This window comes from Rathayibacter sp. VKM Ac-2929 (assembly GCF_022815495.1).
GTDB classification, from domain to species: Bacteria; Actinomycetota; Actinomycetes; order Actinomycetales; family Microbacteriaceae; genus Rathayibacter; species Rathayibacter festucae.
In genome coordinates, this window is sequence record NZ_JALGRV010000005.1 from 277571 (window position 1) to 333173 (window position 55603).

The window sequence follows — 55603 nt, forward strand, 5'->3', positions numbered from 1 at the left end:
CTCCGCCACCACCGCGGCCGGCCAGAGCGACGACGTGCTCGCGCGCGTCCTCGGCGTCGGCGGACTCGTCCTGGGTGCCGTCGGCGTCGCCTTCGGTCTCGCCTCGCGTCGCCGCAGCCCGAAGGCGTCCGCGTGACGGTCGCCCACCGGAAGGGCGGACGCCTCGTCCTCGCCGCCGCCGCGATCGGGCTGATCGGCTCGGTCGCGGTGGCGGCGCCCGCCAGCGCCCACAACTACCTCGTCTCGACGACGCCCGCCGTCGACTCGACGGTGACCGAGCAGCCCGGCACGCTCGCTCTGACGACCAATGACGACCTGCTGGTCCTCGGCAACGACGGCGCCGCGGCGGCCCTGCGCGTCGTCGGGCCGGACGGGCTCTACTACGGCGACGGCTGCGTCAGCGTCGTCGGACCGGAGGCGTCGATGCCGCTCGAGCTGGGCGCGGCCGGTGCCTACGAGGTGACCTGGCAGGTCGTCTCGACCGACGGGCACCCCGTCTCCGGGCAGTACGGCTTCGACTGGCAGCCGGGAGCGGACGTCGCCCTCGCCGAGGGATCGGAGTCGGTCCCCGACTGCAACGGCACCGTCGCGGTGTCCGACGCCTCGGCGCCGTCCGCTGACGAGGCCGAGGCGGCGACCGGGTCCGACCCGGCGCTGCTCGGCGACGTGCTCTGGATCGGCGGCGCGCTCGTCGCCGTCGTCGCGGCGATCGGCATCACGCTGCTCGTGCTGCGGAGGCGTCCGAAGAGCTGACCACGGGGCGGGCCTCCCTGCTCTCCTCCCGGGGTCAGCGCAGGAGGCTCGCCAGCGGTCCGCCCTCGAGGTCCGCGAGGATCGCCGCGGCGTCCTCGTAGACCGCGACGGCCCCGGCCTCGCGCAGCTCGTGCTCGCCGGTGCCGCCCGACTGCACCGCGACCGTCGCGAGGCCGGCCCGCTCGGCGGCGAGGATGTCCCAGGTCGCGTCGCCGATCATGATCGCGCGATCGATCGAGACGCCGGCGCGCTCGAGCGCGATGCTGATCACATCGGGCGACGGCTTCGCGGTCTCGACGTCCTCGCCGCTCGTCACCGCGTGCACCGCGTCGCCGAGGTCGAGGACGTCGAGCAGGATCTCCAGCTCGTTCTGCGGCGCGGAGGTCGCCAGCACGATGCGGACGCCCTGTCCGGCGAGCGCCCGGATCAGCTCGCGCGCTCCGGGCAGGAGTGCGATCCGAGCGGACGCCTCGGCGTAGTTCTTCGCGTGCAGGCCCTTCACGAGGGTGCGCGCGTCGTCGTCGACGTCGTCCTCGAGGAGCAGGTCGAGCAGCTCCGACGAGTCGGCGCCGATCGCCCGCTGGATCCGCCAGGTCGCGACGTCGAGGTCCGCCTGCCAGAAGGCGCGCGACCACGCCTCCACGTGCAGGAAGTTGGTGTCGGCGAGCGTGCCGTCGATGTCGAAGAGCACGGCGGTCGGTGTCGTGGGCATGTGGTTCGTCCTCTGCTGGTCGTGGAAGCCGAGTGCGGGAGCCGAGTGTCTCACCAGGCCGAAGTGGGAACCCTACGCCTGCGCGCGGGCATCAGCAGGACCCCTTGACTCGTGATCGGCGGGTCCTGACGGGCGACACCGCGGGCGACCTCGTCGGCGAGGACCTCGAGCCGGGCGACGCCCTCGAGATCGCCGGACAGGATCACGCGGTCGTCGCCGAGGTTCACGACGAGGTGCTCGGGCCCGAGTGCCCAGTGCAGTTCGCCGGCGCCCGCGGTGTGCGGGACGATGCTCGCCTTCCTGCCGCGGTCGGCGGACCGGATGCCGATCCGGCCGCGCCACGCGTCGTGGAGGCGGACGAGCAGCGCGTGCAGAGCGGCGACGACCTCCGGGTCCGGCGTCCGAGTGTCGGGGGTGGACTCCGGCGGCTCCCACGGCGGCGGGAGCTCGGCGTCCGCGTCGATCTCGAGGGCGACACGCAGCCTCGCGCCGCCGGTGGAGCGGTCCCAGGACGGGAGTCGCCGCAGCCTCCGCCGGGAGGGGTCGGGGACGAGGACGCCGCTCTCACCGATCGCCGGGATGCTGCCGAGCACCGTCTCGTCGACGATCTCGCGCACGACCCCGGTCACCGTGAGTGCGTTGGGCAGGGCCTGGTGGTGCTCCTCCGCGTAGCGGGCCGGACCCGTCGGTCGAGGCGGGTAGCTCAGAAGCAACCACGTGAGACGGTCACCTACCGCGAACGGCGCGCCGCAGCACTCCACCTCCCAGCCCTCGCGTACGACCTCGATCAGGCGCGTCGAAGAAGCGATCATCTGTGCCCCCGATCCCGTTCTCTCGCTGAAGACGTCCCCCTTCCGATCCTCGCATCGACACCCGGCCGACCTCAGAACGGCGGTGGCTCGTCCTTCACGGCGTCCGGTTGCCCGACCGGTGCCGCACGGCCTCTCGGCGGCCCGGTGCGCGCGGGACGGGTGACGTGCCGCCTGCCGGTCGGGCTCGTCCAGTGCAGGACTCCGGCGGCCCGGTGCTCGACCTGCCAGGTGCTGGTGTGCCGGAGCCGGTGGTGGTGGCGGCAGAGGTGGGCGAGGTTGTCGGCGTCGGTGCGGCCGCCGTGCTGCCACTCGACGCCGTGGTCGACGTCACCCGCGGAGGCCGCGCGCGTGCAGCCGGGGAAGCGGCAGGTCTCGTCGCGGTGCAGCAGGTGGCGCCGCAGATCGGCGGGCACCCGGTACGAGGTGCGTCCCACGGAGAGCACAGCGCCGCTCTCCGGATGGGTGAGGATCCGCGTGAAGGAGGGCGCATCGGCCGCGAGCCGGCGCGCGGTCTCGGGGTTGATCGGCCCGTAGCCCTCGAGGGTGCCGGGCTCGTCGGAGCGGCCGAGGAGCGTGAGGACGGGCACGGTGACCGCGACCCGCGGCCGGATCCCGACGGGGACGGCGGTGCCGGTCGAGCGCCGCTCGGCGCCGTCGGTCTCGCCGTCGATGAGGAGCGCTGCTCCGACGTCCGCCCGCAGCTGCCCGATCGTCCGCTTCTCGCCGGGCAGCTCGCGCAGGGAGCGCGCCGCGCGGTCGATGCGGTCGAAGGCGCCGTGCGCCTCGGGGGCGGGGAGGTGCAGGAGCAGGGTGGCCATGCCGTCGCTCCCGTCGTCGAGCCGGACGTCTCGCCGCGCGGCGCAGCGCCGGTGGCGCTCGGTCGTCGACTCGGGATGCAGTCGCTCCCGCAGAGTCCGGAGGCGACGCTGCAGCTGCGGGGGAGTGCGGTCGGCCGCGACCACGGCGGCCTCCTCGTCGAGGCGCCCGCGCACCTCGGGCGGCAGCTCGGCGGCGGCGCGGAGGATCACCCGCGCGTGCTCGGGCGAGATCAGACCCTCGCGGAGCGCGGCGAGGGTCAGCGGGAGCTCGTTGACGAGCAGCCGGCTCTCCTCGATCAGCCCGGAGACGTGCGCCTCCGACATCCGCAGCGCGGTGGCGAGTTCGGCGACGAGCGCCCGCTGCGCCGCCTCCCGCCGTTCCGCGCGGCTGCGCACCAGCGGATCGACGAGCACCTCGTACGAGGCCGCCGCCGCGAGCCGGGCGCGCTCGACCAGCTCGGCACGCTGCGCCTCCGCTCGCGCCCGGAGCGGATCAGCCGCGCACACCGCATCGACCGCCGAGGCGAGCGCAGCATCCGCGCCCGCGCGCCCTTCGTGGGGTCGCTCCCCGTCCTCGTTCTGAACCATACGAGAACGGTTCCAGAGACCACCGACGCACGGTCGCCTCCTCCGACGGATCGTCGGAGAACTCGCCGAAGTCGTCCCTGTGGAGGAGTGCCCACCCGCTCCTCGCTCTGCCGAGGCGACCTAGGGAGTCACGGCCTCGGAGCGCGAACGTCCTGTCACACCCGCCGCGGCACCGTGAACACCGTCTCCACGCCCGGGGAGTACAGCACCGAGTCCGGTGTCCGCGTCGCCAGCCCCGGGAAGCCCGCGACCTCGAGCAGCCCGTCGTCGAGCGCGAGCAGCTCCGCCCGCTGCAGCGGCCACGGCCGATGCAGGTTGCGGCCGTACCAGGTCGAGCCGAGGTGTCGCTCGTGATAGGCCCAGCGCGAGGTCAGGAAGCCGCCGATCGGGTCCTCTGAGGCGTCGGTGCCGGGGGTCGGCCGCACCACGATCCGCGAGCGCGCGGCGGGATCGCCGATCCGCTCGGTCGTGTAGATGACCGCTCCGTGGCGGTGCTCGATCCCCATCCGCGCCCAGCGGTACGGCAGGCCGAAGACGGCCTGCGCGGTCAGCACCGGGAGCAGGTGCGAGGCCTCGAGCGAGACGAAGACGACCCCGCGTCGCCCGTGCCGGTCGATCGAGTAGAGCCGCACGTTCACCTCGGGGAAGGTCCCCAGCCACGGCACGCGCGGCCCGCCGAGGAACGCCGTCCGCGACAGCCGGAACGGGATGAGGCCCACCCAGGAGGCGCCGTCGTGCTCGTCCGGGCGCACTCCGGGCGGCAGGTGCGGCGCGACCAGCGCCGGGTCGACGCGCCAGTGCAGGAAGGCGGCCTCGGTCCAGCGCTGGCGGAGGATGCGCGGCCCGCCGAGCGCGGGCGCGGAGCGGGTCACGGATTCGACGGAGGTCACGCGGCCATCGTGCTCCCCGCTGCTGCGAACCGGCCTGTGCAGCGCAGTATCGGCGCGCCCCGCGGCATCCGCGGCGCGATTCACCGCCCGGAGCCGGCTCCCGCGAGCTCCACCAGCGCCGCGACCGCGACGCGCACCGGCGCGGACGACGCCACCGACCCGCGCACCACCGCGTGGATCGACCGCAGCGGGCGCGGCCGCACCAGCGGCACCGCCACGAGCCCGGCCGGCAGGGGCTGGGCGGCCAGCGCCGGCAGCACCGTGAGCCCCATCCCCGCCGCCACGAAGGCGACCGCCGTCACGTGATCGTTCGCCTGCACGTGGAAGCGCGGCGTGAACCCCGCCGCCGCGCAGGCGTCGACGAGGGTCCGGCGGCACCAGCCGGTCGGCAGGTCGTTGTCGACCCAGCGGTCGCCTGCGATCTCGGCCAGCTCGATCTCGGCGCGCCCGGCGAGCGGATGCGACCGGTCCAGCACGGCGAGGTACGGGTCGTCGATCAGATGGTGCGCCGTGAACCCGGGGGAGTCCGCCGACCCGCCCGGCTCGGCGACCAGCAGCTGCACGTCCGGCCGCTCCGCCGGGTCCTCCGCCACCTCCTCGCCCAGGCGCAGATCGAGTGCCAGCTGCGGGAAGCCGGCGATCAGCCGCCGCGCGACCTCGGGCATCCATGCGCTGCCGACGGAGGCGAAGTAGGTCATGGAGAGTCGCCCGGCCCGGCCCGCGCGCAGGTCGGCGACGACCGCCTCCGCCTCGCCGAGCCGCTCCAGCACCCGGTCGGCCTGCTCGGCGAGGGTGCGGCCCGCGGCGGTCGGCCGGACCCCGCGACCGACCCGCTCGAGCAGGGTCAGCCCGGTCTCGCGCTGCAGCGCGGCGAGGTGCTGACTGATCGCCGAGGGCGTGTAGCCGAGCGACGACGCGGCGCCGACGATCGAACCGGCCGCGACGACGGCGCGGAGGACGCGGAGGCGCTGGACGTCGAGCATGCGCCGACCCTAGCGACCATGAAGCCGCACTGCACGATCCGGTAGAACCGTGGACTGGTGCTGACGCCCGCCGCCCCGCCACGATGAGTCCATGACGAGCACCGCGCCCTCCCGCACCACCGCCGCCCCGAGCCGCCGCGACGCGGTCCTGCTCTGGTCGGCGATCGCGGTGACGGTGCTGCTCTGGGCCTCGGCCTTCGTCGGGATCCGCTTCGCCGCGGACGACTTCGGCCCAGGCACGCTCACCCTCGGCCGGATCGTCGTCGGCTCGATCGCGCTGACGGTGGTGCGCCTCGTGATCACGGCGCGCCGCCGCGGCGACCGGCCGGAGCGCAGCCGGGTGCCGCGCGGCCGGATCCTCCTGCTCGTGCTCGTCTGGGGCGTCGCCTGGTTCGGCGTCTACAACCTCGCGCTCAACGCGGCCGAGCGGCACGTCGACGCCGGCACCGCGGCGCTCCTGGTCAACATCGCGCCGATGATCAACGCGGTCCTCGCGGGCCTCCTCCTCGGCGAGGGCTTCCCCCGGTGGCTGCTCGGCGGCATGGCGGTGGCGCTCGCCGGAGTCGCGGTGATCGCGTTCTCGACCTCCTCCGGGCAGTTCGACGTGATCGGCGTCGTCCTCGGCCTCGCCGCAGCGGTCCTCTACGGCAGCGCCGCGACGCTGCAGAAGCGCCTGCTCGGGCACGTCGACGCGATGACGATGACCTGGATCGGCTGCCTGGCCGCGACCGTCGCCTGCCTGCCGTTCGCCCCGGAGCTGCTCGCCTCGCTGCAGGCCGCGCCCGCCTCCTCGATCGCCGCCGTCGTCTACCTCGGCGTCTTCCCGACGGCCGTCGCCTTCACCACCTGGGGCTACGTCCTCTCCCGCTCCAGCGCCGGCCGCACCGCCGCCACCACCTACGCGGTCCCGGCCGTCGTGGTGCTGCTGTCCTGGCTCCTGCTCGCCGAGACCCCGCCGGCCGCCGCGCTGATCGGCGGCGCGATCGCGCTGGCCGGAGTCGCGGTCGCCACGCTCCGGCGGCGGCCCGCGGGAGTCTGAGGGAGCGCTCACTCCCCGGCGATATGCTGGGGCCACGTTCGTCCAGTCGGCGCCGAGCGCCGGTCACGGTGCGCGCCCGTTACGGTGAGGATCCCCCGATGACCGAGGCCCTGCAGCCGCCCCAGAACGCCCTCTCGCTCACGCCGCCCGAGCCCGTCGCCGCCGTCGCGACCACCTCGGCGCCGTCGATCGCGCCGAAGGTGCCCGAGCAGGCGCTGCCCGGGCTCGAGGCGAAGGTCGACGGCTACCTCGCGTCGCTGATGTCCGCGGAGGCGCGCAGCCCCGAGTTCGCGGCGAAGGCCAACGACATCCGCACGATGGGCGACGCCGACATCCGCTCGGCCGCCGACTCCTCGAACCGACTGCTGAAGACGCCCGTCCGGGCGCTGCAGGAGGGCGGGCTCTCCGAGGGCTCGACCATCGGCAAGACACTGCTGGAGCTGCGCCGCACGGTCGAGGACCTCGACCCCTCCGAGGACAACATCCAGAAGAAGATCCTCGGCTTCATCCCCTTCGGCAACAAGATCACCGACTACTTCCGCCGCTACGAGAGCGCGCAGTCGCACCTCAACGCGATCATCCAGGCGCTCTACGACGGCCAGGACGAGCTGCGGAAGGACAACGCGGCGCTCAACCTGGAGAAGCAGAACCTCTGGGACACGATGACGCGCCTCAACGAGTACATCTACGTCGCGGAGCGCCTCGACGTGAAGCTGTCGGCGAAGATCGCCGAGCTCGACGCGACCGACCCGGACCGCGCCCGGGCGCTGCGCGAGGACGTCCTCTTCTACGCGCGGCAGAAGCACCAGGACCTGCTGACCCAACTGGCCGTCTCGATCCAGGGCTACCTCGCGATCGACGTCGTGATCAAGAACAACGTCGAGCTGATCAAGGGCGTCGACCGCGCGACCACGACGACCGTGTCGGCGCTGCGCACGGCGGTCATCGTCGCGCAGGCGCTCGCCAACCAGCGCCTGGTGCTCGACCAGATCACCGCGCTCAACACCACGACCTCGAACATGATCGAGGCGACCTCGCGGATGCTCGCCGAGCAGTCCGCGAGCATCCAGTCGCAGGCGGCGTCGGCGACGGTCGGGCTCCCGCAGCTGCAGGCCGCGTTCGCGAACATCTACCAGACCATGGACTCGATCTCGGACTTCAAGATCAAGGCGCTCGACAGCATGGCGCAGACCGTCGGCGTGCTCCAGGTCGAGACCGCGAAGGCCGGCGAGTACGTCGAGCGGGCCCGGCGCAGCAACTCCGACATCGACGCGGCCTCCTCGCTCGATCTCGGCCGCTAGCCGATGGGCTGGCTCTCCCGCCTGTTCGGCGGCACCGACCCGGTGCCGGAGGAGACCGCGCCCGCACTCCCGCGCGTGCCGTCCAGCGACGACATCCTCGCGGCGCTCGACCGGGTCGCGGCGGAGACCGCGGGCAAGGTCCCGGCGATCGTCGCGGCCCGCATCCGCCGGGTCGACGAGACCGTGCGCGAGATGGTGCCGCGCCTGGACCGCCTCGGCGGGATGAGCCGGCAGGGCCACACCGTCGTCGCGACGGCCACCAGCTACCTGCCCGAGGCGGTCGAGGGCTATCTGCGCCTGCCGCGCGACTTCGCCGACCGCCGCGCTGTCTACAAGGGGAAGACCTCGCTGATGATCCTCTGCGACCAGCTCGACCTGCTCGGGGGCACCCTCGACCGGATCTCCGACGCCGTCTCGCGGCAGGACGCCTCGGCGCTGATAGCGCACGGGCAGTTCCTCGCCGAGAAGTTCACGGAGTCGTCGCTGTCGAGCGGGCTCGACGCGCCGGCCGCTCCGACGACGCCCACCGCCCCCGGCTCGCTGACCCCGCCGAGCGCCTCGTGAGCACGCTGCCGGCGTCGCTCGACGCGCTCGTCCTGGTCGGATCCGCGGCCGGGCTCGACGGCGCCGCCGTGCGCGCCGAGGGCGCCCGGCTCGCTGCCGCGGTCGCCGAGTCGATCACCGGGGCCGGGCAGGACTGGCTCGCCGAGACCGGCACGACCGGCGGCCTCGAGGCGTTCTTCACCGCGGCGTCGAGCGCGCGGCGCTGGCGCAGCTCGCCGACCGACCTGCTCGCAGGGCTGGTCGCGGCGCGCTCGGAGCAGGCCGGGGCGTACGCGCGGGCGCTGACCGAGGTCGTGTCCGCGGCGAGCGCGCTGGGGGAGCCGGGCATCGGCGGGATCGCGGCGGCGTCGGCGACGGCGGCGGCGCAGCTGGGGGCGGTGCAGGGAGCGGCGGCTTCGCCGGCCGGCTCCTCCGCGCCCGAACTCCCGCGCGACCTTCCCGCCGGAGTCCCCGGCGTCGACGAGATCCTCGCGCGGCTGCGGCGGACCGAGCACGACGGGCCGCAGGACGAGCCGGGGCCGGTCGCCGCCGCGCCGCCCGCCTCTCCCGCGCCGGAAGCCGAGCCCGAGCCGGTCGAGCCGCCCGAGGCGATCGAGGACCTGCTCGCCGAGCTCGACGCGCTGATCGGCCTCGACCGGGTGAAGAGCGAGATCAAGCGGCAGACCCAGCTGCTCCGGATCGACACCCTGCGCCAGGCCGCGGGGCTGACCACGCCGACGCTCACCCGGCACCTCGTCTTCACCGGCAACCCCGGCACCGGCAAGACCACCGTCGCGCGGCTCGTCTCGCGGATCTACCGCTCGCTCGGCATCCTCTCGAAGGGCGTGCTCGTCGAGGTGGACCGCTCGGAGCTGGTGGCCGGCTACCTCGGCCAGACCTCGATGAAGACCGCCGAGGTGATCGCCTCGGCCCGCGGCGGCGTGCTCTTCATCGACGAGGCCTACGCGCTCGCGCTCGACCAGTACGGCGCGGAGGCGGTGACCACCCTGGTCAAGGACATGGAGGACCACCGCGGCGACCTGGTCGTCATCGTCGCGGGCTACTCCGGGCCGATGCAGGGCTTCCTCGACACCAACCCCGGGCTCGCGAGCCGCTTCTCCACCACCATCGACTTCGCGGACTACAGCGACGAGGAGCTGTCCGCGATCTTCGCGCGCCTCGCCGCCGCCGCCGATTTCACCCCGACGGAGGAGGCGGTCGCCGCCTTCGCCGACGTCGCCGCGGCGCAGGAGCGCACCGAGGCGTTCGGCAACGGGCGCTGGGTGCGCAACGTGCTCGACGCGGCCATCGCGCGTCACGCCTGGCGCCTGCGCGACACCGAGGAGCCGACGCTCGACGAGCTGCGGACCCTGGAGGCGGAGGACGTCGTGGAGGCGGAGCTGCCGGACGCGGAGTCCCCGGCAGCGGAGTCCGAGACCGACGCATCGACCGAGGAGATCGCATGAGCATCGCCACTGCCGCGCCGCCGGCTCCGCCCGCACCCGCGCAGACTGCGCCGGCCGCTCGGCGGCCGAACCTCCTCGCCCGCGCGACCTCGACCACTCCGCGCACCCTCCGCCTGCTGCTGGTGCTGACGGCGCTCGCCGCCGTGCTGTTCGGTGTCTTCGCTCAGCAGGCCGCGTCGCTGCAGGCGCGCGCCGCGCAGGAGGCCCGCGAGCAGGCCGCCCAGCTGATCGGCGTGCAGGACGTGCGGAACCTGCTCGTCGACGCCAACGCGATCGCGGCGAACACCTTCCTGGTCGGCGGACTCGAACCCGCGGAGCAACGGCAGACCTACGTGGACAACCTCGCCGGCGCGTCCTCGCGGATCGCCCGGCTCGCCTCCACGCAGCCCGACGACGCCGAGACCCTCGCGAAGGTCGCCACCAAGCTGACCACCTACAGCGGACTGATCGAGCAGGCCCGCGCCAACAACCGGCAGGGCTTCCCGGTCGGCTCCGCGTACCTCGACCAGGCCTCGGCGCAGCTGACCGATGCCGAGAAGGGGATCCTCACGGATCTCAACGGGCTGGTCACCCGCGGAGCGGACCGCGTCGCCGCCGCCTACGACACCGTGCGCTTCAGCGTGCTGCTGCTGATCGGCTCGCTCGCGATGCTGCTCCTGCTCATCGCGGCGCAGGTCTGGCTGGCGCGCAGGACGCACCGCTACCTCAACCGCCCGCTCGCCACCGCCACCGGGCTGCTGCTGCTGGCCGGGATCGGCGGCGCGCTCGTGCTCGGCTCGATCGCGGGGCGTGCGGCGGCGGTGCGCGCCGAGCCGTACCAGGCGACGCTCGTCGTCTCGCAAGCGCTCACCGCGGCGAGCGACGCGAAGTCGCTGGAGAGCTTCACGCTGATCAAGCGCGGCTCGGGAGCGGCCCTCGAGGCGGAGTTCCAGGCGGCGGCGAAGGACGCGGGCGACCGTCTGCAGGCCGGGGTCGACGACGGCATCGTCGACGGGGCGCTGCTGACGGAGCTGAACGCGTGGCTCGATCTGCACGCGGCGATCCGCGATCAGGACGACGGCGGGAACTGGGACGACGCGGTGGACCTCGCCACCGCCACCGGGGACGGCACCGCCAACGGCGCGTTCACCGCTTTCGCGAACGACGCGCGCACGGCGATCGTCGACGACACGACCACGACCCGCACCGAGCTCGACGACGGGAGCGCGACCGCCTCGATCGCCTCCTGGATCCTGCTCGCCGCCGGACTGGTGGGCGCCCTGCTCGCCTGGCGCGGCGTCGCGCAGCGACTGGAGGAGTACCGATGACCCGCCTCAGCACCCTGCGCACGGGCGCCGTCGCGCTCCTGCTCGGCACCGTGCTCGCCGTCTCCGGCTGCACCAGCGGCGCGAGCGACCTCGGCAGCATCACCGAGGCGACCACGCCGACCCCCACGGCGTCCGCGCCGTCGACCGCCGCTCCGGCCACGGCCGAGTGCTCGCCGTCGGCGGTCACCTCCTACGCGCCGACCGGCGTCACCGACAGCCCCCGCCTCGCGCAGATCCGGGACCACGGGAAGCTCCGTGTCGGCGTCTCCGCCGACACTCTGCTGATGTCCTCCCGCAACCCGCTGACCGGCGAGATCGAGGGCTTCGACATCGACATCGCCCGCGAGATCGCCGGCGCGATCTTCGGCGACCCGACCGCGATCGAGTTCGTGGTGATCACCTCGGCCCAGCGCCTGCCCGCCCTCAGCGGCGACGCCGCGACCCCCCAGGTCGACCTGGTCGCCCGCACGCTGACGATGACCTGCGACCGCTGGAGCAGCATCGCCTTCTCCTCCGAGTACTACGCCGCGGGGCTCAAGGTGCTCGTCTCGGAGAAGAACACGGCCAAGAGCATCGACGAGCTGGCCGGCGCGAGGGTCTGCGCGCCGCGGAGCACCACCACGCTCAGCCGGCTGGAGAGCGACTACCTCGATCTGCAGGCGGTCGCCGCCGACACGCACACCCAGTGCCTCGCGCAGTTCCAGGAGGGTTCCGTCGACGCGATCGCCGGGGACGACACGATCCTCGCGGGCTTCGTCGCGCAGGACCCCTACGCCAAGGTGATCGGCGACCAGCTCAGCTCCGAGCCCTACGGCCTCGGGATGCCGGCCGGCGACACCGACTACGTGCGCTTCGTCAACGCGGCGCTCGAGAGCATCCGCGCGGACGGCCGCTGGCAGAGCATCTACCAGCGCTGGCTCGGCGATCTCGGCACGGCGACGCCGCCCGCCGCCGTGTACGGACGCTGATGGCGGCCGGGACGAGCGCGCAGGGGGTCTCGGGGGCGGGCGTCTCGGAGGGGACGCCCGTCGCTCCGGGGCGCCTGGGCGAGGCGATCCCGCAGCGTGCGCTCTTCGACTACCTCGCTCAGCTCGGCCGCTGGCTGGAGCGGACGACCCGCGAGCTCTCGCGGCTCGACGCCGCCGCGCTCGCCTCGCCGCAGGCCGACAGCTACACCGCCGACGTCGTCCTCGCGCAGTCGCTGCGCGAGTCCGTGACCCGGCGGCTGGCCGAGCTCGAGGTCGTCTGGGACTCCGGCCGCGTCGACACCGTCGCGCGCGAGCGGATGTCGCAGCTGATCTGGGGACGGCTGGACTCCTCCGGCTCGGGCGGGAGCGCCGCCGTCTCGCTGGTCGAGGCCGTCCGGCTCTGCGACGCCGTCATCGGCCAGCTGAAGTCGCGCCTCGAGCTCGACCCGAGCGGCACCGACGTCGCCGGCCGGATCGTCGGGGTGCGCGCCGAGATCGAGCGCTGCCGCGACCTCACCCGCGACGCGCGCGGCACCGTCGACCAGGCCGCCGCCCAGCGCGTCGCGGTGCTCCGCTCGCGGCTGGACGCCCTCGCCGAGAAGGCCGGCCGCGGCGCCGACGTCTCCGGCCCGCTCGGCCAGCTGGAGAGCGACTCCGCCCGGCTGGAGCGCGACCTGATCATCGCCGCCTCCGAGCGCCGCGGACTCGAGCACGACCGGGTCCGCGCCCGCGAGCTGGCCGCCGCCGCGGAGCTGCGCGAGGCACCGCTGCGCGAGCTCGTCGCCCGCTGCCGCCGCGAGATCGCGGATCCGCCCCGCCTCGCGGTGCCCGACGTCTCGCGCCTCGGCGAGCCGCCGACCGGCCGGGAGGCGCTCGACGCGCACCTCGCCCGCCTCACCGCCGTCGGCCGGGCGTTCGACGCCGTCGAGGCCGCCTACACCTCGCCGCTGCGCGAGCGGGCCGCCCTCGGCTTCCGGCTGCGGGCCCTGCGCGAGCGCGCCGCCGCCAACGGCCGGGCCGCGTCGCCCGTCGGAGTCGCGGCCGACGCCGAGGTCCGCGCCGCGCTCGACGCGGTGCCCTGCTCGGTGCCGCTCGCCCGCCACCTGGTGGAGCAGTACGACGTGGTCACCCGCGACCTGCCCACCGCCCCGTCTCCCTCGCACCACCGGAAGGCCAGCTCATGAACGGCGACCCCTGCACCTCGACCCCGGGCTGCACCGGCGTCATCGAGGACGGCTACTGCAACGTCTGCGGGCTGCCGGCGGAGGCGCCGGCCGTCGCGGTGTCCGCTCCCACCGCGCGCCGCCCCGCTCCCGCGGCCGGCCCCGCGCCGGCCACCGCCTCCGCCGCCTTCGGCACCGGCTTCGCCGAGGGCGCGCCGAACGCGCAGGCCCCCGTCGGATCGAGCACCGAGGAGGCGGCCACCGCCCGCAGCGGCCGCACCTCCTCCGCCCGCCTCGCGACCGCCGCGCTCGGCTCGGCCCGCACGGCGCAGACCGGCTCGAAGACCACCCGCCGCGTCGGCACCACCTCCACCCGCCTGCGCGGGCCGCGGCTCGGCGCCGGGCTGACGACCGTCCCCTCGCGCCCCGCCGCCGATCCGATGGCCGCGCTGATGAAGGAGGCGGTGCTCCCCGAGCGCAAGCGCTTCTGCTCCAACTGCGGCACCGCGGTCGGCCGCGGCCGCGACGGCAAGCCCGGCCGCACCGAGGGCTTCTGCCCGAACTGCCGCACCCCGTTCAGCTTCACGCCGCAGCTCGCGAAGGGCGACGTCGTCGGCGGCCAGTACGAGGTCGTCGGCTGCCTCGCCTACGGCGGTCTCGGCTGGATCTACCTCGCCCGCGACCGCAACGTCTCCGGCCGCTGGGTCGTGCTCAAGGGCCTGCTGAACTCCGGCGACCCGGACGCGTACGCCGCGGCGGTGACGGAGCGGCAGTACCTCGCCGAGGTCGAGCACCCGCTGATCGTCGAGATCTACAACTTCGTCCTGCACGAGGGCGCCGGCTACATCGTGATGGAGTACGTCGGCGGGCCGAGCCTCAAGCAGATCCTGCAGGAGCGCCGCGACGCGAACGGCGGCTCCGCGGATCCGCTGCCCGTCGACCAGGCGCTCGCCTTCGTCCTCGAGGTGATGCCCGCCTTCGCCTATCTGCACGACCACGGGCTGCTCTACTGCGACTTCAAGCCGGACAACATGATCCAGGTCGGCGACCAGGTGAAGCTGATCGACCTGGGCGGCGTGCGCCGCGCCGACGACGAGGAGTCGGCGATCTACGGCACCGTCGGCTACCAGGCGCCCGAGGTGCCCGAGCTCGGGCCGTCGATCGCCTCCGACGTCTACACGATCGGGCGGACGATCGCCTCGCTCGTCCTCGACTTCCGCGGCAACCAGACCACCTACGTCGCGTCGCTGCCGCCGGTGTCCGAGACGCCGCTGTTCCAGAAGTACGACTCGTTCTACCGGCTGGTCGCGAAGGCCTGCGCGCCCGACCCTCAGGACCGGTTCGCCACCGTCGACGAGATGCGCGGGCAGCTGCTCGGCGTGCTGCGCGAGGTCGTCGCGACCGACCGCGGGCCGGGGCACCCCGCGCTGCACTCGACCGAGTCGGCGCTCTTCGAGGCGCCCGTCGCCGACGTGGTCGACCGCCCGCTGCCCTGGGACGCGCTGCCCGTGCTCAAGACCGACGAGTCGGACCCGGCCCGCGCCTGGCTCGCGGGTGTCAACGTCGCCGATCCGATCGTCCGGCTGCGCGCCCTCGCGCTCGCGCCGACCGTCACCGTCGAGGTGCGGCTCGCCCGCGCCCGCGCGGCGATCGAGGCCGAGCGCTGGGAGGACGTCGCCCGTGCGACCGGCGAGATCCTCACCGAGGACCCGTGGGAGTGGCGCGCGGTCTGGATGAGCGGGCTGGCCCAGCTCGCCCGCCACGACGACATCGGCGCCCGCGCCTCGTTCAACACCGTCTACGGCCAGGTGCCGGGTGAGCTCGCGCCGAAGCTCGCGCTCGCCGCGGCCTGCGAGTCGAGCGGCGAGCCCGAGGTGGCGGAGTCGCTCTACGTGATCTGCGCCCGCGCCGACGCCAACTACACCGCGCCCGCCGCCTTCGGCCTGGCCCGGGTCCGGCAGCACCGGGCCGACCTCGACGGCGCGCTCGACGCGCTCGACATCGTCACACCGACCCGCTCCTCCTACGTCGACGCCCGCCGCCGCCGCGCCGAGCTGCTGGCCGGCTCCGGCCGCGGACTGCCGGCACTCTCCGCCGCGCTCGCCAGCGTCGACACCGTCGCGATCGACGCGCGCACCCGGCTCGAGCTGACGACGGGGGTGCTGGAGTCGGCGCTCGAGCTGGTCCGCCGCGACGGGCCCGCCGAGGGCGCGACGATCGGCGGGATCGACGCCACCGAGCCCGCCCTCCGGGACGGCCTCGAGACCTCCTACCGCTCGCTCGCGGCCGCCACCCGCGAGAAGGAGGAGCGCCTGCGCCTCGTCGACCGGGCGAACGCCGTGCGCCGCTGGACGCTGACGTGAGCGGGGAGAGCGACGTGAGCGGGGAGAGCGACGTGAGCGGGGAGAGTTCCGTGAGCGCCGAGCTGTCGACACCCTGCCCGAACTGCGGCGAGCCGGTCTCCACCGGGGACGCCTTCTGCGAGGCCTGCGGGACGACGCTGATCGTCCCGGCCGCCGCGGCCGCACCGCCCGCCGCCGGGTCGGAGGAGCCGACCGCCTGCCTGCACTGCGGGGGAGCGATCGCCGACGACGGCTACTGCGAGCAGTGCGGTCAGCGCGCGCCGACCGAGCGCGAGCACTGGGCGGAGGCGCCGCACCCGCTGGTCGGCGGGGTCTGCGACCGCGGTATCCGGCACGCGGCCAACGAGGACGCGATGGCGCTCGGCGCGACGGCCGGCGAGGACGGCGGCCTGCGGACCGCGCTGCTGGTGGTCTGCGACGGCGTCTCCTCGACCCCCGACTCCGACACCGCCTCCCTCGCCGCGGCCCGCGCCGCGCTGAGCGCGCTGCGCAGCGAGGTCGGTGGCGAGGTGCACGGCGCCGAGCGCTGGGGCGCGCTGCTGCAGATGGCGGTCGCGCGCGCCTCCGGAGCGATCGACGCCGCGGTGCCCGAGAAGCGCGACAACCCGCCCTCCTGCACCTTCACCGCCGCGATCCTCGACGGCGCGCTGCTGGTCACCGGCAACGTCGGCGACAGCCGCAGCTACTGGATCCCCGACGCGGGCCCCGCCCGGCAGCTGACCGTCGACGACTCCTGGGCGCAGGAGCAGATCGCCTCGGGCGTGCCCCGCACCGAGGCCGAGTCCGCGCCCGACGCGCACGCGATCACCAAGTGGCTGGGTGCTGACGCCCACGACGAGTCGCCGACCCTCGCCTCCACCGTGCTCGACGAGCCCGGCTGGGTGCTCGTCTGCTCCGACGGCCTCTGGAACTACGCCTCGCCCGCCGACGATCTCGCGACCGTGCTGCACGACGCCGTCGCCCGCGTCGGCGACGACCCCGTCGCGCTGGCGGAGGCGCTCGTCGCCTGGGCCAACGAGCGCGGCGGCCAGGACAACATCACGGCGGCCCTGGCGCGCTTCGCGCCGGCGGCGGAGGCCGCGCCGCCGCCTTCCCTGCTGATCGAGTAGGCCGCGGAGCGGCCGTATCGAGATCCCCCCGCCGTGCCGCTCCGTCCATCCGAGGTGCCGGTGCCTGGACACATCCGCTCCCCGCGTCCGCGCCGTCCCCGCCTACCCTCGACCCCATGAGCATCGCCGAGTCGCCCGCCACCTCGCTGTCCACCGTCGGCCACTGGATCGACGGCGCCGCCTCGCCGTCGTCGTCCGGCCGCACCGCGCCGGTCTACGACCCCGCGCTCGGTGTCGCGACCAAGGAGGTCGCGCTGGCCGACGCCGCCGAGATCGATGCGGCTGTCGCCTCCGCCAAGGCCGCGTTCCCCGCCTGGCGCGACACCTCGCTCGCGAAGCGCCAGCAGATCGTCTTCAGGTTCCGCGAGCTGCTCGAGGCCAAGAAGGGCGAGCTCGCCGAGATCATCACCTCCGAGCACGGCAAGGTCCTCTCCGACGCGATGGGCGAGATCACCCGCGGTCAGGAGGTCGTCGAGTTCGCGACCAGCCTCGCGCACCACCTGAAGGGCGAGTACTCCGAGCAGGTGTCGACCGGCGTCGACGTCTACTCCGTCAAGCAGCCGCTCGGCGTCGTCGGCATCATCAGCCCCTTCAACTTCCCCGCGATGGTGCCGATGTGGTTCTTCCCCATCGCGATCGCCGCCGGCAACACGGTGGTCGTGAAGCCGTCCGAGAAGGACCCGTCGTCGGCGATCTGGCTCGGCGCCCTCTGGAAGGAGGCCGGTCTCCCCGACGGCGTCTTCACCGTCCTGAACGGGGACAAGGTCGCGGTCGACGGGCTCCTCGAGCACCCGGACGTGAAGTCGATCTCCTTCGTCGGCTCCACCCCGATCGCCCAGTACGTCTACGAGACCGGCACCAAGCACGGCAAGCGCGTGCAGGCCCTGGGCGGGGCGAAGAACCACATGCTCGTGCTGCCCGACGCGGACCTCGACCTCGTCGCCGACTCCGCCATCAACGCCGGCTTCGGTTCGGCGGGCGAGCGCTGCATGGCGATCTCGGTCGTCGTCGCCGTCGAGCCGGTCGCGGACGAGCTGATCGCGAAGATCCAGGAGCGCGCCGCGACCCTGCGGGTCGGCGACGGCCGCCGCGGCTGCGACATGGGACCGCTGGTCACCGAGGCGCACCGCGACAAGGTCGCCTCCTACATCGCGATCGCGGAGGAGGACGGCGCGAAGGTGGTCGTCGACGGCCGCGGCGTCGAGGTCGACGGCGACGAGAACGGCTTCTGGCTCGGCCCGACCCTGCTCGACGACGTCCCGATCACCTCGAAGGCCTACACCGAGGAGATCTTCGGACCGGTCCTCTCCATCGTCCGGGTGCAGTCCTACGAGGAGGGCGTCGCGCTCATCAACAACGGCGCCTTCGGCAACGGCACCGCGATCTTCACCAACGACGGCGGGGCCGCGCGGCGCTTCCAGAACGAGGTCGAGGTCGGGATGATCGGCATCAACGTGCCGATCCCGGTGCCGGTGGCGACGTTCTCGTTCGGCGGCTGGAAGTCGTCCCTCTTCGGCGACACGAAGGCCCACGGCGCGGAGGGCGTGCGGTTCTTCACGCAGCAGAAGGCCATCACCTCGCGCTGGCTCGACCCGTCGCACGGCGGCATCAACCTCGGCTTCCCGCAGAACTGAGCCGGGCCGCGAGATGCCACTTATGAGCGACTTCTACGGCGTGTCCTGCTCATAAGTGGCATCTCGCGGGGCCACCGCACACCGACCATCGCAAGGTCGAGCGCAACCGGCGAATCGCGTGTCAGCGATTCGTCGTGGGCGGACGTGCGTCGCTCTGCGGGGCGTCCCCCTCTCGCTCGGCCGACCGCGGCCGATCGACGACGGAGGAGGAGACCGGCGCCGAGAAGCACAGCGCCAGCCAGAGCTCCGTCCGAGCATCGACGTCATCCAGGTCGACACCCAGCGCCCGCTCGACCGCCGTGACGCGGTTCCGCAGCGTGTGCCGGTGCACGCCGAGCTCGCGGGCGGCCGGCTCCCAGGCGCCGTTGCAGCGGAGCCAGACGCGGGCGCTCTCGAGCAGCACGCCGCCCTCGGGGCTGAGCAGCGGCGCGAGCAGCCGCCGCGCGAGCGGCTCGGCACCCGCCGCCGTGAGCAGGCCGCGCATCCCCTGCGCCGACACGTCCTCGAAGCGGAGCAGCGGATGCTCCGCCGTCGCCCGGTCGGCCGCGCGCCGCGCCTCCACCAGCCCCCGCTCCAGCTCCGACCAGGCGATCGGCGCCGAGGACCCCGCCTGTGCAGTGTGCCGCTCCAGCACCCCCGCGATCAGTGCCAGATCCTCCGCACCCGTGATCACCACGAGGGCTCCGTCGCGCTCGGCGAAGAACAGCCGCGCCCCGTTCTCCTCCGCGAACACCTCCAGCTCGTCGAGCAGCGAGTCGCCGCGCACCGGCTCGCTCAGCACGCTCACGCGGACCGGCTCGGCGGGCAGCGTGCCCCAGAGCTGCCGCGCTGTGCGGGCCGCGACGTCGAAGGCCCCGGCGACGAGCAGCTCGAGCAGACCCGAGCGCAGCTGCCGCCGCGAGGTGTCGAGGGCGCGCCGCTGCTCGAGGGCGATGCTCGCGAGCCCGATGACGCTCGCCACCAGGTCGTTGCCGGCCGGATCCAGGGGAGTGCCGGTGCCGACCGCGAGCACCCCGCGCAGGTGGTCGCGCTGCCCGAGAGTCTGCAGGGTGACGCCGCCGCCGTCGTCGAGGCGGAGCCCCGCGCGGCTGCCCCGCGCGAGCGCCTGGCGCACGGCCGCGGCGACCGAGCGCTCCGCCGCCTCCGGCACGTCGAGCCGGGTCGGCAGGTGCACCCGCTGGCCGACCGCGTCGTAGAGCGCGACCCAGCAGTCCAGCTGGCGCTCCAGCTCCGAGAGGATCGCCGCGAGGCCGTCCGGGCGCAGCGCCGCCCGCGCGACCCGGCGCTGCGCCTCCAGCGACCACTCCAGTCGCTCGCGCTGCTCGCGCGAGATGACGTCCGCGACGAAGCGGATGATCCCCATGAACGGCGTCAGATCGGCGACCTCGAGCAGCGGCAGCCCCTGCCGCGCGCAGGCCGCGACGAGGGGAGCGGGCACCTCGTCGTGCACGATGCCGGTCGCGAAGCCGAGGGCGCGGATGCCCCGGCCGCGCAGGCGCGCGACGTACGCCTCCGAGAAGTCGGCGCCCTGCGTCCCGGGAGCCTGCTCGAAGTGCACCCCGTCGGTGAGCAGCAGCTGCCCCGACTCGAGCCACGGCGTCGGATCGACGAGGTCGGAGGAGTGCGCCCAGACCAGTGGAGCGTCGAGGGCCGCCTCGTTGTGCACGCCCGCGAGGACGTGGAGGCGGAAGGCCGGCTCGGCGAGCAGATCGCGGACGGTCGCGGGCACGGGCGGCTCCCTCGGGATTCGACGTTCTGTCCATCGTAGGGCGGTGGCTTCGACAAAGCGGGCCGCCCGCGACGGGCCCCCGCGCGGCACGATGGAGGCATGACGCTCTCGGACACGACCTCCTCGGACACGACTCCCACCGGCAGCACCAACGCCTCCGTCACCGCCGCCGACCGCTCACGGGTCTTCCACTCCTGGTCCGCGCAGGGCGCGCTCAACCCGCTGCCGATCGCCGGCGGCCTCGGCGCCGAGGTCTGGGACGTCGACGGCACCCGCTACCTCGACTTCTCCAGCCAGCTCGTGAACGTCAACATCGGCTACCAGCACCCCAAGGTCGTCGCCGCGATCCAGGCGCAGGCGGCGGTGCTCACCACCGTCGGCCCGGCCTTCGCGAACGAGACCCGGGCCGAGGCGGCGCGCCTGATCACCGAGCGCGCGCCCGAGGGCTTCGAGAAGGTCTTCTTCACCAACGGCGGCGCGGACGCCAACGAGAACGCGATCCGGATGGCGCGCCTCTACACCGGTCGCGACAAGATCGTCTCCTTCTACCGCTCGTACCACGGCAACACCGGCGCCGCGATCGTCTCCACCGGAGACTGGCGCCGCATCCCCAACGAGTACGCCCGCGGGCACGTGCACGCCTTCGGCCCCTACCTCTACCGCTCCGAGTTCTGGGCCGAGACGCCCGAGCAGGAGTGCGAGCGCGCGCTGCACCACCTCGAGCGCGTCGTGCAGGCCGAGGGCCCGGAGTCGATCGCGGCGCTGCTGCTCGAGACCATCCCCGGCACGGCCGGCATCCTCACGCCGCCGCCCGGCTACCTCGCCGGCGTGCGGGCGCTCGCCGACCGCTACGGCATCCTGCTGATCCTCGACGAGGTGATGGCCGGCTTCGGCCGCACCGGCGAGTGGTTCGCGTTCGACGCGTTCGACGTCCGGCCCGACCTGATCACCTTCGCCAAGGGCGTCAACTCCGGCTACGTGCCGATCGGCGGCGTCCTCATCGACGACCCGATCGCACACCACTTCGACGAGCGCGTCTTCCCCGGCGGGCTGACCTACTCCGGCCACCCGCTCGCCGCGGCGAGCGTCGTCGCGACCCTCGAGGCCATGGCGGAGGAGGGCATCGTCGACAACGCGAAGACCATCGGCTCCGAGCACCTCGCCCCCGGCCTGGCCGCCCTCGAGGCGAAGCACGACCTGATCGGCGAGGTCCGCGGCTCCGGCGTCTTCTGGGCGCTCGAGCTGGTCACCGACCGCGCCACCCGCGAGCCGCTGCCCGCCACCGCCGTCGGCCGCCTGAAGGCGGACCTGCTCTCCCGGGGCCTCCTGCCCTTCACCGCCGACAACCGCATCCATGTCGTCCCGCCCGCCGTGGTCACCCCCGCCGAGGTCGCCCGCGGCCTCGCGATCCTCGACGACGCCCTGACCGCCTTCAGCGGCTGACGCGCGGGTCTCGATACGCCGCTGCGCGGCTACTCGACCAGCATGCTGCGACCCGTCGCCGAACCAGCCGGCCACGCACGAGCCGTATCCGGGAATCCGCGTCCCAGCGGATTCCCGTCGGCGCACGCACCGGGGTGCGAAACCCACCCCGCGCAGTGCCGACCGCGAGACGCCGCTCCGCGGCGTCTCAGGAAGCGGAGTGCAGCGCGAACGCCGTCACGAATCCGAGGACGGCGTACAGCCCGGTCAGCACATCGTCCCGGTCGAACGCCTCCGGGATCATCGTGTTCGAGATCATCGCGAGGATCGCGCCGGCCGCGACCGTGGTGACGAACGCCACGACCGCTCCGGGCGCGCTCGCGAAGACGAGGAAGCCGACGAGCGCGGCGATCGCGGACAGCGCCGCGATGCCGCCCCAGACGGTGAAGACGTAGCGGGCGGAGCGCCCGTCGGTCTTCATCCCGACGGTGGAGGAGAGCCCCTCGGGCAGGTTCGAGATCGCCACGGCGGCCACGATCGGCACGCTGATCGCCGCTCCCGCACCGCCCTGCGCCACGGAGAGGCCGAGCACGATCGACTCGGGGATCCCGTCGATCAGCGCGCCCGCGGCGATGGCGGTGCCGCCGCCCGCGGAGCCGGAGCCCTTCGCGCTCTTGCGATCCCCGGCGCCGGCGCGGGTGAGCAGCGCGTCCGCCCCGACGAAGACCACGGCACCGGCGAGCGTGCCGAGGATCGTCGGCAGCAGTCCGCCGTCGTCGGCCGCCTCCTGCACCAGCTCGTAGGCGAGCGCCGAGATGAGCACGCCCGCGCCGAACGCCGAGATCGCGGCGGTCAGCTTGGGCGGGACGCGGACGAACCAGGCGAGCGCCGCTCCGACGAGGAGGGTCGCTCCGCCGATGGCGCCGCTGAGCAGCGCGAGGGACCAGGGAGGCACGGCGCCCAGCCTGCCAGGCGGAGGCGGGCCGCGGACCGGGGTTGACGGAGCTCGGGCACGCGCGGCTGAGCGCGCTCATGCTGGTCGAGTAGCCTCGGAGGGGCCTATCGAGACCCACCGTCTCCAGCACGGTGGGTCCAGGGGCTCGTCCTCCGACATGGCCTTCTCAGCACCGCTCCGAGACGTACCCCTCGTCGCCGGGCGTGAGCAGGTCGCGGTCGCGCAGCAGCACGCCGATCCCGTCGCCGCGTGCGCACGCCCGCGCGAACACCGCGTCCGCGTCGTCGACGTCCGTGTACTCCACCTCGTAGACCCGCTCGCCGTAGACGTCCGTGTAGGCGTCGCACTCGGTGAACACCTCGCACTCCTCCGTGATCGCGAAGTCGAAGCCGAGCGCGCGCATCTCCTCCGCGCGCTCGGCCGCGTTCTTCTGCCCGATCGCGAGCCCGGCCCGGTGCGCCGCCTCGACGAGGTCCCGCGCGAAGGCGGCCGTGTCGTCGTCGGTCAGCAGCCCCTCAGAGCGGGTGGCCGAGTCGAGGTTGTCGGCCTCGACGGCGTCGAAGCCGCTCTCGGCGCAGCCCTCCAGCCACGGCGCGACCGCCTCGAGCAGCGCCTCCCGCTTCGCCGCCGTCGACACGTCGAGGAGCGTCTCGTCCGGCCAGTCCGGATCGGTGATCGGCTCCCCGTCCGCGTCCCGCAGCAGCAGCTCGGGCCGCGACTCCCACTCCTCCTCCTCGCCGGGCTGCGTCTGGAAGGCGTTGACGTAGCAGACCGAGTACACGCCGGGCGCGGGCTCGGCCTCGCGGTCGCGGACGACGAGCTCGACGCCGTCGGCCGGCGGGTAGCTGCCGCCGAGCTGGTAGTCGAAGCCCGCGCCCGCCGGGGGAGGGGCCGGCTGCCCGACGGTTGCTGCGCATCCGGCGAGGAGAAGGGCGGTCGCGGCCAGGCAGCACAATAAACTGGCCGAATGGCGGAGTTCAGCGCGAGTGTCTTTCAGAACGAGTTCCTCTCGGACGGCGCGACGGATGTGCACGCGATCGTGACGGTGACCGCCTCGGGCACCGGCGCGGCCGGCAGCGACGGAGCGGCCGCCGAGATCATCATCGTCGACTGCTCGGGGTCGATGACCGGCGAGAACATGACCGCGGCCAAGCGCGCCGCCGCCGTGGCGGTCGACCAGATCCTCGACGGCACCTTCTTCGCCGTCGTCGCCGGCTCCGAGCGCGCCGACCGCGCCTTCCCGTACCCGAACGCCTCCGTGTCGATGGTGCGGATGGAGCCCGGCGCCCGGGCGGCCGCGAAGGAGGCCATCGGCTTCCTCCAGGCCGACGGCGGCACCGCGATGGGCACCTGGCTGACCCTCGCCCGCCAGCTCTTCTCCAGCGTCCCCGAGGCGAAGCAGCGGCACGCCATCCTGCTCACCGACGGCAAGAACGAGCACGAGTCGCGGATGCAGCTCGACGCGGCGATCCGCGCGGCCGGCGGCGTCTTCCAGTGCGACGTCCGCGGCGTCGGCTCCCGCTGGGTCGTCGAGGAGGCGCGCACCATCGCCAGCGCGCTGTTGGGCACCGTGGGCCTGATCGCGAACCCGGCCGACATGGCCGCCGACTTCGAGCAGCTGATCCAGGCGTCGATGGGCCGCGGTGTCGCCGACGGCGAGCTGCGCGTCTGGACCCCGCAGGGCTCGCAGCTGCTCTTCGTCCGCCAGGTCGCGCCGAACCTCGAGGACCTCAGCTCCCGCCGCACCTCGGTCAACCCGCTGACCGGCTCCTACCCGACCGGCGCCTGGGGCGACGAGTCGCGGGAGTACCACGTGGCCGTGCGCGTCGCCTCGAAGCCGGTCGGCGCCGAGCAGCTGGCCGCCCGCGTGCAGCTCAGCGTGCGCGACGAGGTCGTCGCCTCCGCGCTGGTGAAGGCCCGCTGGACGGACGACTCCGCACTCACCGCCCGGATCGACCCGGCGGTCGCGCACTACACCGGCCAGACCGAGCTCGCCTCGGCGATCCAGGACGGCCTCGCCGCGAAGGCCGTCGGCGACGACGCCACCGCGACCGTGAAGCTCGGCCGTGCCGTGCAGCTCGCCGCCGCGACCGGCAACGACGAGGCGACCGCGAAGCTGCGCAAGGTCGTCGAGATCGACGACCCGAACGAGGGGACGGTGCGGCTGAAGCGCGGCGTCGCCCGTCTGGACGAGATGGCGCTCGACACCGCGTCGACGAAGACCACGCGGGTGCGCAAGTGAGCTACCGCTGCCCGGAGGGGCACACCTCCCAGTCCGGCGACTACTGCGACGTCTGCGGTGCGCCGATCGCGCCCGCAGCGCCGTCCGCCCCCGCGCCCCGCGCCGCCGACCCGACCACGGCGATCCCGACCGGTCCCGCCGTCTGCCCGAACTGCTCGTACCCCAACGAGGCCGGCGCGCTGTTCTGCGAGAACTGCGGCTACGACTTCACCACCGGCTCGCTGCCCGAGGCCGACCCGTTCACCGAGTCCGGCGCCGTCCGTGCACCCGGCGAGGTCGGCGGCTCCGCCACGCCGGCCGGTGATCCGGCCGCCCACCTGGGCGAGGCGCCCGCGCCGGCCGCTCCCGGTGCGCCGCCCGCGCTCGTCCCGGAGGAGGAGGCCGGCTTCGACGTGCCCGTCGCCACCGCGCCGCCGACCGCGCCCGCCACGGAGGTCCTCTCCGAGGTCACCGGGATCACGCCGACGGCAGCACCCGCCGCCCCCGCGGCTGCGGAGGAGGACGACCCCTGGATCGCCGAGATCTGGGTCGACCCCGACTGGTACGCGGAGCAGCGCGCCGAGGACCCGATGCCCTCCGGCGGCCCGCCGACGATCGTCGTGCTCCGCGAGCGCTCCGTGCTCGTCGGCCGGCCCTCCGTCTCGCGCGGCATCTCGCCGCAGATCGACTGCGGCACCGACTCCGGCGTCTCCCGCCGCCACTGCCAGCTCAACACCGACGGCTACCGCTGGTGGGTCGAAGACCTGCAGTCCGCGAACGGCACCTACCTCGCCGCGGCCGGCGCCCCGCTGCCGCAGACCCCGATCCCCACCGGCCAGCGCCGCGAGATCGAGGAGGGCGACCGCGTCTACGTCGGCGCCTGGACCCGCATCGTCCTCCGCCAGGCCCTCCCGGGCGAGGCCTGACCGGCCGCTTGCATACTGATCGAGTAGCCCGCGCAGCGGGCGTATCGAGATCCACCGTCACCGAGAGCTGAGCCGTCGGGCCTGCGTTCTGAAGTCGGTGGGTCTCGATATGCCGCTGCGCGGCAGCTCGACCAGCATGTCTGCGGGCGCCCCTTCCCAGTAATCCACCGTCACCGAGGCCTGAGCCGCCGGGCTCACGTCAGGGAGGGGCGGGTCTCGATACGCCGCTGCGCGGCTACTCGACCAGCATGCAAGGCGGCCGTTGCGCGGCTGCTCCACCAGCATGTGCGGTGGCGGCTGCTCGGCCGGCGGGGGATCCGCTCAGCGTCCGGCGAGCATCCCGAGCATCCAGGAGAGGGCGGCGACGGCGCCGACGCCGACGACGCTCGAGCCGATGATGACGGCGCGGCGGAGGCGGACGGCGCGGCCGTCGGGAGCGGACGCCGCATCCAGCCCGGAGGGGGACGACGCGGTCATGCCCGCGCGCAGCCGGTGCGCGACCTGGTCGGCCGTGGGCCGCTTCGCCGGGTCGCGCTCGGTCATCGAGGTGAGCAGCGCGCGCCAGGATGCGGGCAGCGTCGCCGGGACGACGGGGGAGCGGTTGAGGCGCGCGATCGCGGCCTCGAGGACGGTGCCGGAGTACTCGCGGTGCCCGGTGATCGCCTCGAGCAGCACGAGGCCGAGCGAGAAGACGTCGCTGGCGCCGCTGATCGGCTCGCCGGCGACCTGCTCGGGGCTGACGAAGCTGGCGGTGCCGATCACGATGCCGTCGCTGGTGAGGCGCGAGCCGTCCATGAAGTGGGCGACGCCGAAGTCGGTGAGCTTGGCGGTGCGGGCGTAGCCGCTGGAGGCCACCTCGCTGACCAGGATGTTCGCGGGCTTCACGTCGCGGTGCACGACGCCCCGCTCGTGCAGGTAGGCGAGCGCCTCGGCCAGCTGCGTGCCGATCGCGGCGACCTCGTCCGGCGCCATCGGGCCGGGCTCGAGCCGCGCCTCGAGGGTCGGGTCGGCGACGAGCTCCATCACGACGTAGCGGCGCACCTCGCCGCCGAAGTTGTGCAGGCCGGCGTCGAAGAGGTTGACGATCCCGGGGTGCGCGAAGGAGCTGAGCATCCGCACCTCGCGCTCCTGGCGGGCGACGTCCTCGGGATTGGAGGCCTCGGCGCGGAAGACCTTCACGGCCACTTCGCGCTGCACGGTCTCGTCGCGGGCCCGGTACACCGAGCCCATCCCGCCGGAGCCGATCCGCTCGATCAGGTAGTAGCGACCGGCCACCCGCTGCTGGGCGGCATTGGCGGCGATGGTGCTCACGACGACCCGCCTTCCGCTGGAGCGGAGTGCTCCGTGGCGCTCAGGACGAGCACCTGGGTAGACGGTACCGCGGTGCCGCGACAACGGGGAGCGCAATAGCCGGGATTGACATACGGCCGTGATAGAAGCAGTCGATCCGGCGCCGAGCAGGACCGCTCAGCGCAGCCCGCTGCGGGCGAAGCCCTGCACGAAGTAGCGCTGGAAGATCAGGAAGAGCACGACCATCGGCAGCACGTTCACCAGCGCGAAGGCCATCGTTCCGCCGTAGTCGCTGCCGAACTGCCCCTGCAGATAGAGCAGCCCGATCGGGAGGGTGAAGAGGACGTTCTCCTTGAGGGCGATCAGCGGCCAGGCGAAGTCGTTCCAGGAGCCGAGAAGCGACATGAAGAACAGCACCGCGATCAGCGGCTTCGAGAGCGGGAGCACGATCCGGGTGAAGACGCGGAAGTGGCCGGCCCCGTCGATCCGGGCCGCCTCGATCAGGTCGCGAGGGATCGCGAGGATGAACTGCCGCGCGAGGAACAGCCCGAAGGCCGAGGCCGCCGTCGGCAGGATCACCGCCCAGTAGCTGCCGTAGAGGCCGAGATCGGTGACGAGCCGGAAGAGCGACACCATGATCACCTGCACGGGGAGCGTCAGCGTCGACAGGGCCAGCAGGAAGAGCACGCCGGAGCCGCGGAAGCGCAGCTGCGCGAAGGCGTAGCCGCCGAGCAGGTTGATCGCCACGGTGATCAGCGCGGTGGTGAGGCTGATTGCGACCGAGTTGCCGAACCAGGTCGCGACAGGGAACGAGTCGAAGACGCGCTCGAAGTTGGCCAGCGTGAACTCGCGCGGCCAGAGCCGCAGCGTGCCGCCGAGCAGCTCGGCGCGCGAGGAGAACGCGACGACGAGCATCCAGTAGAGCGGGAAGAGGACGACGAGGGAGACGAGGATCGCCAGGACGAGCCGGAGTGCGGTCGTCGAGCGGGAGACGCGGTTCATTCGACGAGGTCCCTCGAGCGGTTCGTGCGCCACTGCACGGCGGTGAAGATCATCGTCAGGATCAGCAGCACGATGCCGATCGCCGCCGCGTAGCCCTGATCGCGGGTGACGAAGCCGGTGTCGTAGGCGTAGGTCACCAGCACCGAGGTGGAGTTCTGCGGCCCGCCGCCGGTGAGCACGAAGACGATGTCGAAGACCTGGAACGAGTAGATGACGTTGAGGATGAGCAGGAAGAACGTCGACGGGCCGACCAGCGGCACCGTCACGTGCCGGAACTGCTGCCAGCCGTTCGCGCCGTCCAGCCGCGCCGCCTCGTAGAGCGCGGGGTTCACGCCCTGCAGCCCGGCCAGGTAGATCAGCATGTTGAAGCCGACCCGCCACCACAGGGTGACGAGGATCACGGAGGCGAAGGCCGCGGCTCCGCCGGACTGCCAGGCGATGCGCGGCAGTCCGATCGTCTGCAGAAGTCCGTCGAGCACGCCGCTGTTCTCGTCGAAGATCAGCACGCCCATCAGCGCCGTCGCGACGCCCGAGACCGCCATCGGCAGGATCAGGATCGAGCGGAAGACGGGCCGGGCCGGCAGCACCGAGTTCAGCAGCACTGCGGCGCCCAGCCCGAGCGCCATCGAGAGCGGCGTGACGATCAGCGTGAACAGCGCGGTGTTGAGGGTCGAGCGCCAGAACAGCGGGTCGCTGAGCAGCCGCGCGTAGTTGTCCAGGCCGATGAAGACGCCGTCGCCGAAGCCGTTGGTGCGCTGGAAGCTGAGCAGGAACGCGCCGACCAGCGGCACGAAGACGAACAGCGCCAGCATCAGCAGGTTCGGCGCGAGGAAGCCGTAGGCCGCGACGGTCTCGCGGGCGGCGGGCGCCCGGGAGGAGCGGCGCGGTCGCGCCGTCACCTCCTCGGGCGCGGGGAGGGTGCGGGTCACCGGATCCTGCCGCTCACTGCACGGCGGTGGCGATGCCGGAGCTGAGCTTCGCGATCGTGTCCTCGGTGCTCTGACCGCCGACGAACGCCTGCTCCAGCTGGTCCTTCAGCACCGCGATGATCGCGGCCATGTCCGGCGAGGCCACCTGCGCCGCGTCGGACGCCTGCACGGTGCCCGCCTGGCCGAGGAAGACCTCGGCGAGCTCGGGGCGCACCTCGAACTCGATGCCCGACTCGGTCAGGTCGCGGCGGGTGGGCAGGAGCGAGGCGCCGGCGCAGAAGTCGCGCATCGACTCCTCCTCGGTCACGAAGGCGAGGAACGCCGCCGCGAGCTCGGGGTTCGCGGTCGCCTTGGTCGCGACGAGCGCGTTGCCGCCGAAGTCGCCGCCGCCGCGCACGTTCCGCGGCGAGTAGGTCGCGCCCCACTCGAAGTCGAGCGTCGACTCCGCGTCCGGGATGAGGAACGCCCCGCCGAAGGTCATCGCGGTCGTCTGCGAGTACCAGAGGTCGCTCGCGTAGGTCGTCGCCTGGATCGAGCTGCTCGGCGGCACGAGGCCGTCGGTGAAGAAGCTGCGGCTGAAGTCGATCGCCGCGCGACCCGCGTCGGAGTCGATGGCCGGGGCGGACAGGTCCTCGGTGAGGAAGCGGCCGTCGGCCTGGAAGAGCAGGCTCAGCCAGCGGGTGACGCCGTTGCCCTGCCAGTTGTAGGCGAAGGGGTAGCGCTCGGCGGGGAGCGAGGCGCGCAGCGTGCGGCCCACCTCGGTGAACTCCTCCCAGGTCCAGGCCTCCTCCGGCGAGGCCGGGAAGTCGGTGATGCCCGCGGTGGCGAGCGCCTCCGTGTTGTAGAGGATCAGCGAGGTGTCGGTGTGGTGCGGCACGCCGAAGGGGCTGCCGTTGCTCTGCACCGCGGCCCAGGCCGGGTCGGTGAAGCGGTCGGCCACGTCCGCCTCGAGGTGCGGGGTGAGGTCGAGCAGCTGGTCGCGACCCGCGTAGCTGCCGAAGGTGTAGTACGGCACGCGGAAGACGTCCGGCGGGTTCCCCGCCTGCAGCTGCGCGTCGATGTTGGTGAACATCTGCTCGTACGGCACCGAGTTCAGCGCCACGGTCGAGCCGGGGTTCGCCTCCTGGAAGCGGTCGATCGCCCGCTGGAAGCCGGCCAGCTCGGCGTCCGTGCCCCAGGTCGTGAAGGTCAGCGTGCCGCTGTCAGCGCTCGCCGCCGGGCGGGCCGGCGCGAAGCCGCAGCCCGCGAGCACCGGGACCGAGGCGGCGACGCCCAGGGCGCTGAGGAAGCGGCGCCGATCCAGCGTCACCCGATCGAAGGCGCTCCTGCGGAGCGAAGTCGTGTCCAGAGCCATCATGGCCTCCCCTCGGGGGCCACCGTCGAGCCCTCCGAGGGGAGGCTAGCTGCGGGCAAAGGCGTGCGCCGCTACTGGACGGATCCGCGCTCCTGTGAGAGAAGCGGTGCTCAGCTCCGGCGGCCGAGCATCCCCTCGAACGAGCCGTCGAGCGCCCACGGGTCCGCGGGAGCGCGCGAGGTGCGCGCCGCCTCGGTCGCGAGCTCGCGGCCCGCCCGCTCGATCCGCGAGGGCAGCGCGCGGCCGTCCTCGGTGGCTCCGCCCCAGTCCTCGGTCGCGGCGAAGACCGTCGTCGACAGGGGAGCGGCGTGCAGGTAGCTGAAGAGCGGGCGCATGGCGTAGTCGACCGCGAGCGAGTGGCGGGGCGAGCCACCGGTCGCCGCGAGCAGGACGGGCAGCCCGCGCAGCGCCTCGGTGTCGAGCACGTCGACGAACGACTTGAAGAGCCCGCTGTAGCTCGTCGTGAAGATCGGCGTCACGGCGATCAGGCCGTCCGCGCCGGCCACCGCGTCGAGCGCGGTCTGCAGCGCCGGGCTCGCGAAGCCGGTGAGCAGGTTGTTCGTGACGTCGTGCGCGAGGTCGCGCAGCTCGACGACGCTGCGCTCGACGGCGAAGCCCTGCTCGGTGAGCGAGGCCTCGGCCGCGTCGGCCAGGCGGTCGGCGAGCAGGCGGGTGGAGGACGGCGTGCTGAGGCCGGCCGAGAGGACGGTGATCCTGCGGGTGTCCATGGGCGGGGCCTCCTAGGCGCTGACGGGGACGGGGCTGACGGGGACGGGCTGCTCGGCGCGGGCGGCGACGAGCGAGGAGTGGGTGGGCGCGTCCGGCACGTGTGCCGGGCGGCCCTCGGCGAAGCCGGCGCGCAGAGCGGGCAGGATCTCGCCGAGCATGTCCATCTGCTCGAGGACGGTCTTCAGCGGCAGGCCCGCGTGGTCCATCAGGAACAGCTGGCGCTGGTAGTCGCCGACGTACTCGCGGAAGCCGAGGGTGCGGTCGATGATCTCCTGCGGCGAGCCCACCGTGAGCGGGGTCTGCTCGGTGAAGTCCTCGAGCGAGGGGCCGTGGCCGTAGACCGGGGCGTTGTCGAAGTAGGGGCGGAACTGCGAGACCGCGTCCTGCGAGTTCTTCGCCAGGAAGATCTGGCCGCCGAGTCCGACGATCGCCTGGTCGGCGCTGCCGTGGCCGTAGTGCTCGAAGCGCTGGCGGTAGAGCTGCACCATCTTGGCGGTGTGCGAGGCGGGCCAGAAGATGTGGTTCGCGAAGAAGCCGTCGCCGTAGTACGCAGCCTGCTCGGCGATCTGCGGCGAGCGGATCGAGCCGTGCCAGACGAAGGGGGCGACGCCGTCGAGCGGGCGCGGGGTCGACTGGAAGCCCTGGAGCGGCGTGCGGAACTGGCCCTCCCAGTCGACGAACTCCTCGGTCCACAGCCGGTGCAGCAGGTCGTAGTTCTCGATCGTCAGCTCGATGCCGCGGCGGATGTCCTTGCCGAACCACGGGTAGACCGGGCCGGTGTTGCCGCGGCCGAGCATCAGGTCGACGCGGCCGCCGGCGAGGTGCTGGAGCATCGCGTAGTCCTCGGCGAGCTTCACCGGGTCGTTCGTGGTGATCAGCGCCATCGCGGTGCTGAGCTGGAGCCGCTCGGTCTTGGCGGCGATGTAGGCGAGCGTCGTCGTGGGGGAGGAGGACCAGAACGGCGGGTTGTGGTGCTCGCCGAGCGCGAAGACGTCGAGGCCGATCTCCTCCGCCTTCTGGGCGATCGCGACGGTGGCCGCGATCTTCTCGGACTCGGTCGGGGTGCGGCCGGTCGTGGGGTCGGTCGTGATGTCGCTGACCGTGAAGATGCCGAACTGCATCGGGCGCTCCTTCTCTCCGTGGCCCCGTGCTGGCGAGACCTGATTCATGCGTTCGCATGTACATCCTCATCCAACCACGTGCAGCCGGGGATATTCCCGCGGATTCGGCCGGAGGAGCGGAGGAAGCGCGCTGGACGCTGAACCTGCCATTCAGCGCTAGTCTGCAACCTACAGAGTTCAGGAGTCCTCGCATGGTCGCACGACGATCGCCTCGCCGCTCCCTCCAGCTGGCTGAGATCGGCGCCAACATCCGGCGCTGGCGAGCCGTGAACGGGATGACCGCGTCCTCGCTCGCCGAGCGGGCGGGCGTCACCCGCGAGACGCTGCGCCGCCTCGAAGCCGGAGACGGCTCGGCCCGCCTCGACTCGGTCGTCGCGGTCCTCGGGGCGCTCGGCATCGCGGACTCCCTCGTCCAGGCGACCGACCCCTACCGCAGCGAGACGGCACGGGCCCGCATCGACGCGATCCTCGGCGCGGGCGGCTCAGTGTGACGGTCGGGCAGCAGGCCCTCGCCCTCGAGTGACGGGCGGTCTCCTCGCCCTCCGGCCGCCCGAAACATCCCCGCAATCTGCCCCGCACTAGAGTCGTGCCATGGGTGACCTCTTCGACGGATACGGGTCCCAGAAGGTCGAGCGGCCCCGCACGGGCGCCTCACCCTGGGACGAGATGTTCGCCGATGTCGCGGCGACGAGCGGCCCCGCCGGCGTCCGCGACTCGTACCGCGACATCTACTCCTCGCTCGCGCGGATGACGCAGGAGGAGCTGCGCGGTCGCACCGATGCGCTCGCCTCCTCCTACCTCGCACAGGGCGTGACCTTCGACTTCGCGGGCGAGGAGCGGCCCTTCCCGCTCGACGCCGTCCCGCGCGTGATCGAGAGCGCCGAGTGGAACGAGGTGCAGAGCGGCATCAAGCAGCGCGTCCGCGCGCTCGAGGCCTTCCTCGCCGACGTCTACGGCCCGCAGAACGCGGTGAAGGACGGCGTGATCCCCGCCGCCCTGCTCTCCAGCTCCAGCCACTTCCACCGCCAGGCCGCCGGGATCGAGCCGGCCAACGGCGTGCGGATCCAGGTCTCCGGCATCGACCTCATCCGCGACGAGGTCGGCGACTGGCGGGTCCTCGAGGACAACGTCCGCGTGCCCTCCGGCGTCTCCTACGTCATCTCGAACCGCCGGGTGATGGCGCAGACGCTGCCCGAGCTGTTCGTCTCGATGCGGGTGCGCCCGGTCGGCGACTACCCCAACCGCCTGCTCCAGGCCCTGCGCGCCTCCGCGCCGGAGGGCGTCGACGACCCCACCGTCGTCGTGCTCACGCCGGGCGTCTACAACTCGGCCTACTTCGAGCACACCCTGCTCGCCCGCCTGATGGGCGTCGAGCTGGTCGAGGGCCGCGACCTCTTCTGCACCGGCGGCAAGGTGTTCATGCGCACGACCTCCGGGCCCACCCGCGTCGACGTGATCTACCGCCGCGTCGACGACGAGTTCCTCGATCCGCTGCAGTTCCGTGCCGACTCGATGCTCGGCTCGCCCGGACTGATGCTCGCCGCGCGCCTGGGCAACGTCACGATCGCGAACGCGGTCGGCAACGGCGTCGCCGACGACAAGCTCGTCTACACCTACCTGCCCGACCTGATCCGCTACTACCTCTCGGAGGAGCCGGTGATCAAGAACGTCGACACCTGGCGCCTGGAGGATCCGGGCGCGCTCGAGGAGGTGCTCGACCGCCTCGACGAGCTCGTCGTGAAGCCGGTCGACGGCTCCGGCGGCAAGGGCCTCGTCGTCGGACCGGCCGCCTCGGCGAAGGAGCTGGCCGAGCTGCGCTCCCGGCTGCAGGCCGACCCGCGCGGCTGGATCGCTCAGCCGGTGGTGCAGCTCTCGACCATTCCGACCCTGGTCGACGACGGGATGCGGCCCCGGCACGCGGACCTCCGTCCCTTCGCGGTCAACGACGGCAAGGACATCTGGGTGCTGCCCGGCGGTCTGACCCGGGTCGCGCTGCCGGAGGGCCAGCTCGTCGTCAACTCGTCGCAGGGCGGCGGCTCGAAGGACACCTGGGTCGTCGGCCTCGAGGGCACGCCGCTCACCGAGCCGGACGCCCACGACATCTCCGGGCTCGTCGAGGACCAGGCGGCCGTGACCAGCTCGATCCCGATCGTCTACCCGCTGAACCACACGCCCGACCAGTCCCCGCAGGACGCGGCCAACCACGACCAGGACCAGCAGCAGCAGCAGCAGACGCTCGCCGCGGGGGAGGACGCCTGATGCTCTCCCGGATCGCCGAGTCGCTGTTCTGGATCGGCCGCTACATCGAGCGGTCCGACGGCACCGCCCGCATCCTCGACGTCCACCTGCAGCTCCTGCTCGAGGACCCGTGGATCGACGAGGACACCGCCTGCCGCTCGCTGCTGTCGGTGATGGGTTCCACCGCCCCGGACGACATGAAGGAGGTCACCCGCGCCGACGTGCTGACGATCCTCGCGATCGACCGCACCAACCCCGCCTCCATCGCCTACTCGCTCGGCGCCGCCCGCGAGAACGCCCGCCGCGCCCGCGAGATCGTCTCGACCGAGCTGTGGGAGTGCCTGAACACCACGCGCACCCGGATGCCCCGCCGGGTCACGGGGGAGCGGGTGTCGGAGTTCTTCGGCTGGGTGCGCGAGCGCTCGGCGCTCGCCGTCGGCATCATCGAGTCGGCCACCTCGCGCGACGAGGCCTGGCAGTTCTTCACCCTCGGCCGCTCGATCGAGCGCGCCGACATGACGGCCCGGCTGCTGGCGACCCGGTCGCTGACCGAGGCGAGCGGCCCGTCCTGGACGACGATCCTGCGCTCCTGCGGGGCGTACGAGGCGTACCTCCGCACCTACCGCGGCGTGCCGAGCGCCCGCAACGCGGCGGAGTTCCTGCTGCTCGACCGCCTCTTCCCGCGCTCGATCCTCTTCTCGGTCTCGCGAGCCGAGATGTGCATGCGCGACATCGAGCCGCGCACCGGCCGCGTCGGGCACACCGGCGACGCCCAGCGGGTGCTCGGCCAGATCCGCAGCGAGCTGGAGTACCGGCCGATCGCCGACATCCTCGAGGACCTGCCCCGGCACATGGACAGCGTGCAGGAGGCGACCTCGTCGGCCTCCGAGGCGATCCGCCAGCGCTACTTCCCCACCAATGTCATGCCGAGCTGGATCGGGGAGGCGCTGTGAGCAGGCTGCGCATCACGCACACGACGGGGTTCACCTACCGGGGCGACGTCGTCGCCTCCTACAACGAGGCGAGGATGCTTCCCGCCTCCTCGGACGGGCAGCTCGTGCTCTCCTCGAACCTCGTCATCCGCCCGGTCACCTCCGCGCACACCTACACCGACTACTGGGGCACCCGGGTCTCGTCGTTCGACGTGCTCGACCCGCACCAGGAGCTCTCGCTCACGGCGACCTCGCTCGTCGAGATCCGGCCGAAGGCGCACCCCGACCACCCGGTCGGCTGGGAGCAGCTCGCGGACCAGGTCGAGACGCTCACCGAGTACGTGGAGCAGCTCAAGCAGACCAACCGCACCGCTCCGCCGGAGGACCTCGTCGAGCTGGCCCGCCGGCTGGCCGACGCCGCGGAGGGCCCGTGCGATGCGGCCCTGTCGATCGCCGAGACGATCGGCCGCGAGATGACCTACCGCCAGGGCGTTACCGGCGTGCACTCGACGGCGACCGAGTCGTGGACCGCCCGCGAGGGCGTCTGCCAGGACATCACCCACATCGTCCTGGGCGCGCTGCGCTCGACGGGCATCCCGGCGCGCTACGTCTCCGGCTATCTGCACCCCAAGCCGAACGCGGCGATCGGCGAGACCGTCGTCGGCGAGTCGCACGCCTGGGTCGAGTGGTTCTGCGGCGGCGCCTGGCGCGGCTACGACCCGACCAACCTGATCGACATCGGTGACCGCCACGTGATCGTCGGCCGCGGCCGCGACTACAACGACATCGCCCCGCTGCGCGGCGTCTACGCCGGCCCGCACTCCTCGAAGCTGTTCGTCCGGGTGGAGATCACGCGCGAGGCGTGAGGGCGGGGGTCGTCACCAGGGCGACCTCCTCCTGGGCGGCGGGCTCGCCGGCGCGGGCGCGGCGGCGGGTGCGCAGGTACCAGCCGAGGCCGACGCCGGCGGCGAGCGCTCCGGAGGCGGCGCCGACCAGCATCGCCCAGCGCGGGCCGTAGGCGTTCGCGACCCAGCCGATCAGCGGGGCGCCGATCGGGGTGCCGCCCATGAAGATCGCCATGTAGAGCGCCATCACCCGGCCGCGCATCTCCGGCGTGGTCGAGAGCTGCACGTAGCCGTTGGCCGAGGTCATCAGCGTCTGCGCGGCGATGCCGACGAAGGGCAGCAGGATCGCGAAGGCCCAGACGGTCGGCATCAGGCCGGCGAGGGCGAGCGCGACACCGAAGGCCGCGGCGGCGCCGACGATCAGGCGCAGTCGCGGGCGGTCGCGACGGGCCGAGAGCAGGGCACCGACCACCGAGCCGACGGCGATGGCGGAGGAGAGCAGGCCGAACTCGCTCGCTCCCATGTCGAACTCGACCGTCGCCATCGTCGAGGCGAAGATCGGGAAGTTGAGGCCGAAGGTGCCGATCAGGAAGACGATCGAGAGCACGACCAGGATGTCCGGCCGCCGGGAGACGTAGCGGAAGCCCTCGAGCAGCGCGCCGGGGCCGCGGGTCGCGCGCGGGGCGGAGCGCAGCTGCTCCCGGTGCAGGAAGCGCAGCGAGACCAGCACCGCGATGAAGCTCGCCGCATTGAGGAGGAAGACCCAGCCGGAGCCGACGGCCGCGATCAGCACGCCCGCGAGGGCCGGGCCGATCATCCGCGCGGAGTTGAAGGAGGCCGAGTTCAGCGACACCGCGTTGGAGAGGTCGCGCTCCTCGACCAGCGCGGAGACGAAGGTCTGGCGCACCGGAGCATCGATCGCGGCGGCGAAGCCCAGGAGCAGCGCGAAGACGTAGACCATCCAGAGCTGGACGATCCCGGTCACGACGATCAGGCCGAGCGCGAGGCCGAGGACGGCCATCGCGGCCTGCGTCGCCATCAGGAGCTTCCGGCGGTCGAAGCGGTCGGCGATGAAGCCGGAGAAGGGGACCATCAGCAGCTGCGGGCCGAACTGCAGCGCCATCGTCACGCCGAGCGCGGTCGCGTCGTGGTCGGTCAGATCGTTGATGACGATCCAGTCCTGGGCCGTGCGCTGCATCCAGGTGCCGATGTTGGAGACCATCGCACCGGCGAACCAGATGCGGTAGTTCGGCACCGCGAGCGAGCGGAACATCGCGCTCATCGGTCCGCCACCTCGCGCAGGAGCGCGGCGGCGTCGTGCAGCAGCCGGCGCTGGTCGGGGTCGAGCTCGCGGAGGCGGGCGATGAGCCAGGCGTCGCGGCTGCGCCGGACGTCGAGGACCAGCTCGGAGCCGCGTGCGGTCGCGCGGATGCGGGTGACGCGGCCGTCGGCCGGATCGGCGAGGCGCTCGACGAGTCCGTCGTCGGCGAGGCAGCCGACGGTGCGGGTCATCGAGGGCGGACGGACGCGCTCCGCCTCGGCGAGCTCGCCGAGGGTCCGCGGTCCCTCCCGGTGCAGGAGGGCGAGGACGCCGAACTGCGCGTCGCTCAGCTCGTGCTCCGCCTTCTCCTGGCGCAGGCGGCGGCCGAGCCGGCCGACGGCGATGCGCGTCTCGCCGGCGAGGGCGGGGAGATCGATGTCGGCAGGAGTCACATAGTTAGCCTAACAAAAGAGTTGGCCCGCTGCATGCTGAACGAGCAGCCCGCGCAGCGGGCGGCCAGCTTGCTGGTCGAGTAGCCGCGCAGCGGCGTATCGAGACCCCGGGTCCGCCGTTCCCCCCCCGTTGTGGCCACACCGATCGCGACAGCTTGGCGGGACGGGCGGCGCTCAGTACGGTCGGAGGCAGACCAGGCCGGGGACACGACGCGTACGGTGACCTGGTCCGATCGGCCGCCCGACCCGAAAGGGCGGCTCCCGCGCCCCGGCCTGGCCTCCGCCTCCCGTCGTTCCGCGACGGCAGCGGGACGTGCGGGTCAGGTCCGACGGGCGGTGCGCACCGCGCCGACACTCGCCGCCACGACGAGGGCGATGCCGACCGCCTCGATCGCGGTCAGCCGCTGGCCCAGCACCAGGAACCCCGAGAGCGCCGCAGCGCCGGGCGCCAGCGCCATCAGGATCGAGAAGGTCGACGAGCGCAGGCGCCGCAGCGCCAGCAGCTCCAGTGCGTAGGGCAGTGCCGACGACAGCACGGCGACCGCGAGTCCGAGCAGCAGCACCGGCGGCAGCACGAGCGCGGGCCCGGCCGTGGCGATGCCGAACGGCAGGGACACGATCGCGCCGGCGGTCAGCGCGAGCGCGAGGCCGTCGAGCCGCGGGAAGCGCCCGCCGGTGCGCCCGGCGAAGACGATGTAGGTGGCCCAGAGCGCCGCCGCGCCGAGCGCGAAGGCGACGCCGACGGGATCGAGCGAGGAGAAGCCGCCCTGCGAGAGCACGACCACGCCGCCGAGGGCGAGGGCCGCCCAGAGCAGGCTGACGAGGCTCCGCCCGGCGATCACCGACAGCACCAGCGGACCGAGCACCTCGAGCGTCACCGCCGCGCCCTGCGGGATCCGGGCGATCGCCTCGTAGTAGCAGGCGTTCATCCCGCCGAGGGCGAGGCCGTAGGCACCGACCGTCGCCCAGTCCGAGCGCGAGTAGCCGCGGATCCGCGGCCGGCAGACGACGAGCAGCACCAGCGCGGAGAAGACCAGGCGGAGGGTCACCGTGCCGATCGGCCCGGCGGCGGGGAAGAGCAGGACGGCGAAGGACGCGCCGAGCTGCACGCTCGCGATCGAGCCGAGCACGAGTCCGATCGACCCCGCGCTCGCCCGGGCGGGCGGGACGGCGTTCAGCTCGAGCGCCGCTGCTTCTGCACGGGAGGGACGTTGTAGCCGAGCAGGCCGACGCCGGTCTCGTCCCAGAGCAGGGTCGTCAGCGAGACGTTGTCGACCGACGGGAAGGTGTGCCGGTAGGTCTCGGGATTGATGCCGAGGTAGGCGCAGAGCAGCAGCCGGATGAGGGTGCCGTGCGCGACGACGAGCACGCGGCCGTCCGGGTGGTCGCGGTGGATGCGGGCGAGCGCCGTGTTGGCGCGGGCGACGGCGTCGAGGCCGGACTCGCCGCCGGGCATCGGCTGGATCGCGGGCGCGGCGACCCAGGCGCGGTACTCGTCGGGGAAGCGCTTCTCCATCTCGGCGTTCGTCAGCCCCTCGCCCTGGCCGAAGTCGACCTCGACGAGGGCCGGGTCGAGCTGGACCTCGAGGTGGGCGGCCCGGGCGGCGGGCACGGCGGTGCGCACGGCGCGGACGAGGGTGGAGGAGTACACCGCGTCGAGCTGGGCGTCGACGGCCCAGGAGGCGAGCGTCGCCGCCTGGTCCTGGCCGAGCGTGGTCAGCGCGATGTCGGAGGAGCCCGCGTAGCGGTTCTCGGCGTGCCAGACGGTCTCTCCGTGCCGGGCGAGGATCAGGGTCGTCACTCGACGAGCCTACCGAGGCGGCCCCTGGGAGCCCGACCGCAGCGCGGAACCCGGCCGCTCATGCGGCGCGCACGTCGTAGTGCGCGTCGACCAGCACCGGGAGGTGGTCGGAGACGCCCTGCGGCAGGGTCGAGACCCGCTCGATCCGCACCGAGTCGCTGATCGCGAAGTCGAAGTGCCCGCTGAAGTAGCGGTAGCGCGCGTAGGTCGGGGAATCACTGCGCGACACGAGGTAGCCGTTCCGCGTCATCTTGCGGTCGAGTCCGCGGAAGAACCAGGGGTAGTTGTAGTCGCCGACCATCAGCGACGGGGTGTCCGGGGCGTAGTCGCGGAGGCGGTCGAGCGCCTCGCCGATCTGCTTCCGGCGCAGCGCGTTGCCGGCCGAGAGCGGAGCTGCGTGGAAGGACGAGACGGCGATCGATCCGCCCTCGCGGTCCTCGAGCCGGACGGCGAGCAGACGCTCGTGAGCGGGGGACATCACCCGGTCGTGCATCGACTTGCTGAGCTCGAACGCGGCGCTGCCGAGGAGCTCGAAGCGGGCGTGCGAGTAGTAGACGGCGAGCCCGAGGCGGTTGCGCGCGGTCACCGAGGCGAGCCGCAGATCGCCGAGCTCCTGGGGGAGCTTCGTGGTGTCGCACTCCTGGAGGCAGAGGACGTCGACGTCGTGCCGGGCGGCGAGAGGGGCGATCTCGCCGTGCGCCCGGTGCTCCCGGAGGTTGTAGGAGATCACGCGGAGAGCGCGTTCGTTCGGCTGCATTGCGCCAGTGTAGGGCCGCCGGCGGGGGCCTCCGGCGACGTTCCGGCGAACACGGAGGGACGGCGCAGGGCCCCCGCGCTTCCCGGCCGGCGCGGTGCCGGAGGGGAGGTGCGAGGGCCCTGCGGAGGGGCGGTCAGTGCCCGGCGGTGCCCGACGCGTCGGTGCCTTCGGCGGTCTCCGCGTCGGTGCCGTGGACGCCGTCGGTGGGTCCCCAGTCGGGCAGGGGCGGGTTCTGCTCCTCGCCCGCGGCGTCGACGCCGTCGGGTCCATCGGGGGACGGGCTGCCGACCTCGTCGAGGCCGGCGGGGTTCCCGGTGCCGGCGCTGCCGGTGGTCTCCTCGGGGTCGACAGGGGTGGTCTCGATGTCGTTCTCGGAGCTGCTCATGGGGCAACGCTAGGACGCCTCCTCCGCGCCCGGAAGCCCCTTGCGTCTCGCCCGGAAGCGGCTGTCGACCGGACGCCGTCCCACTGACGGGGGACAGGCTCCGCGCGCTGGCGCCGTCCTGCGCTTCTCGCGAGCATCGAGCCGGACCACCCGTCACCGTCGCCGGTGTGGCGCCGCAGCCCGCGCACCTCGACCGGAAGGCCACACCGTGACCCACGACTCCTCGCCCCGCCCCGATTCCGACCGCCTGGTCACCCGCCGCTCCGTCACCGCCGCCGCCGCGTGGACCGTGCCGGTCGTCGCCGTCGCCGTCGCCACCCCGTCCGCTGCGGCGTCGATCGTCGATCTCGGCGCGTACGCGCTCCGCGGCACCTGCGGCACCCTCGGTCTGCTCGGCCCCGGCTTCCTGCTGCAGGCGGGCCCCACGGAGCCGCTGCCGACCGGCACGACGATCATCATCACCGGCTCCGGGGTCGCCAACATCGGCGTCTTCTCGGTCACGGGAGGCTCGGCCTCCGTGGCCGTGCTGAGCAACACGTCCCGTCAGATCACCCTGACCGCCCCGCTGGCAGCGGGAGCGACCATCGCCGTTCGCACGACGCTCTCGATCAGTGTCGCCTTCCAGCTGAACGCCGTCTCGACGCTGCCCTCCGGCTACAGCGGGACCGGCTCGAAGACGGCGGCGAACGTGTCGAGCACGCTCATCCTCTGCTCCGCGAACTGACGCGCGGAACGGCGAAGGCCCTCCTCCTCCTTCTCGGAGGGGAGGGCCTTCGTCGTTCCTGCGGTGCGGAGCGGCGGCTCAGCGCCCGTAGGCGCCCGCGGCGGGGCAGTCGAACGGGTCGCCGCCGGCCGAGAGGCCCACGCGGTTGAGGTAGCGGACGACGATGCCGTACGACTCGAGCAGCGAGGTCTCGGTGTAGGGGATCTGGTGCGTCGCGCAGTACTCCTTGGCGATGACCTGGGCCTCGCGCAGGGCGGGGCGGGGCATGTTCGGGAAGAGGTGGTGCTCGACCTGGTAGTTCAGGCCGCCCATGAAGTAGTCGTTGAACCAGTTGCCGCGGATGCTGCGCGAGGTGAGGACCTGGCGGCGCAGGAAGTCGACGCGCGCCTCCTTGGGCAGGATCGGCATGCCCTTGTGGTTCGGGGCGAACGAGGCGCCCATGTAGAGGCCGAAGACGGCCATCTGCACACCGACGAAGGCGAAGGCCATGCCGAGCGGCAGCGCCCAGAAGACGACGGCGAGGTACAGGCCGACGCGGGCGACGAGCATCGAGATCTCGACCCAGCGCTTGTCGACCTTGCCCTTGCCGAACACGGTCCGGAAGCCGTGCAGGTGCAGGTTGATGCCCTCGAGCAGCAGCAGCGGGAAGAAGGCGTAGCCCTGGCGGCGGGTGAGCCAGGCGTAGGCGCCGCGCGAGCGGGCCGCGTCCTCCGGAGTGAACGACACGACATCGCGGACGATGTCCGGGTCCTTGCCGAGCACGTTCGGGTTGGCGTGGTGGCGGCTGTGCTTGTTCATCCACCAGGAGTAGCTGATGCCGACGACGAGGTTCGCGAGCGTGCGGCCGGCGACGTCGTTGGCCTTGCCGGACTCGAACACCTGGCGGTGCGAGGCCTCGTGCGCGAGGAAGGCGAACTGGGTGAGGACGATGCCCAGCGCGGCGGCGAGCAGCAGCTGGAACCAGGAGTCGCCCAGCAGGACGAAGCCGGTGACGATGCCGCCGAGGGCGAGCGTCAGCACGGAGAAGAGGATGTAGTAGAAGCCGCGGCGGCGGCGGAGGAGCCCGGCGTCGCGCACGGTGCTCAGCAGACCGGAGTACTCGGTCGTCGGGTTCGTGTTGCCCTCGCCGCGGGGGCGGGTGCGGATCACGCGGGGGGAGGCCTGGACCCGGGGGGAGGTCTCGACCCGGGGGGCGGTGGGGACGTTTCCGTCGGACAGTGCGGTGGGGGTGCTCATCGGCGCCTCGCTCGTTCGGGGTGGCCGTCCTCGTCGACGGCCGCTCGGTGAGCGATCCCCGGGAGGTCCGGGTCCGCTCATGGTGTTCACCGCGTCGGTAGGGGCCGGACGAGGCTGCGGCCAACCGGGTTCCGGGGCGACCGAGGTCAACACTATGGGGTGCCGCGCGGCCCCGCATCAGGGCGATTGCCAGTCTTCGAGAGGCATGCCGGAGGGGGTATGCGATGAGGAGAACTCCGGGCCGACCAGGCGATCGTCGGCCCGGAGCTCCCCGCGCGGTCAGGAGCCGATCGAGTCCTGCGGACGGCCCGACTTGAGGGCGGCCAGGCGCGCCTCGACCTCGGTCATCTCCCCGAGGTCCTCGAGCGATTCGAACTGCGCGTCGAGGCTCGAGGAGGCGAGCTCCTCGGCGCCGCGCACGCGGGCCTCCTCGCGGCGGATCTTCTGCTCGAAGCGGCTCACCTCGCTGGTCGGGTCCATGATGTCGATGCTCTTGATCGCGTCCTGGACCTGCGACTGGGCCTCGACGGTCTTCGAGCGGGCGATCAGCTCGTCGCGCTTGGAGGAGAGCTGGTTCAGCTTCTCGCGCATCTGGTTGAGGCCCGACTTGAGCTTGTCGACGACCTCGGTCTGCGAGGCGATGGTCGGCTCGGCGTCCTTCGCCTCCTTCTCGGACTGGATCTGGCGGGTCAGGGCGACCTTGGCGAGCGCGTCGAACTTGTCGGCGTCGCCGGCGTTGCCGGAGGTGCGCAGCTCGTCGGCCTTGCGGCTCGCAGCGAGGGCCTTGCCGCCCCACTCGTCGGCGTTCTGGACGTCCTCGCGGTAGTCGTCCTCGAGCAGGCGGAGGTTTCCGATGGTCTGCGCGATGGCGGCTTCGGCGTCGCGGATGCTGTCGGTGTAGTCGCGGACCATCTGATCGAGCATCTTCTGCGGGTCCTCGGCCTGATCGAGGAGCGCGTTGATGTTGGCCTTCGCGAGCTGCGCGATGCGGCCGAAGATCGACTGTTTCTGGGCCATGCTGTCTCTCCTTGGGTGAGGTGCTTGCGGGCGGGGGCCGAGCGGATGCGGGCCCGGGGTCTGTGAGCGGGGGTCGTCGGATCGAGCGGGTGGTCCGGAGCGGATCAGAAGCGTCCGCCGCCGCCGCGACGGCCGCCGCCGCCACCGCCGCCGAAGCCGCCCCCGGTGGAGCGACGGGAGCCGCCGCCGCCGAAGCCGCCACCGCCCCCGAAGCCGCCGCCGCCGAAGCCGCCGGAGCGGTAGCCGGAGCGCCGGCCGCCGCCGCCGCCGAGGAGGGACTCGACGAGGATGCCGCCGAGGAAGGCGCCGGTGGTGTTGCCGCCGTAGCCGCCGCCGAGGCCGGGGGCGGAGTAGGCGCTCGCGTCGGAGCGGGCGGCCTGGAGCGCCTGCTGCGCGAGGGCGGAGGCGCGCTGGGCGGAGGCGAGCGCCTCGGCCGGGTCGGTGGCCGCGATCTGCGCGGCGTACTCCGCCGAGCGCGCGGCCTCGGCGACGCGGGTGCGCGCCTGCGAGCCGACGGCCCCGCGCCGGGCGGCGATGAAGTCCTCCGCGGCGGACACACGGCTGCGGGCGGCGCCGATCTCGGCGGCGAGGGCGGCCCGCTGGCGCTCGCGCTGCGCCTGGGCGTCGCGGTAGCCGCCGACCGCGGCGTCGATGGTCGCGTCGGCCGCCGTCAGGCGCTCCAGCAGCGCGAGCGGGTCGCGAGGGCTCGCGGCGGCGTCGCGCTCCACGGCGTCGAGGGCGGCCTCCGTCGTGGCGACCGCGGACTGCACGTTCGCGACGAGGGGTGCGCTCGCGGCGTCGGCGGAGTCGCCCGCCGCCACGATCGTGCGGCCCTGGGCGACGTCGGCGCGGATCTCGGCGACCCGCCCCGCGAGGGTGCGCTCCGCCTCCTGCAGATCGGTGGCGCGGGTGGCGACGGCGTCGAGGAGGCCCGAGGCCTGCTCGGCCGCCTGCTGGCCGGCGCGCAGGAGCACGGCCGCGCGGCCCGAGTCGCCGGCGGTGAGCGCCGTCCGCGCCTCGGTCACCTGGTCGTCGGCGAAGCGGAGGCGGTCCTCGGCCTGGTCGGCGTCGTCCTCCACGTCGTCGATCGCGGTCGGGGCGTAGCGGGTGGAGAGGTCGGCGAGCAGGGCGCGGGTGGGGGAGAGGCGGGCCCGGACCTCCGCGGTGCGCGCGGTCAGGCGGGCGGCCACCTCCGGGGCGTTCTTCTCGAGGGCGCGGAGCTCCTCGAAGGCCTCCGCCTTCTCGTCCAGCACCTGCTCGGCGTCGGCGCAGAGCTGCAGGATCCGGCCGTAGCCGTCGCGGCGCTCCTGGTCGGTCTCCGGCTCCGCGTCGTCGAGCCGCTGCTGGAGGGCGAAGGCCTCGCCGAGGAGCCGCTTCGCGGTCGTGAGCGCCTCGCGGAAGGGGCCGGTCGCGTCCGAGCCGAACTGCGCCTCCGCGAAGCCGACCTCCTGCTCGCTGGTGCGGACGGCGTCGTCCGCGTGCACGAGGGCGGAGCCGGCGCGGGTGGCGAGCTCGTCGATCGACGCCTCGACCGCCTCGGCGGCCTTCCGGCGGCGCGTGCGGCGGACGAGGAGCCGGACGATCACGCCGACGACGACCAGCCCGGCGAGCACGGCGAGGACGACCAGCAGGCCGGAGCCGAGCGACTCGCCCGCGCTCGGGGCGTCGAGGCGGGTGCCGATGCCCTGGGCGGCGGCGACCGCGGCGCCCGCCCAGTCACCGTCGACGAGCTGCGGCTCGATGTCGTCGGTCTCCAGCGCCGAGACCTGGCCTGCGTCGAGGGCGAAGCCGTTGTCGACGGACACCTGGTACTGCCGGGACCCGACCGCGACGGCGAGGAGGACGTCGTTCGTGCCGAGTCCGTTGAGCTCGGCGGTCGCGTCCGACCAGCGCTCGTCGCCGGTCGTGCCGGTGAAGGTGTCGACGTAGGCGACGAAGAGCTGGACGCTGTGCTCCTGGTAGAGCTGGGCGGAGGCGGCCTCGATGTCGCCGATCTCCGCTGAGCTGAGGACTCCGGCCGAGTCGAGGACGACGGAGGAGCCGAGCGTCGCGGGCGGCTCGGCCGCGGCACCGGCGGCCGGCACGACCGCGAGCGCGACGGCGGCGAGCAGGGCGAGGAGCGCTGCGATCGGCGATCGGCGGGCGCCCCGGCGGGCCGCGGCCCTCGTCGGGGATGAATCGTTCGGCATCGCGCACTCCCTCGTCGTTCGCCTCCCGAGTGTAGACAGCCCGGGTGTCACCCGAGCGAGGGCTGTCCGAGAGGAGGGAGCGGGGGAGTGGGAGCCGGAGCGAGCAGCCCCCTGCTGATCGAGTAGCCCGCGCCGCGGGCGTATCGAGATCCACCGGCGTCACAGGGCGAGTCCGCAGACCGCTCTGTCGGTGACGGCGGGTCTCGATACGCCGCTCCGCGGCTACTCGACCAGCATGACTCGCGCGATCACGCGCTTCGAGCGGGGCCGTCCATGCCGGCGGCTCTGACCGCCGCCTCGACGAGCAGGTGACCCTACCGGCCGCGCAGGTCCGGGTCTGGCGAGACGGAGAACGTCCAGGGCAGGTCGCGGAACTCGTTGTTCTCGAGTACCGCGAGCAGAGCGAGACGCATTCTCTCGACGGTCTCGTCATCGGCCAGGATGCCGATCGTGAACTCGGTGAGGTCTGTGGTCATCAGCTCGACTCCTTCATCCGGCGCAGGGAACAGCAGCACTGTAGGCCGGGCGACGAGCGTCCGTCCCGGATGGCGTGAGGTGCTGTCGCGTCGTGCTCCTGACCATGCTGATCGAGTAGCCCGCGCAGCGGGCGTATCGAGATCCACCAGCGTCACAGGGCGAGTCTGCGAACCGCCCTGTCGGTGACGGCAGGTCTCGATACGCCGCTCCGCGGCTACTCGACCAGCATGTTCGCGCCCGTCCCGGCGCACCGTGGGTGGGAGAACGCCGGGAGGCGGAATGCGCGAGCGCTGGGCACCGTTGCCTCCGGGGTGCGTCCCGGGAACGGTGACGTGCCCTCCCCCCGCTCTCCGATCGAAAGGCGATCCGTGGATCCCTTCTCCCCCCTCACCGCCGGCGACCTCGAGCTGCCGAACCGCCTCGTGATGGCGCCGATGACGCGCCTGCGCGCCGACGAGCAGGGCGTCCCCGGCGACCTCATCGCCGAGCACTACGCCCAGCGCGCCTCCCTCGGCCTGATCATCAGCGAGGGCGTCTTCCCGAGCGCCGAGTCGAAGGCGTACCCGGGCCAGCCCGGCATCGTCACCGCCGAGCAGGCCGAGGGCTGGAAGGGCGTCGCCGACGCCGTGCACGCCGCCGGCGGCCGCATCGTGATGCAGGTCATGAACGGCGGGCGCGTCACGCACACCGACGTCACCGGCACCGACCGCATCGTCGCGCCGAGCGCCGTCGCGATCGGCGGCGAGGTCCGCGTCCCGAGCGGCGAGAAGAAGCCGTTCCCGGTGCCGCACGCGCTGACCACCGAGGAGCTCGCCACTGTCCGGGACGAGTTCGTCGCCGGTGCCCGCCGCGCCGTCGACGCCGGCTTCGACGGCGTCGAGGTGCACGGAGCCAACGGCTACCTGCTGCACGAGTTCCTCTCGCCGGTCTCCAACGTCCGCACCGACGCCTACGGCGGAAGCCCCGCCGCCCGCGCCGCGTTCGTGGTCGAGGTCACCCGCGCGGTCGCCGAGGAGATCGGTGCCGGCCGCGTCGGCATCCGCCTCTCGCCCGCGCACAACATCCAGGACGTCGTCGAGACCGACGAGGCCGACGTGCGCGCCACCTACGAGGCGGTCGTCGACGGCCTCGCGCCGCTGGGCCTCGCCTACCTCAGCGTCCTGCACGCCGAGCCGGCCGGCGAGCTGGTCCAGGACCTGCGCACCCGCTTCGGCGGCGTCTTCGTCGCGAACAGCGGCTTCGGCAGCCCGACCTCCCGCGAGGAGGCGACGTCGCTGATCACCGAGGGCCACGCGGACGCCGTCGCGGTGGGCCGTCCGGTCATGGCCAACCCCGACCTCGTCGAGCGCTGGCAGGGCGGCCACCCCGAGAACGAGCTCGTCCAGGAGACCGTCTACGGTGGCGGCGCCGAGGGCTACACCGACTACGAGCGCCTCTCGGCGTAGTCGCCCGCCGCTCGCCCGGCACGATCGGAAGGCCCGCTCCCTCACCGGGGAGCGGGCCTTCGTGCGTGCTCGTCGCCGGCGCGAGTCGCGCCCAGCGCGGGGTTCGCCTGTACAAGCCGCGTTTCGCGACAGCACTCGAAGGAACCATACGAAGATGGTATTCCTTTTCGAGCGGGAGCTTTCTCCCGTGGTGGGGGAGGACTCGAACCCGCCGGCTGCTGACCAGGATCGGGCAAAGATGTCATTCCGTTCACCGCTCAAGAAGACCGTCCTCGCCGCGATCATCGCCGTGGCAGTCCCCGTCGGTGCAGGCACACCTGCGGAAGCGGCGCCGTCGGTCTGCAACCGTCAACTTCCGAGGACGTCGACGGAATCCGATGGCGTCCCCGGAACGAACTTCTGGAAGCTCCTCCAGTGCTACGCCGCCGATGGCGGCTACAGCGGCCCGATCGATGGAGACCTCGGGCGCAACAGCTGGGTCGGCGTGGAGAGGCATCTCAAAGGCCAGCTCTTCTACTCCTCCGGGTCCTTCCCCGGCGTCCTGGATCAGGAGACGACCCGGGGGCTCGAGCGTTTCGGCGGTCACTACGGCAGCGGCCGCGCGACGGTCAACGGCTCGCTCGGCCCGGAGGACTACCGGGACATCGCTCAGGCACTCAACAACAAGTACGGAGCATGAGGCAGAGGTACCCGGGCGGCTGGGCCCTCGTTCGAGTTCCGGCTCCTGACGCAGATGCGGTCGAGTGGCGGTCGCGCGGAAGCGCGCGGAAGCGACGGAGTCGCCGCCTGTGAGGCGCTCGAGTGCGGTGCCGGTCCGGCACGGCCGGCTGCGCCGAAGGTCCGCGGCGCGGGATGTGGTGAGGGTCGTGGTCTCCGTGGTCGCCGTGCTCGTCGTGGGCTGCGGGTCCGTGGGCGCCATCGCGGCGGCGAGCATCGGCCGCACCGTCGCGGAGAACGCCGTCGATCTCGACGTCGGAGCGGCACTGTCCGCGTCGGCGACGCCGCGTCCGTTCGGCGAGGTGGAGGGCGGCTTCAACCTGCTCGTCGTCGGGGCGGACAACGACGCGGCGCAGGGCAACGAGTACGGCGGCAGGGACGCGACGCTGAACGACGTCAACATCCTCCTGCACGTCGCGCGCGACCACCGGAGCGCGGTCGTCGTCTCGCTGCCCCGCGACCTTCTCGTCAACCGGCCCGACTGCACCGATCCGGAGACGGGGGTCGTCACGGCGGGGGAGGGCGACGTGCCGCTGAACTCCACGTTCTCGGCCGGCGGGCTCGCCTGCGTCAACCGCTCGGTGGAGCAGCTGACCGGACTGGACATCCCCTACGCCGGCTGGATCTCCTTCCAGGGTGTCATCGAGATGAGCGACGCGGTGGGCGGCGTCGACATCTGCCTGACGGGAGCCGTGCGGGACACGGATTCGGGGCTCGATCTCCCCGCCGGGACGAGCACGGTCTCCGGTGCGACAGCGCTCGCGTTCCTGCGGACGCGGCATGGCGTCGGGGACGGCAGCGACCTGGCCCGGATCTCGTCGCAGCAGCAGTTCCTGTCCTCGCTGATGAGGAAGGTGAAGTCGTCCGGCACGCTCTCGGACGCCGGCGCCCTGTACGGACTGGCGCATGCGGCGTCGCACGCGATGCACCTGTCGACGTCGATGACCGAGCCCCGGACATTGATCGGGCTCGCCCTCGCACTGAAGGACGTGGAACTCGATCGGCTGGTCTTCGTGCAGTACCCGGGCAGCACCGGCGATTCCGACTTCCCCGGGAAGGTCGTGCCGGACCCGTCGCTCGGCCCTGACCTGATGGCTAAGGTGCGCGACGACGTCCCGTTCACCCCCGCGGCGCCGCAGGGAGTCGAGGGGGCGGAGAGCGGCGCCGAAGAATCGCCCGCGGTGCCGGAAGCAGCCGCGCCCGTCGCGACCGGCGCCGTCGCGCCGGACGCCGATCCGCTCCCTGGCGTCACCGGTCAGAAGGCGTCGGACCGCACGTGCGCTGTACCGGCGGAGTGAGCTTCGTCGTCGGCTCAAAACGCAGGAAGGCCCGTGCCCTGGAGGGGAGCGGGCCTTCTGCGTTCTGCGTTCGGTCAGTCGAGGTCGAGGCCGCCCTTGAGCTCCTGCTCGACCTGCTCGACGGTCTGCGGGTCGCCGTGCTCGACGTCCGACTCGTCGGCGGCGTCGCCGCGGCGGCCCTCGCCGACGGCGCGGATCGAGGCCAGCTCGTCGGCGAGCGCCGGGTCCACGGCTCGGCCGGTGTCGCCGTCGTCGGCGCTCACGACTCGATCTCTCCCGCGGAGACGGCCTCGGCGTACTTGCGGAGGTCCGGGCCGGGCTCGAAGTCGATGAACTGATCTTTCAGTCGTGCGTTGAGCTCGGCGAAGACGTCCTCCCAGGGCTCGCCCTTCTTGGTCTTCGCGAGGTCGAGCACCGCCTCGCGGAGGACCCTGTCCGAGTCCTCGAGGATCTTGTCGCGGGCTTCGTCGTTCCAGCGGATGTCCTGTGCGTCCATGCCTCGACCGTAGGCGCGCGGCCCGCCCCGACGCAGGGACTTGCGGACCGCGCGGGCGAGGCGTAGGCGCGCTGCCGATCCGTCAGGAACGGTCGTCCCGCCCGTGTGGCGAGAGCCGTTCGCGACGGATCGACGGCGCGGGTCAGGACAGGTGCGGGACGACGTCGCGCTCGAAGAGCTCGAGGCCGGAGCGGTCGTAGGCGGCGTCCGGGAAGTACGTGATCGCGTAGTCCATGCCGCGGTCGCGCATGTCGCCGAGGCGGTCGACGATCTGCGCGGGGGTGCCGACCGCGAGGGCGTCGGGGCTGCGGTACTCCGCCACGAACGCCGCGGCCGCCTCGGCGCCGAGGGCGGGGGTGACGCGCTGCTCCAGGCGCTGCAGGCCCTTCTCGACCTCCGCCTCCGTCTCGGCGATCATCACGTTGTAGTTGGAGCTGCGGGTGATCGCGGAGTAGTCGGTGCCGAGCCGCTCGCAGTGGCCGCGGAGGACGGCGCTCTTGTGCTCGAACGCCTCCGGGGCGCCCGCGAAGTTGGTGTACTGCGCGTACTGCGCCGCGATGCGCAGCGTCACCTTCTCGCCGCCGCCGGCGACCCACAGCGGAATCCCGCCGTCCTGCAGGGGGAGCGGGCGGTTCACCGCGCCGTCCACCTGGTAGTAGCGGCCGTCGAGGGTCGAGACGCCCTCGGTCCAGGCCTGGCGCATGATCTGCACGCCCTCGTCGAGGCGGCCGAGGCGCTCGGCGATCGGCGGGAAGCCGTAGCCGTAGGCGCGCCACTCGTGCTCGTACCAGCCGCCGCCGATGCCCATCTCCACCCGGCCGCCGGAGACGATGTCGACGGTGGTGGCGATCTTGGCGAGGTGCGCGGGGTTGCGGTAGCTCATGCAGGTGCACATCTGGCCGAGCCGCACCCGCGAGGTGGCGGCGGCGAACGCGGCCATCAGCGTCCACGCCTCGTGGGTCGCCTCCTCCGTCACCACCGGGACGGTGTGGAAGTGGTCGTAGACCCACACCGACTCCCACGGGCCGGCGTCGGCGTGCTGGGCGAGGTCGCGCATGGTGCGCCACTGGTCGGCGGGATCGATGCCGACGAGGTCGTGGCGCCAGCCCTGGGGGATGAAGAGTCCGAATCGCATGCCGCCGACCCTAGGGTGGCGCGACGCCCGGGTCGAGGGGGTGGCGGCGGCCGGATACGCTTCCGACCGATGCTGACGTTCACCGAGGACCTCGCCCTCCCCGTCATCCTGCTGATGATCCTGGCCGCGTTCGCCGCGGGCTGGATCGACGCGGTGGTGGGTGGCGGCGGCCTGCTCCAACTCCCCGCCCTGCTGCTCGTGCCGGGCATCTCACCCGTGCAGGCGCTCGCGACCAACAAGCTCGCCTCGATCTTCGGGACGACGACGAGCGCGATCACCTTCTACCGGCGGGCGAGGCCGGACCTGCGGACGGCGCTGCCGATGGCGGCGGTGGCGCTGGCCGGCAGCTACGGGGGAGCGAACCTCGCGGGGCTGCTGCCCGGGTCGGTGTTCAAGCCGATCATCGTCGTCGCGCTGATCGTCGTGGCCGTGGTGACGATCGCTCGGCCCGCGATGGGCGCTGTCACCGCCCTCAGGCACGCCGGGCGCCGGCACCTGGTGACCGCGGGGGTGCTCGGGCTCGTCATCGGCTTCTACGACGGGCTGATCGGACCGGGGACAGGGACGTTCCTGATCATCGCGCTGATCACGGCGCTGGGCTACGACTTCCTGCTCGCGAGCGCGAAGGCGAAGATCGTCAACGTCGCGACGAACCTCGGTGCGCTGCTGTACTTCGTGCCGGGCGGCCACGTGATCTGGCTGCTCGGGCTGTTCATGGGGCTCGCGAACGTGGCGGGCGCCTACCTCGGCTCGCGGATGGCCGTGGCGAAGGGCAGCCGGTTCATCCGGATCGCGTTCCTCGTGGTCGTCGGCGCGCTGATCGTGAAGCTCGGCTTCGACGTCTGGGCGGAGAACCTGGCGCCGCTGCTGGGCTGACGCCAGGTCCCCGGATCAGCCGAAGGGGATCGCTCCGACCAGGACCCCGACCGCGAGCATCACCAGCGACACGATCACCGCGCGCCAGAGGACCTTGCGGTGGTGGTCGCCCAGGTTGACCGCGGCGAGCGAGACCAGCAGCAGGATCGCCGGCACGAGCGGGCTCTGCAGGTGGACGGGCTGGCCGGTGATCGACGCGCGGGCCATCTCGACCGGGTCGATGCCGTACTGCGCGGCGCTCTCGGAGAGCACCGGGAGGATGCCGTAGTAGAAGGCGTCGTTCGACATGAAGAAGGTCATCGGGATGCTCAGCACGCCGGTGATCACAGCGAGGAACGGGCCGAGCGCGGGCGGGATGACGTCGACGACCCACTCGGCCATCGCGTCGACCATGCCGGTGCCGTTGAGGACGCCGATCAGCACGCCGGCCGCGAGGACCATCGAGACGACGCCGACGATGCTCGGCGCGTGCTTGACGATCTCGGACGCCTGGTCCTTCATCTTCGGGAAGTTGATCAGCAGCGCGACCGCGGAGCCGACCATGAAGACGTAGGGGAGCGGGAGGACGTCGGCGACGAGGAGGGTCATCACGGCGAGGGTCAGCACGAGGTTGACCCAGATCAGCTTCGGGCGGAGGGTCTCGCGCTCGGGGTCGAGCATGGTGTCGGCCATCGCGGTGTCCGCGTCGTCGGCCTGGACGCGGGCGGCGACGGCGACCTGGGCGCCGCGCAGCGACTCCGGGCCGCGGAGGAAGGAGAAGCGCTCGCGGGCGACGGTGCGGATGCCGCCGGTGAGGGCGGCGAGGCCGCCGGTGCGCGAGGAGCCGGAGCGGGCCGCGCCGCCGCGGGACGAGCCGGCGCCGACGAGCTCCTGCTCGAGCATCGGCTCGGCGAGAGCGAGCGAGCCGAGGCGGCGGCGCTCGCCGAGTCCGAGGAACCAGGAGAAGACGAGCGTGACGGCGAGGCCGACGGCGAGCGAGGGCAGCATCGGCACGAAGATCTCGCTCGGCGAGACCTGCAGCGCCGCGGCGGCGCGCACCGTGGGGCCGCCCCAGGGGACGATGTTGAGCGTGCCGTTGGCGAGGCCGGCGACGCAGGTGAGGACGACGGGGTTCATCCCGAGGCGGAGGTAGATCGGCAGCATCGCGGCGGTGGTCACGATGAAGGTGGTCGAGCCGTCACCGTCGAGCGAGACCGCGCCGGCGAGCAGCGCGGTGCCGAGGACGACCTTGGCCGGGTCGTCGCCGAGCGCGCGGACGATGAAGCGGATCAGCGGGTCGAAGAGGCCGACGTCGATCATGATGCCGAAGTACATGATCGCGAACATCAGCAGGGCGGCCGTGGGCGCGAGGCTGCCGATCGCCTCGAGCACCATGTCGCCGATGCCGAGACCGGCGCCGGCGAAGAGCCCGAAGATCGTCGGGACGACGATCAGGGCGACCATGGGCGTGAGCCGCTTGGTCATGATCAGGGCCATGAAGGCCAGGATCATCGTGAATCCGAGTACTACCAACACTGCTGACTCCTTCGTCGTCGTGCGTCCGGGATCCCGCGGCGGGCTCTCCAGGTCGTGGACACATTAGGCAGGGCCGGGCGCCCGGCCCGGGTATCGCTCATTAGCGCGCGATCTGCGCATAGTGTGGGTTCTGCGCATTCTGCGCATCCCGACCGGACCGAAGGTGCTCGCCCGGCCCGGCCGTCTCGACGACGAGGAGTTCGATGCGCTTCGCGACCCACGTGCTCGTGCTGCAGCTCGCGACGGTCACGGCGGCCGTCCTGGTCTGCGCGGGGCTCGTCACGGCGCTGAGCGTGCAGCAGCTGCAGGGCGAGGCGGAGGAGACGGCGCTCGCCATCGCCCGCACCGTCGCCGAGGACGCCGACGTGCGCGACGCGGTCGCCGCCTCCTCCGCCGACCCGGCCGTGCCCTCCCGGGCCGAGCTGGAGGGCGGGACGCTCGAGACCGCCGCCGAGGCGATCGAGGAGCGTACCGGCGCACTCTTCGTCGTGATCACCGACGACCGGGGCATCCGGCTGGCCCACCCCGACCTCGAGCGACTCGGCGAGGTGGTCTCGACGAGTGCGGAGGAGGCGCTCGCCGGCCGGGAGTCGGTGTCCTGGGGCACCGGCACGCTCGGGGAGTCCGCGCGGGCGAAGGTGCCGGTCTACGGGCCGGACGGCGCGCGCGTGGTCGGCGAGGTGAGCATCGGCTTCGCCCGCTCCAGCGTCTTCGACGACCTGCCGACCGCGCTGCTGGGCGTGCTGGCCGCGGCGCTCGCCGGGCTCGTGCTCGCGGCCGTCGCCTCCGTCTTCATCCGGCGCCGGCTGCTGCGGCTGACGCTCGGCCTCGCGCCGGAGGAGCTCACCGCGCTGGTGCAGGACCAGGCCGCGGTGCTCGACGGAGTCGACGAGGGGGTGCTCGCCCTCGACCGCGATGGACGGGTCGGCGTCTGCAACGCCCGCGCCGCGGCGATCCTCGGCTCGGAGGATCCGACCGGTCGCGCCCTGCACGGCCGCGCGCTCGCTGACCTCGGGCTGCCGCAGCCGCTCGCCGACGCGATCGCCGCGGCCCTCGCCTCGACGGAGCCCTCCCGCGGGACCGGCGAGGAGGGCTTCGTCGTGCGCTCCCGCATCGTCTACGTCGACATCCGGCGGGTGACCCGGGGCGACCGCGATCTCGGCGTCGTCGTGGTGCTGAGCGATCGGACGGCGCTCGCCGCGCTCAGCCGGCGCCTCGACGCCGTCGGCGCGATGACCAACGCGCTGCGGGTGCAGCGGCACGAGTTCGCCAACCGGCTGCACGTGGTCGCCGGGCTGCTCGACGCGGGCCGCACCGGGTCCGCGCGCGAGTACCTCGACGAGGTGCTGACCCGCGGGCCGCTGAAGTACCCGGTGCAGCACGCCGACCGGCTGCAGGAGCCGTACCTCCAGGCGCTGGTCGGCGCGAAGGGGATCGAGGCGGCCGAGCGCGGCGTGCTGCTGACCCTCGGCGAGGAGACGCTGGTGCGCGGGACCGTGATCGAGCCGGAGGACGTCGCGACGGTGGTCGGCAACCTCGTCGACAACGCGGTGCGCGCGGCGGTCGAGGGGAGCCGGGACGTCCGGTTCGTCGAGGTCGAGCTGCTCGACGACGGGGACGCGCTGTTCGTGACGGTCGCCGACTCGGGGGACGGCGTCGCGGACCCGGAGTCGCTCTTCG

Annotated in this window: 53 protein-coding genes (2 of these 53 cut by a window edge); 25 read left to right on the forward strand and 28 right to left on the reverse strand. The window is 73.0% G+C overall.

The window, feature by feature from the left end:
• Both MT355_RS17105 and MT355_RS17110 read left to right on the forward strand, forming a co-directional pair.
• Positions 1-136, forward strand: partial view of a YcnI family protein gene (locus tag MT355_RS17105; protein WP_243600473.1) — the 3' end only. It extends 746 nt beyond the left edge of the window; only the last 136 of its 882 coding nucleotides appear in the window; its start codon lies beyond the left edge, outside the window; the stop codon is at positions 134-136.
• Positions 133-753 (forward strand): copper resistance CopC family protein, encoded by a 621-nt coding sequence (locus MT355_RS17110; RefSeq protein WP_243600474.1) that lies wholly within the window; start codon positions 133-135, stop codon positions 751-753. The genes MT355_RS17105 and MT355_RS17110 overlap by 4 nt, the downstream gene beginning before the upstream one ends.
• A 34-nt stretch (positions 754-787) precedes the next feature.
• Here MT355_RS17110 and MT355_RS17115 read toward each other — a convergent pair whose 3' ends face one another.
• The 5 genes from MT355_RS17115 to MT355_RS17135 form a co-directional block, all read right to left on the reverse strand.
• The gene (locus MT355_RS17115) at positions 788-1465 is read right to left on the reverse strand and encodes an HAD family hydrolase (RefSeq protein ID WP_243600475.1); all 678 of its coding nucleotides are present in this window, start codon (positions 1463-1465) and stop codon (positions 788-790) included.
• A 50-nt stretch (positions 1466-1515) separates the two neighbouring features.
• Positions 1516-2277 (reverse strand): DUF6578 domain-containing protein, encoded by a 762-nt coding sequence (locus MT355_RS17120; RefSeq protein WP_243600476.1) that lies wholly within the window; start codon positions 2275-2277, stop codon positions 1516-1518.
• A 71-nt stretch (positions 2278-2348) separates the two neighbouring features.
• Positions 2349-3683: an HNH endonuclease signature motif containing protein gene (locus MT355_RS17125; RefSeq protein ID WP_243600477.1), complete on the reverse strand. Its 1335-nt coding sequence runs from the start codon at positions 3681-3683 to the stop codon at positions 2349-2351.
• A 155-nt stretch (positions 3684-3838) separates the two neighbouring features.
• Positions 3839-4573, reverse strand: a complete 735-nt coding sequence (locus MT355_RS17130) for a YqjF family protein (RefSeq protein WP_243600478.1) — start codon at positions 4571-4573, stop codon at positions 3839-3841.
• Positions 4574-4653: 80 nt separating this feature from the next.
• On the reverse strand, positions 4654-5556 hold the full coding sequence (locus MT355_RS17135) for a LysR family transcriptional regulator (RefSeq protein WP_243600479.1): 903 nt from the start codon (positions 5554-5556) through the stop codon (positions 4654-4656).
• Between the two features lie 91 nt (positions 5557-5647).
• Between MT355_RS17135 and MT355_RS17140 the strand changes: the two genes are divergently transcribed.
• The 10 genes from MT355_RS17140 to MT355_RS17185 all read left to right on the forward strand — a co-directional run bounded on the left by MT355_RS17140 (position 5648) and on the right by MT355_RS17185 (position 18449).
• Positions 5648-6595: a DMT family transporter gene (locus MT355_RS17140; protein WP_243600480.1), complete on the forward strand. Its 948-nt coding sequence runs from the start codon at positions 5648-5650 to the stop codon at positions 6593-6595.
• 98 nt (positions 6596-6693) lie between these two features.
• On the forward strand, positions 6694-7896 hold the full coding sequence (locus MT355_RS17145; protein WP_123444926.1) for a toxic anion resistance protein: 1203 nt from the start codon (positions 6694-6696) through the stop codon (positions 7894-7896).
• 3 nt (positions 7897-7899) lie between these two features.
• A complete protein-coding gene (locus MT355_RS17150; protein ID WP_185038661.1) occupies positions 7900-8460 on the forward strand; it encodes a hypothetical protein in 561 nt (186 codons plus the stop codon).
• Positions 8457-9905: an AAA family ATPase gene (locus MT355_RS17155; protein WP_243600481.1), complete on the forward strand. Its 1449-nt coding sequence runs from the start codon at positions 8457-8459 to the stop codon at positions 9903-9905. The genes MT355_RS17150 and MT355_RS17155 overlap by 4 nt, the downstream gene beginning before the upstream one ends.
• Positions 9902-11212 carry a hypothetical protein gene (locus tag MT355_RS17160; RefSeq protein WP_243600482.1) on the forward strand — a complete coding sequence of 437 codons (1311 nt, stop codon included), beginning with the start codon at positions 9902-9904 and terminating at the stop codon, positions 11210-11212. The genes MT355_RS17155 and MT355_RS17160 overlap by 4 nt, the downstream gene beginning before the upstream one ends.
• The gene (locus MT355_RS17165; RefSeq protein WP_243600483.1) at positions 11209-12180 is read left to right on the forward strand and encodes a glutamate ABC transporter substrate-binding protein; all 972 of its coding nucleotides are present in this window, start codon (positions 11209-11211) and stop codon (positions 12178-12180) included. Before MT355_RS17160 ends, MT355_RS17165 begins: the two co-directional genes overlap by 4 nt.
• Positions 12180-13364, forward strand: a complete 1185-nt coding sequence (locus tag MT355_RS17170; RefSeq protein ID WP_243600484.1) for a hypothetical protein — start codon at positions 12180-12182, stop codon at positions 13362-13364. The genes MT355_RS17165 and MT355_RS17170 overlap by 1 nt, the downstream gene beginning before the upstream one ends.
• Entirely contained in the window at positions 13361-15706 is a 2346-nt protein-coding gene (locus tag MT355_RS17175) for a serine/threonine-protein kinase (protein ID WP_243600485.1), read from the forward strand. The genes MT355_RS17170 and MT355_RS17175 overlap by 4 nt, the downstream gene beginning before the upstream one ends.
• Positions 15707-15756: 50 nt before the next feature.
• Positions 15757-16815: a PP2C family serine/threonine-protein phosphatase gene (locus tag MT355_RS17180; protein ID WP_243600486.1), complete on the forward strand. Its 1059-nt coding sequence runs from the start codon at positions 15757-15759 to the stop codon at positions 16813-16815.
• Positions 16816-16931: 116 nt separating this feature from the next.
• The gene (locus MT355_RS17185; RefSeq protein WP_279392520.1) at positions 16932-18449 is read left to right on the forward strand and encodes a CoA-acylating methylmalonate-semialdehyde dehydrogenase; all 1518 of its coding nucleotides are present in this window, start codon (positions 16932-16934) and stop codon (positions 18447-18449) included.
• A 121-nt stretch (positions 18450-18570) separates the two neighbouring features.
• On the opposite strand, the gene MT355_RS17190 is transcribed toward MT355_RS17185, so the two are convergent.
• A complete protein-coding gene (locus MT355_RS17190; protein WP_243600487.1) occupies positions 18571-20178 on the reverse strand; it encodes a PucR family transcriptional regulator in 1608 nt (535 codons plus the stop codon).
• 99 nt (positions 20179-20277) lie between these two features.
• Here MT355_RS17190 and MT355_RS17195 point away from each other — a divergent pair, with 99 nt between their 5' ends.
• Positions 20278-21621 carry an aspartate aminotransferase family protein gene (locus MT355_RS17195; protein WP_243600488.1) on the forward strand — a complete coding sequence of 448 codons (1344 nt, stop codon included), beginning with the start codon at positions 20278-20280 and terminating at the stop codon, positions 21619-21621.
• Positions 21622-21808: 187 nt separating this feature from the next.
• Here the strand turns inward: MT355_RS17195 and MT355_RS17200 are convergent, their stop codons facing one another.
• Together MT355_RS17200 and MT355_RS17205 are read right to left on the reverse strand one after the other, a co-directional pair.
• Positions 21809-22555 carry a ZIP family metal transporter gene (locus tag MT355_RS17200; RefSeq protein ID WP_243600489.1) on the reverse strand — a complete coding sequence of 249 codons (747 nt, stop codon included), beginning with the start codon at positions 22553-22555 and terminating at the stop codon, positions 21809-21811.
• Between the two features lie 166 nt (positions 22556-22721).
• Entirely contained in the window at positions 22722-23510 is a 789-nt protein-coding gene (locus MT355_RS17205; protein ID WP_243600490.1) for an endo alpha-1,4 polygalactosaminidase, read from the reverse strand.
• A gap of 12 nt (positions 23511-23522) precedes the next feature.
• Here MT355_RS17205 and MT355_RS17210 point away from each other — a divergent pair, with 12 nt between their 5' ends.
• Together MT355_RS17210 and MT355_RS21675 are read left to right on the forward strand one after the other, a co-directional pair.
• Positions 23523-24797 carry a VWA domain-containing protein gene (locus tag MT355_RS17210; RefSeq protein WP_127885848.1) on the forward strand — a complete coding sequence of 425 codons (1275 nt, stop codon included), beginning with the start codon at positions 23523-23525 and terminating at the stop codon, positions 24795-24797.
• Positions 24794-25702: an FHA domain-containing protein gene (locus MT355_RS21675; RefSeq protein ID WP_243600491.1), complete on the forward strand. Its 909-nt coding sequence runs from the start codon at positions 24794-24796 to the stop codon at positions 25700-25702. Before MT355_RS17210 ends, MT355_RS21675 begins: the two co-directional genes overlap by 4 nt.
• Before the next feature lie 321 nt (positions 25703-26023).
• Here MT355_RS21675 and MT355_RS17220 read toward each other — a convergent pair whose 3' ends face one another.
• From MT355_RS17220 to MT355_RS17245, 6 genes are all read right to left on the reverse strand, one after another.
• Positions 26024-27013 carry a serine/threonine-protein kinase gene (locus MT355_RS17220; RefSeq protein WP_243600492.1) on the reverse strand — a complete coding sequence of 330 codons (990 nt, stop codon included), beginning with the start codon at positions 27011-27013 and terminating at the stop codon, positions 26024-26026.
• A gap of 156 nt (positions 27014-27169) precedes the next feature.
• Entirely contained in the window at positions 27170-27994 is an 825-nt protein-coding gene (locus tag MT355_RS17225; RefSeq protein ID WP_243600493.1) for a carbohydrate ABC transporter permease, read from the reverse strand.
• Entirely contained in the window at positions 27991-28923 is a 933-nt protein-coding gene (locus MT355_RS17230; RefSeq protein WP_243580974.1) for a carbohydrate ABC transporter permease, read from the reverse strand. The genes MT355_RS17225 and MT355_RS17230 overlap by 4 nt, the downstream gene beginning before the upstream one ends.
• 13 nt (positions 28924-28936) lie before the next feature.
• Complete coding sequence (locus tag MT355_RS17235) at positions 28937-30280, reverse strand: sugar ABC transporter substrate-binding protein (protein ID WP_243600494.1); 1344 nt, start codon at positions 30278-30280, stop codon at positions 28937-28939.
• A gap of 107 nt (positions 30281-30387) precedes the next feature.
• Positions 30388-31005, reverse strand: a complete 618-nt coding sequence (locus tag MT355_RS17240; protein WP_123734953.1) for an FMN reductase — start codon at positions 31003-31005, stop codon at positions 30388-30390.
• 12 nt (positions 31006-31017) lie between these two features.
• Entirely contained in the window at positions 31018-32127 is a 1110-nt protein-coding gene (locus tag MT355_RS17245; protein ID WP_123444947.1) for an LLM class flavin-dependent oxidoreductase, read from the reverse strand.
• A 191-nt stretch (positions 32128-32318) separates the two neighbouring features.
• Between MT355_RS17245 and MT355_RS17250 the strand changes: the two genes are divergently transcribed.
• From MT355_RS17250 to MT355_RS17265, 4 genes are all read left to right on the forward strand, one after another.
• Positions 32319-32618 carry a helix-turn-helix domain-containing protein gene (locus MT355_RS17250; RefSeq protein ID WP_127885853.1) on the forward strand — a complete coding sequence of 100 codons (300 nt, stop codon included), beginning with the start codon at positions 32319-32321 and terminating at the stop codon, positions 32616-32618.
• Positions 32619-32718: 100 nt separating this feature from the next.
• Complete coding sequence (locus tag MT355_RS17255; RefSeq protein ID WP_243600495.1) at positions 32719-34386, forward strand: circularly permuted type 2 ATP-grasp protein; 1668 nt, start codon at positions 32719-32721, stop codon at positions 34384-34386.
• Entirely contained in the window at positions 34386-35318 is a 933-nt protein-coding gene (locus MT355_RS17260; RefSeq protein WP_243600496.1) for an alpha-E domain-containing protein, read from the forward strand. Before MT355_RS17255 ends, MT355_RS17260 begins: the two co-directional genes overlap by 1 nt.
• Positions 35315-36163 carry a transglutaminase family protein gene (locus MT355_RS17265; protein ID WP_123734958.1) on the forward strand — a complete coding sequence of 283 codons (849 nt, stop codon included), beginning with the start codon at positions 35315-35317 and terminating at the stop codon, positions 36161-36163. Before MT355_RS17260 ends, MT355_RS17265 begins: the two co-directional genes overlap by 4 nt.
• On the opposite strand, the gene MT355_RS17270 is transcribed toward MT355_RS17265, so the two are convergent.
• The 6 genes from MT355_RS17270 to MT355_RS17295 form a co-directional block, all read right to left on the reverse strand.
• Complete coding sequence (locus MT355_RS17270; protein WP_123701957.1) at positions 36147-37424, reverse strand: MFS transporter; 1278 nt, start codon at positions 37422-37424, stop codon at positions 36147-36149. The two genes, MT355_RS17265 and MT355_RS17270, sit on opposite strands and share 17 nt — an antisense overlap.
• Positions 37421-37855 carry a MarR family winged helix-turn-helix transcriptional regulator gene (locus MT355_RS17275; RefSeq protein WP_243600497.1) on the reverse strand — a complete coding sequence of 145 codons (435 nt, stop codon included), beginning with the start codon at positions 37853-37855 and terminating at the stop codon, positions 37421-37423. Before MT355_RS17275 ends, MT355_RS17270 begins: the two co-directional genes overlap by 4 nt.
• Before the next feature lie 320 nt (positions 37856-38175).
• On the reverse strand, positions 38176-38985 hold the full coding sequence (locus MT355_RS17280) for a DMT family transporter (RefSeq protein ID WP_243580972.1): 810 nt from the start codon (positions 38983-38985) through the stop codon (positions 38176-38178).
• Positions 38986-39029: 44 nt separating this feature from the next.
• Positions 39030-39656 carry a histidine phosphatase family protein gene (locus tag MT355_RS17285; protein ID WP_243600498.1) on the reverse strand — a complete coding sequence of 209 codons (627 nt, stop codon included), beginning with the start codon at positions 39654-39656 and terminating at the stop codon, positions 39030-39032.
• Between the two features lie 58 nt (positions 39657-39714).
• Positions 39715-40413 (reverse strand): endonuclease/exonuclease/phosphatase family protein, encoded by a 699-nt coding sequence (locus tag MT355_RS17290; RefSeq protein ID WP_123444958.1) that lies wholly within the window; start codon positions 40411-40413, stop codon positions 39715-39717.
• Positions 40414-40546: 133 nt separating this feature from the next.
• Positions 40547-40798 (reverse strand): hypothetical protein, encoded by a 252-nt coding sequence (locus tag MT355_RS17295; RefSeq protein ID WP_243600499.1) that lies wholly within the window; start codon positions 40796-40798, stop codon positions 40547-40549.
• A gap of 208 nt (positions 40799-41006) precedes the next feature.
• On the opposite strand from MT355_RS17295, the gene MT355_RS17300 reads away from it, so the two are divergent.
• Positions 41007-41522: a hypothetical protein gene (locus tag MT355_RS17300; RefSeq protein WP_243600500.1), complete on the forward strand. Its 516-nt coding sequence runs from the start codon at positions 41007-41009 to the stop codon at positions 41520-41522.
• A gap of 78 nt (positions 41523-41600) precedes the next feature.
• Here the strand turns inward: MT355_RS17300 and MT355_RS17305 are convergent, their stop codons facing one another.
• The 4 genes from MT355_RS17305 to MT355_RS17320 all read right to left on the reverse strand — a co-directional run bounded on the left by MT355_RS17305 (position 41601) and on the right by MT355_RS17320 (position 46440).
• Complete coding sequence (locus MT355_RS17305) at positions 41601-42758, reverse strand: acyl-CoA desaturase (protein ID WP_123734962.1); 1158 nt, start codon at positions 42756-42758, stop codon at positions 41601-41603.
• Positions 42759-43037: 279 nt separating this feature from the next.
• On the reverse strand, positions 43038-43775 hold the full coding sequence (locus MT355_RS17310) for a PspA/IM30 family protein (protein WP_123444961.1): 738 nt from the start codon (positions 43773-43775) through the stop codon (positions 43038-43040).
• Between the two features lie 104 nt (positions 43776-43879).
• Positions 43880-45964 carry a TPM domain-containing protein gene (locus tag MT355_RS17315; RefSeq protein WP_243600501.1) on the reverse strand — a complete coding sequence of 695 codons (2085 nt, stop codon included), beginning with the start codon at positions 45962-45964 and terminating at the stop codon, positions 43880-43882.
• A 314-nt stretch (positions 45965-46278) separates the two neighbouring features.
• On the reverse strand, positions 46279-46440 hold the full coding sequence (locus MT355_RS17320) for a hypothetical protein (protein WP_243600502.1): 162 nt from the start codon (positions 46438-46440) through the stop codon (positions 46279-46281).
• A gap of 369 nt (positions 46441-46809) precedes the next feature.
• Here MT355_RS17320 and MT355_RS17325 point away from each other — a divergent pair, with 369 nt between their 5' ends.
• The 3 genes from MT355_RS17325 to MT355_RS17335 all read left to right on the forward strand — a co-directional run bounded on the left by MT355_RS17325 (position 46810) and on the right by MT355_RS17335 (position 49901).
• Positions 46810-47886 (forward strand): alkene reductase, encoded by a 1077-nt coding sequence (locus MT355_RS17325; protein ID WP_243600503.1) that lies wholly within the window; start codon positions 46810-46812, stop codon positions 47884-47886.
• 154 nt (positions 47887-48040) lie between these two features.
• The gene (locus tag MT355_RS17330; RefSeq protein WP_123444964.1) at positions 48041-48565 is read left to right on the forward strand and encodes a hypothetical protein; all 525 of its coding nucleotides are present in this window, start codon (positions 48041-48043) and stop codon (positions 48563-48565) included.
• Between the two features lie 187 nt (positions 48566-48752).
• Positions 48753-49901, forward strand: a complete 1149-nt coding sequence (locus MT355_RS17335; RefSeq protein ID WP_243600504.1) for an LCP family protein — start codon at positions 48753-48755, stop codon at positions 49899-49901.
• 74 nt (positions 49902-49975) lie between these two features.
• Here MT355_RS17335 and MT355_RS17340 read toward each other — a convergent pair whose 3' ends face one another.
• The 3 genes from MT355_RS17340 to MT355_RS17350 form a co-directional block, all read right to left on the reverse strand.
• Positions 49976-50164: a hypothetical protein gene (locus tag MT355_RS17340; RefSeq protein WP_123444966.1), complete on the reverse strand. Its 189-nt coding sequence runs from the start codon at positions 50162-50164 to the stop codon at positions 49976-49978.
• Positions 50161-50397: a hypothetical protein gene (locus tag MT355_RS17345; protein ID WP_123444967.1), complete on the reverse strand. Its 237-nt coding sequence runs from the start codon at positions 50395-50397 to the stop codon at positions 50161-50163. Before MT355_RS17345 ends, MT355_RS17340 begins: the two co-directional genes overlap by 4 nt.
• Positions 50398-50539: 142 nt before the next feature.
• Positions 50540-51532 carry an LLM class F420-dependent oxidoreductase gene (locus MT355_RS17350; protein WP_243600505.1) on the reverse strand — a complete coding sequence of 331 codons (993 nt, stop codon included), beginning with the start codon at positions 51530-51532 and terminating at the stop codon, positions 50540-50542.
• A 69-nt stretch (positions 51533-51601) separates the two neighbouring features.
• Between MT355_RS17350 and MT355_RS17355 the strand changes: the two genes are divergently transcribed.
• Positions 51602-52408: a TSUP family transporter gene (locus MT355_RS17355; protein ID WP_243600506.1), complete on the forward strand. Its 807-nt coding sequence runs from the start codon at positions 51602-51604 to the stop codon at positions 52406-52408.
• A gap of 15 nt (positions 52409-52423) precedes the next feature.
• On the opposite strand, the gene MT355_RS17360 is transcribed toward MT355_RS17355, so the two are convergent.
• Positions 52424-53899 (reverse strand): CitMHS family transporter, encoded by a 1476-nt coding sequence (locus MT355_RS17360; RefSeq protein WP_243600607.1) that lies wholly within the window; start codon positions 53897-53899, stop codon positions 52424-52426.
• 227 nt (positions 53900-54126) lie between these two features.
• On the opposite strand from MT355_RS17360, the gene MT355_RS17365 reads away from it, so the two are divergent.
• Positions 54127-55603, forward strand: the 5' portion of a protein-coding gene (locus MT355_RS17365) for an ATP-binding protein (protein ID WP_243600507.1). The gene runs 227 nt beyond the window's last position; only the first 1477 of its 1704 coding nucleotides appear in the window; its start codon is at positions 54127-54129; the stop codon falls past the right edge of the window.

What these genes read in the sequence shown, in the direction of transcription:
- MT355_RS17195 (WP_243600488.1), top strand. Translation starts at nt 20,278, where the DNA reads ATGACGCTCTCGGACACGACCTCCTCGGACACGACTCCCACCGGCAGC.
- MT355_RS17160 (WP_243600482.1), top strand. Translation starts at nt 9,902, where the DNA reads ATGAGCATCGCCACTGCCGCGCCGCCGGCTCCGCCCGCACCCGCGCAG.
- MT355_RS17305 (WP_123734962.1), bottom strand. Translation starts at nt 42,758, where the DNA reads ATGAGCACCCCCACCGCACTGTCCGACGGAAACGTCCCCACCGCCCCC.
- MT355_RS17115 (WP_243600475.1), bottom strand. Translation starts at nt 1,465, where the DNA reads ATGCCCACGACACCGACCGCCGTGCTCTTCGACATCGACGGCACGCTC.
- MT355_RS17270 (WP_123701957.1), bottom strand. Translation starts at nt 37,424, where the DNA reads ATGAGCGCGATGTTCCGCTCGCTCGCGGTGCCGAACTACCGCATCTGG.
- MT355_RS17295 (WP_243600499.1), bottom strand. Translation starts at nt 40,798, where the DNA reads ATGAGCAGCTCCGAGAACGACATCGAGACCACCCCTGTCGACCCCGAG.
- MT355_RS17185 (WP_279392520.1), top strand. Translation starts at nt 16,932, where the DNA reads ATGAGCATCGCCGAGTCGCCCGCCACCTCGCTGTCCACCGTCGGCCAC.
- MT355_RS17225 (WP_243600493.1), bottom strand. Translation starts at nt 27,994, where the DNA reads ATGAACCGCGTCTCCCGCTCGACGACCGCACTCCGGCTCGTCCTGGCG.
- MT355_RS17320 (WP_243600502.1), bottom strand. Translation starts at nt 46,440, where the DNA reads ATGACCACAGACCTCACCGAGTTCACGATCGGCATCCTGGCCGATGAC.
- MT355_RS17175 (WP_243600485.1), top strand. Translation starts at nt 13,361, where the DNA reads ATGAACGGCGACCCCTGCACCTCGACCCCGGGCTGCACCGGCGTCATC.
- MT355_RS17330 (WP_123444964.1), top strand. Translation starts at nt 48,041, where the DNA reads ATGGTATTCCTTTTCGAGCGGGAGCTTTCTCCCGTGGTGGGGGAGGAC.
- MT355_RS17125 (WP_243600477.1), bottom strand. Translation starts at nt 3,683, where the DNA reads ATGGTTCAGAACGAGGACGGGGAGCGACCCCACGAAGGGCGCGCGGGC.
- MT355_RS17355 (WP_243600506.1), top strand. Translation starts at nt 51,602, where the DNA reads ATGCTGACGTTCACCGAGGACCTCGCCCTCCCCGTCATCCTGCTGATG.
- MT355_RS17350 (WP_243600505.1), bottom strand. Translation starts at nt 51,532, where the DNA reads ATGCGATTCGGACTCTTCATCCCCCAGGGCTGGCGCCACGACCTCGTC.
- MT355_RS17310 (WP_123444961.1), bottom strand. Translation starts at nt 43,775, where the DNA reads ATGGCCCAGAAACAGTCGATCTTCGGCCGCATCGCGCAGCTCGCGAAG.
- MT355_RS17135 (WP_243600479.1), bottom strand. Translation starts at nt 5,556, where the DNA reads ATGCTCGACGTCCAGCGCCTCCGCGTCCTCCGCGCCGTCGTCGCGGCC.
- MT355_RS17145 (WP_123444926.1), top strand. Translation starts at nt 6,694, where the DNA reads ATGACCGAGGCCCTGCAGCCGCCCCAGAACGCCCTCTCGCTCACGCCG.
- MT355_RS17290 (WP_123444958.1), bottom strand. Translation starts at nt 40,413, where the DNA reads ATGCAGCCGAACGAACGCGCTCTCCGCGTGATCTCCTACAACCTCCGG.
- MT355_RS17120 (WP_243600476.1), bottom strand. Translation starts at nt 2,277, where the DNA reads ATGATCGCTTCTTCGACGCGCCTGATCGAGGTCGTACGCGAGGGCTGG.
- MT355_RS17345 (WP_123444967.1), bottom strand. Translation starts at nt 50,397, where the DNA reads ATGGACGCACAGGACATCCGCTGGAACGACGAAGCCCGCGACAAGATC.
- MT355_RS17170 (WP_243600484.1), top strand. Translation starts at nt 12,180, where the DNA reads ATGGCGGCCGGGACGAGCGCGCAGGGGGTCTCGGGGGCGGGCGTCTCG.
- MT355_RS17210 (WP_127885848.1), top strand. Translation starts at nt 23,523, where the DNA reads ATGGCGGAGTTCAGCGCGAGTGTCTTTCAGAACGAGTTCCTCTCGGAC.
- MT355_RS17140 (WP_243600480.1), top strand. Translation starts at nt 5,648, where the DNA reads ATGACGAGCACCGCGCCCTCCCGCACCACCGCCGCCCCGAGCCGCCGC.
- MT355_RS17260 (WP_243600496.1), top strand. Translation starts at nt 34,386, where the DNA reads ATGCTCTCCCGGATCGCCGAGTCGCTGTTCTGGATCGGCCGCTACATC.
- MT355_RS17250 (WP_127885853.1), top strand. Translation starts at nt 32,319, where the DNA reads ATGGTCGCACGACGATCGCCTCGCCGCTCCCTCCAGCTGGCTGAGATC.
- MT355_RS17240 (WP_123734953.1), bottom strand. Translation starts at nt 31,005, where the DNA reads ATGGACACCCGCAGGATCACCGTCCTCTCGGCCGGCCTCAGCACGCCG.
- MT355_RS17150 (WP_185038661.1), top strand. Translation starts at nt 7,900, where the DNA reads ATGGGCTGGCTCTCCCGCCTGTTCGGCGGCACCGACCCGGTGCCGGAG.
- MT355_RS17245 (WP_123444947.1), bottom strand. Translation starts at nt 32,127, where the DNA reads ATGCAGTTCGGCATCTTCACGGTCAGCGACATCACGACCGACCCCACG.
- MT355_RS17255 (WP_243600495.1), top strand. Translation starts at nt 32,719, where the DNA reads ATGGGTGACCTCTTCGACGGATACGGGTCCCAGAAGGTCGAGCGGCCC.
- MT355_RS17315 (WP_243600501.1), bottom strand. Translation starts at nt 45,964, where the DNA reads ATGCCGAACGATTCATCCCCGACGAGGGCCGCGGCCCGCCGGGGCGCC.
- MT355_RS17165 (WP_243600483.1), top strand. Translation starts at nt 11,209, where the DNA reads ATGACCCGCCTCAGCACCCTGCGCACGGGCGCCGTCGCGCTCCTGCTC.
- MT355_RS17360 (WP_243600607.1), bottom strand. Translation starts at nt 53,899, where the DNA reads ATGATCCTGGCCTTCATGGCCCTGATCATGACCAAGCGGCTCACGCCC.
- MT355_RS17235 (WP_243600494.1), bottom strand. Translation starts at nt 30,280, where the DNA reads ATGATGGCTCTGGACACGACTTCGCTCCGCAGGAGCGCCTTCGATCGG.